This window comes from Rothia sp. HMSC064F07 (assembly GCF_001837265.1).
In the GTDB taxonomy this organism is placed as follows: Bacteria; Actinomycetota; Actinomycetes; order Actinomycetales; family Micrococcaceae; genus Rothia; species Rothia mucilaginosa.
The window spans coordinates 20,416-78,086 of record NZ_KV831926.1; the positions used below are offsets into that span (position 1 = coordinate 20,416).

At 58.2% G+C, this 57,671-nt stretch carries 51 protein-coding genes, 3 tRNA genes and 2 rRNA genes (1 of these 56 running past the window's edge); 37 read left to right on the top strand and 19 right to left on the bottom strand.

Translation table 11 applies throughout. From position 1 onward, the window contains the following. Positions 1 to 44 precede the first annotated feature (44 nt). Positions 45 to 182 (bottom strand): 50S ribosomal protein L34, encoded by a 138-nt coding sequence (rpmH, locus tag HMPREF2712_RS02520; protein ID WP_005504094.1) that lies wholly within the window; start codon positions 180 to 182, stop codon positions 45 to 47. A gap of 569 nt (positions 183 to 751) precedes the next feature. On the opposite strand from rpmH, the gene dnaA reads away from it, so the two are divergent. The 16 genes from dnaA (at position 752) to rrf (HMPREF2712_RS02600) (ending at position 17,160) form a co-directional block, all read left to right on the top strand. Then, positions 752 to 2,449, top strand: a complete 1,698-nt coding sequence (dnaA, locus tag HMPREF2712_RS02525) for a chromosomal replication initiator protein DnaA (protein ID WP_070819195.1) — start codon at positions 752 to 754, stop codon at positions 2,447 to 2,449. Positions 2,450 to 3,236: 787 nt separating this feature from the next. Continuing rightward, positions 3,237 to 4,361 carry a DNA polymerase III subunit beta gene (dnaN, locus tag HMPREF2712_RS02530; protein WP_049349951.1) on the top strand — a complete coding sequence of 375 codons (1,125 nt, stop codon included), beginning with the start codon at positions 3,237 to 3,239 and terminating at the stop codon, positions 4,359 to 4,361. Between the two features lie 192 nt (positions 4,362 to 4,553). Beyond that, entirely contained in the window at positions 4,554 to 5,795 is a 1,242-nt protein-coding gene (gene recF / locus HMPREF2712_RS02535) for a DNA replication/repair protein RecF (protein ID WP_070819196.1), read from the top strand. After that, positions 5,788 to 6,483, top strand: a complete 696-nt coding sequence (locus HMPREF2712_RS02540) for a DciA family protein (RefSeq protein WP_070819197.1) — start codon at positions 5,788 to 5,790, stop codon at positions 6,481 to 6,483. The genes recF and HMPREF2712_RS02540 overlap by 8 nt, the downstream gene beginning before the upstream one ends. A 446-nt stretch (positions 6,484 to 6,929) precedes the next feature. Beyond that, a complete protein-coding gene (gyrB, locus tag HMPREF2712_RS02545) occupies positions 6,930 to 8,966 on the top strand; it encodes a DNA topoisomerase (ATP-hydrolyzing) subunit B (protein ID WP_070819198.1) in 2,037 nt (678 codons plus the stop codon). Between the two features lie 79 nt (positions 8,967 to 9,045). After that, complete coding sequence (gene gyrA / locus HMPREF2712_RS02550) at positions 9,046 to 11,676, top strand: DNA gyrase subunit A (protein WP_070819199.1); 2,631 nt, start codon at positions 9,046 to 9,048, stop codon at positions 11,674 to 11,676. Further along, a complete protein-coding gene (locus HMPREF2712_RS02555; RefSeq protein WP_012902635.1) occupies positions 11,676 to 12,272 on the top strand; it encodes a DUF3566 domain-containing protein in 597 nt (198 codons plus the stop codon). Before gyrA ends, HMPREF2712_RS02555 begins: the two co-directional genes overlap by 1 nt. A gap of 200 nt (positions 12,273 to 12,472) precedes the next feature. Next, a tRNA-Ile gene (locus HMPREF2712_RS02560) sits at positions 12,473 to 12,546 on the top strand. Between the two features lie 144 nt (positions 12,547 to 12,690). Then, positions 12,691 to 12,763 (top strand) — tRNA-Ala (locus tag HMPREF2712_RS02565). Positions 12,764 to 12,766: 3 nt separating this feature from the next. Further along, a 5S ribosomal RNA gene (gene rrf / locus HMPREF2712_RS02570) occupies positions 12,767 to 12,883 on the top strand. 546 nt (positions 12,884 to 13,429) lie between these two features. After that, on the top strand, positions 13,430 to 14,659 hold the full coding sequence (locus tag HMPREF2712_RS02575; protein ID WP_070687054.1) for an inorganic phosphate transporter: 1,230 nt from the start codon (positions 13,430 to 13,432) through the stop codon (positions 14,657 to 14,659). 2 nt (positions 14,660 to 14,661) lie between these two features. Beyond that, positions 14,662 to 14,967 carry a hypothetical protein gene (locus HMPREF2712_RS02580; RefSeq protein WP_005504112.1) on the top strand — a complete coding sequence of 102 codons (306 nt, stop codon included), beginning with the start codon at positions 14,662 to 14,664 and terminating at the stop codon, positions 14,965 to 14,967. Positions 14,968 to 15,017: 50 nt separating this feature from the next. Next, positions 15,018 to 15,470, top strand: a complete 453-nt coding sequence (locus HMPREF2712_RS02585) for a DUF3349 domain-containing protein (protein ID WP_070819200.1) — start codon at positions 15,018 to 15,020, stop codon at positions 15,468 to 15,470. A gap of 317 nt (positions 15,471 to 15,787) precedes the next feature. Further along, a complete protein-coding gene (locus HMPREF2712_RS02590) occupies positions 15,788 to 16,876 on the top strand; it encodes an acetamidase (protein ID WP_246828659.1) in 1,089 nt (362 codons plus the stop codon). A 91-nt stretch (positions 16,877 to 16,967) separates the two neighbouring features. Then, positions 16,968 to 17,040 (top strand) — tRNA-Ala (locus tag HMPREF2712_RS02595). 3 nt (positions 17,041 to 17,043) lie between these two features. Next, a 5S ribosomal RNA gene (rrf, locus tag HMPREF2712_RS02600) occupies positions 17,044 to 17,160 on the top strand. A 286-nt stretch (positions 17,161 to 17,446) separates the two neighbouring features. Here the strand turns inward: rrf (HMPREF2712_RS02600) and HMPREF2712_RS02605 are convergent. After that, positions 17,447 to 17,782 (bottom strand): hypothetical protein, encoded by a 336-nt coding sequence (locus HMPREF2712_RS02605; protein ID WP_005504118.1) that lies wholly within the window; start codon positions 17,780 to 17,782, stop codon positions 17,447 to 17,449. Positions 17,783 to 17,955: 173 nt separating this feature from the next. Here HMPREF2712_RS02605 and HMPREF2712_RS02610 point away from each other — a divergent pair, with 173 nt between their 5' ends. From HMPREF2712_RS02610 to HMPREF2712_RS02620, 3 genes are all read left to right on the top strand, one after another. Then, positions 17,956 to 18,483 (top strand): peptidylprolyl isomerase, encoded by a 528-nt coding sequence (locus tag HMPREF2712_RS02610; RefSeq protein ID WP_070819202.1) that lies wholly within the window; start codon positions 17,956 to 17,958, stop codon positions 18,481 to 18,483. A gap of 170 nt (positions 18,484 to 18,653) precedes the next feature. Next, positions 18,654 to 19,478 (top strand): rhomboid family intramembrane serine protease, encoded by an 825-nt coding sequence (locus HMPREF2712_RS02615; protein WP_070819203.1) that lies wholly within the window; start codon positions 18,654 to 18,656, stop codon positions 19,476 to 19,478. 58 nt (positions 19,479 to 19,536) lie between these two features. Beyond that, positions 19,537 to 20,349 (top strand): rhomboid family intramembrane serine protease, encoded by an 813-nt coding sequence (locus tag HMPREF2712_RS02620; RefSeq protein WP_083323936.1) that lies wholly within the window; start codon positions 19,537 to 19,539, stop codon positions 20,347 to 20,349. Between the two features lie 343 nt (positions 20,350 to 20,692). Here the strand turns inward: HMPREF2712_RS02620 and HMPREF2712_RS02625 are convergent, their stop codons facing one another. From HMPREF2712_RS02625 to HMPREF2712_RS02645, 5 genes are all read right to left on the bottom strand, one after another. Further along, positions 20,693 to 21,511, bottom strand: a complete 819-nt coding sequence (locus HMPREF2712_RS02625; RefSeq protein WP_005504124.1) for a shikimate 5-dehydrogenase — start codon at positions 21,509 to 21,511, stop codon at positions 20,693 to 20,695. Position 21,512: 1 nt separating this feature from the next. After that, entirely contained in the window at positions 21,513 to 21,833 is a 321-nt protein-coding gene (locus tag HMPREF2712_RS02630; RefSeq protein WP_060824126.1) for a glutaredoxin domain-containing protein, read from the bottom strand. Between the two features lie 532 nt (positions 21,834 to 22,365). After that, positions 22,366 to 22,530 (bottom strand): hypothetical protein, encoded by a 165-nt coding sequence (locus tag HMPREF2712_RS02635; RefSeq protein WP_005504128.1) that lies wholly within the window; start codon positions 22,528 to 22,530, stop codon positions 22,366 to 22,368. Between the two features lie 435 nt (positions 22,531 to 22,965). Then, complete coding sequence (locus HMPREF2712_RS02640) at positions 22,966 to 24,363, bottom strand: galactokinase (RefSeq protein WP_070819204.1); 1,398 nt, start codon at positions 24,361 to 24,363, stop codon at positions 22,966 to 22,968. Positions 24,364 to 24,626: 263 nt separating this feature from the next. Then, positions 24,627 to 25,229: a TetR/AcrR family transcriptional regulator gene (locus tag HMPREF2712_RS02645; RefSeq protein WP_070615741.1), complete on the bottom strand. Its 603-nt coding sequence runs from the start codon at positions 25,227 to 25,229 to the stop codon at positions 24,627 to 24,629. A gap of 292 nt (positions 25,230 to 25,521) precedes the next feature. On the opposite strand from HMPREF2712_RS02645, the gene HMPREF2712_RS02650 reads away from it, so the two are divergent. The 4 genes from HMPREF2712_RS02650 (at position 25,522) to HMPREF2712_RS02665 (ending at position 29,503) form a co-directional block, all read left to right on the top strand. Further along, positions 25,522 to 26,472: a biotin synthase gene (locus tag HMPREF2712_RS02650; RefSeq protein ID WP_070615743.1), complete on the top strand. Its 951-nt coding sequence runs from the start codon at positions 25,522 to 25,524 to the stop codon at positions 26,470 to 26,472. Positions 26,473 to 26,720: 248 nt separating this feature from the next. After that, entirely contained in the window at positions 26,721 to 28,463 is a 1,743-nt protein-coding gene (locus HMPREF2712_RS02655) for a cation:proton antiporter (protein ID WP_070819205.1), read from the top strand. 179 nt (positions 28,464 to 28,642) lie between these two features. Next, complete coding sequence (locus HMPREF2712_RS02660; RefSeq protein WP_070615747.1) at positions 28,643 to 29,167, top strand: hypothetical protein; 525 nt, start codon at positions 28,643 to 28,645, stop codon at positions 29,165 to 29,167. 12 nt (positions 29,168 to 29,179) lie between these two features. Beyond that, the gene (locus tag HMPREF2712_RS02665) at positions 29,180 to 29,503 is read left to right on the top strand and encodes an ATPase (RefSeq protein ID WP_070615749.1); all 324 of its coding nucleotides are present in this window, start codon (positions 29,180 to 29,182) and stop codon (positions 29,501 to 29,503) included. A 128-nt stretch (positions 29,504 to 29,631) separates the two neighbouring features. On the opposite strand, the gene HMPREF2712_RS02670 is transcribed toward HMPREF2712_RS02665, so the two are convergent. From HMPREF2712_RS02670 to HMPREF2712_RS02695, 6 genes are all read right to left on the bottom strand, one after another. Next, positions 29,632 to 30,126 (bottom strand): hypothetical protein, encoded by a 495-nt coding sequence (locus HMPREF2712_RS02670; protein ID WP_070615750.1) that lies wholly within the window; start codon positions 30,124 to 30,126, stop codon positions 29,632 to 29,634. 170 nt (positions 30,127 to 30,296) lie between these two features. Further along, positions 30,297 to 31,070 carry an HAD-IIB family hydrolase gene (locus HMPREF2712_RS02675; protein ID WP_070615752.1) on the bottom strand — a complete coding sequence of 258 codons (774 nt, stop codon included), beginning with the start codon at positions 31,068 to 31,070 and terminating at the stop codon, positions 30,297 to 30,299. A 172-nt stretch (positions 31,071 to 31,242) separates the two neighbouring features. Beyond that, complete coding sequence (locus HMPREF2712_RS02680) at positions 31,243 to 32,097, bottom strand: PTS system mannose/fructose/sorbose family transporter subunit IID (RefSeq protein WP_005504142.1); 855 nt, start codon at positions 32,095 to 32,097, stop codon at positions 31,243 to 31,245. A gap of 11 nt (positions 32,098 to 32,108) precedes the next feature. Next, positions 32,109 to 32,978, bottom strand: coding sequence for a PTS mannose/fructose/sorbose transporter subunit IIC (locus HMPREF2712_RS02685; protein ID WP_070819206.1), 870 nt, complete (start codon positions 32,976 to 32,978; stop codon positions 32,109 to 32,111). Beyond that, positions 32,975 to 33,955, bottom strand: a complete 981-nt coding sequence (locus HMPREF2712_RS02690) for a mannose/fructose/sorbose PTS transporter subunit IIA (RefSeq protein WP_049338637.1) — start codon at positions 33,953 to 33,955, stop codon at positions 32,975 to 32,977. Before HMPREF2712_RS02690 ends, HMPREF2712_RS02685 begins: the two co-directional genes overlap by 4 nt. A 753-nt stretch (positions 33,956 to 34,708) precedes the next feature. Continuing rightward, positions 34,709 to 35,578 carry a PRD domain-containing protein gene (locus tag HMPREF2712_RS02695; protein ID WP_070819207.1) on the bottom strand — a complete coding sequence of 290 codons (870 nt, stop codon included), beginning with the start codon at positions 35,576 to 35,578 and terminating at the stop codon, positions 34,709 to 34,711. A gap of 259 nt (positions 35,579 to 35,837) precedes the next feature. Here HMPREF2712_RS02695 and HMPREF2712_RS02700 point away from each other — a divergent pair, with 259 nt between their 5' ends. The 9 genes from HMPREF2712_RS02700 (at position 35,838) to HMPREF2712_RS02740 (ending at position 45,295) form a co-directional block, all read left to right on the top strand. Then, positions 35,838 to 36,581, top strand: coding sequence for a response regulator transcription factor (locus tag HMPREF2712_RS02700; protein WP_049345979.1), 744 nt, complete (start codon positions 35,838 to 35,840; stop codon positions 36,579 to 36,581). Between the two features lie 93 nt (positions 36,582 to 36,674). Continuing rightward, positions 36,675 to 38,339: a sensor histidine kinase gene (locus tag HMPREF2712_RS02705; protein WP_246828660.1), complete on the top strand. Its 1,665-nt coding sequence runs from the start codon at positions 36,675 to 36,677 to the stop codon at positions 38,337 to 38,339. A 279-nt stretch (positions 38,340 to 38,618) separates the two neighbouring features. Beyond that, positions 38,619 to 39,320 carry a TetR/AcrR family transcriptional regulator gene (locus HMPREF2712_RS02710; protein ID WP_070819208.1) on the top strand — a complete coding sequence of 234 codons (702 nt, stop codon included), beginning with the start codon at positions 38,619 to 38,621 and terminating at the stop codon, positions 39,318 to 39,320. A gap of 183 nt (positions 39,321 to 39,503) precedes the next feature. Then, on the top strand, positions 39,504 to 42,290 hold the full coding sequence (locus HMPREF2712_RS02715) for an MMPL family transporter (RefSeq protein WP_070819209.1): 2,787 nt from the start codon (positions 39,504 to 39,506) through the stop codon (positions 42,288 to 42,290). Between the two features lie 145 nt (positions 42,291 to 42,435). Next, complete coding sequence (locus tag HMPREF2712_RS02720; protein WP_246828661.1) at positions 42,436 to 42,840, top strand: fluoride efflux transporter FluC; 405 nt, start codon at positions 42,436 to 42,438, stop codon at positions 42,838 to 42,840. Continuing rightward, positions 42,840 to 43,292: a fluoride efflux transporter FluC gene (locus HMPREF2712_RS02725; protein WP_049352277.1), complete on the top strand. Its 453-nt coding sequence runs from the start codon at positions 42,840 to 42,842 to the stop codon at positions 43,290 to 43,292. The genes HMPREF2712_RS02720 and HMPREF2712_RS02725 overlap by 1 nt, the downstream gene beginning before the upstream one ends. A gap of 225 nt (positions 43,293 to 43,517) precedes the next feature. After that, a complete protein-coding gene (locus HMPREF2712_RS02730; protein ID WP_070819211.1) occupies positions 43,518 to 44,159 on the top strand; it encodes a VanZ family protein in 642 nt (213 codons plus the stop codon). 115 nt (positions 44,160 to 44,274) lie between these two features. Then, complete coding sequence (locus HMPREF2712_RS02735; RefSeq protein ID WP_083324830.1) at positions 44,275 to 44,820, top strand: ArsR family transcriptional regulator; 546 nt, start codon at positions 44,275 to 44,277, stop codon at positions 44,818 to 44,820. 40 nt (positions 44,821 to 44,860) lie between these two features. Next, a complete protein-coding gene (locus HMPREF2712_RS02740) occupies positions 44,861 to 45,295 on the top strand; it encodes a HEPN domain-containing protein (protein ID WP_070684817.1) in 435 nt (144 codons plus the stop codon). Positions 45,296 to 45,456: 161 nt separating this feature from the next. On the opposite strand, the gene HMPREF2712_RS02745 is transcribed toward HMPREF2712_RS02740, so the two are convergent. The 3 genes from HMPREF2712_RS02745 to HMPREF2712_RS02755 form a co-directional block, all read right to left on the bottom strand. Then, positions 45,457 to 46,464: an MIP/aquaporin family protein gene (locus HMPREF2712_RS02745; protein WP_070819212.1), complete on the bottom strand. Its 1,008-nt coding sequence runs from the start codon at positions 46,462 to 46,464 to the stop codon at positions 45,457 to 45,459. A 482-nt stretch (positions 46,465 to 46,946) separates the two neighbouring features. Next, complete coding sequence (argE, locus tag HMPREF2712_RS02750) at positions 46,947 to 48,176, bottom strand: acetylornithine deacetylase (RefSeq protein ID WP_070819213.1); 1,230 nt, start codon at positions 48,174 to 48,176, stop codon at positions 46,947 to 46,949. Between the two features lie 112 nt (positions 48,177 to 48,288). Further along, entirely contained in the window at positions 48,289 to 48,831 is a 543-nt protein-coding gene (locus HMPREF2712_RS02755) for a flavin reductase family protein (RefSeq protein WP_070819214.1), read from the bottom strand. A gap of 383 nt (positions 48,832 to 49,214) precedes the next feature. Here HMPREF2712_RS02755 and HMPREF2712_RS02760 point away from each other — a divergent pair, with 383 nt between their 5' ends. The 5 genes from HMPREF2712_RS02760 (at position 49,215) to HMPREF2712_RS02780 (ending at position 54,949) form a co-directional block, all read left to right on the top strand. Further along, positions 49,215 to 51,218 (top strand): DUF6541 family protein, encoded by a 2,004-nt coding sequence (locus HMPREF2712_RS02760; protein WP_070819215.1) that lies wholly within the window; start codon positions 49,215 to 49,217, stop codon positions 51,216 to 51,218. A gap of 171 nt (positions 51,219 to 51,389) precedes the next feature. Further along, complete coding sequence (locus HMPREF2712_RS02765) at positions 51,390 to 52,127, top strand: glycosyltransferase family 2 protein (RefSeq protein WP_005507977.1); 738 nt, start codon at positions 51,390 to 51,392, stop codon at positions 52,125 to 52,127. Beyond that, positions 52,128 to 52,505 carry a DUF2304 domain-containing protein gene (locus HMPREF2712_RS02770; protein WP_005507976.1) on the top strand — a complete coding sequence of 126 codons (378 nt, stop codon included), beginning with the start codon at positions 52,128 to 52,130 and terminating at the stop codon, positions 52,503 to 52,505. A gap of 51 nt (positions 52,506 to 52,556) precedes the next feature. Further along, complete coding sequence (locus HMPREF2712_RS02775; protein WP_070507453.1) at positions 52,557 to 53,432, top strand: glycosyltransferase family 2 protein; 876 nt, start codon at positions 52,557 to 52,559, stop codon at positions 53,430 to 53,432. A gap of 116 nt (positions 53,433 to 53,548) precedes the next feature. Then, the gene (locus HMPREF2712_RS02780) at positions 53,549 to 54,949 is read left to right on the top strand and encodes a hypothetical protein (RefSeq protein WP_070615768.1); all 1,401 of its coding nucleotides are present in this window, start codon (positions 53,549 to 53,551) and stop codon (positions 54,947 to 54,949) included. A gap of 91 nt (positions 54,950 to 55,040) precedes the next feature. On the opposite strand, the gene HMPREF2712_RS02785 is transcribed toward HMPREF2712_RS02780, so the two are convergent. The 3 genes in view from HMPREF2712_RS02785 to HMPREF2712_RS02795 are tightly spaced (at most 60 nt apart) and all read right to left on the bottom strand, a layout consistent with a single transcriptional unit that may run on beyond the window. Continuing rightward, positions 55,041 to 56,156, bottom strand: coding sequence for an acyltransferase (locus HMPREF2712_RS02785; RefSeq protein WP_210398935.1), 1,116 nt, complete (start codon positions 56,154 to 56,156; stop codon positions 55,041 to 55,043). A gap of 54 nt (positions 56,157 to 56,210) precedes the next feature. After that, on the bottom strand, positions 56,211 to 57,203 hold the full coding sequence (locus HMPREF2712_RS02790; RefSeq protein WP_070819216.1) for a glycosyltransferase family 2 protein: 993 nt from the start codon (positions 57,201 to 57,203) through the stop codon (positions 56,211 to 56,213). 60 nt (positions 57,204 to 57,263) lie between these two features. Beyond that, positions 57,264 to 57,671, bottom strand: the 3' portion of a protein-coding gene (locus HMPREF2712_RS02795) for a glycosyltransferase family 2 protein (protein ID WP_070819217.1). It continues 579 nt past the right edge of the window; only the last 408 of its 987 coding nucleotides appear in the window; its start codon lies off the right edge, out of view; the stop codon is at positions 57,264 to 57,266.

Consider the following 57,671-nt stretch of genomic DNA (forward strand, 5'->3'; position numbering starts at 1 on the left):
CCCCGCCGATGCACACGCATCGGCGGGCGAACTATATGCCGTGATTAGGCCGAGAGCTTTGCGCGGCCCTTACCGCGGCGGCTCGACAGAATCGCGCGGCCTGCACGGGTACGCATACGCAGACGGAAGCCGTGCTTCTTAGCGCGACGGCGGTTGTTCGGCTGGAAAGTACGCTTGCTCATACTTTATCTCCTTGATTTTTGCGGTTCGTGCCCTCACGGGTATCGGAACCGTACGCTTCTTGGTGCACGGAGGTACCGCGACTATTCGCAGTAGGCGGTGCACACACAACAGCACAACTTTAGAAGAGTGGAGGGCGTAAATCAAGTTCTTGACGCTTTTTTCCGCGTGATTCCGGGCTCGTTTGCAGTGAGGAGGCGGTGATCGCGGCGGGTGTACAGGCTGTGGAGATACTACACACCCCTGGAGTGTAAACCTGGGGATATTTACAGCAGCAGGATATCCACCACGGTGCATATCCCACCCAAACCCCCTACTATCGGCGAGTTATCCACACCCTTGAGCTTTTGGAGTTTTCCGCTAAATATCAGGGAAGAAGACCTGTTATGCACTTAAATCCACCGCTTATCCACCTCTGTAATTACAAGTTTTCCACCGTGTGGAAAACTCTTGTGGATAACTTTCTCCCCCTGTGCATTAAGCGGGTAGAATCTTAATGACCTCGCGGTGGTTTCCGGCATGATTTCTTTACTGCACCACCGCTTCACATCGAGTGAAAGTAAAGAATTCCATGACCGACTCCCTTCAGGCGCGCTGGGCGCATCTGCTCTCCATTCTTGCCGCCGATCCGGCGGTGACGGCACGTCAGCGCGGTTTCGTGAATCTTGCGCAGCCTCAGGGATTGATGGGTTCTTCTCGCCTCATCATTGAGGTGCCGAATAAGCTCACCCGTGCGGTCTTTGAGGAGCAGATTAGCGCTTCGTTCCGTGCGGCTCTGCACGAGGCATTTGGCCCGTCGACTACCGCGCTTTTCGATGTGAATGAGTCGATGATTCCGGTTGAACCTGCAAGTCAGGACGTTTTCCATGGTGAGCGTGAGGTGCCTGTCGAGCACCAGCCCGCCCCTTCGGTCCCGACGGCTTCTGCGCATCCCGAGGCACCCGCCGGTTCGCGCGCTTTTGAGTACTACACCGAGCCGCATCCGGGCCCCGACCATTACGAAGTGCCCGCCGATGAGCAGGTCACCCGCCCCTCCCTGCAGGCTTTGGAGGCGGAGCGTGCCGGGTTCCCCTCCGCACAGCAGCCGGCGGCTCCTGTTGCGGGCGCGCCGGCGCCTCGCGAATACCCGGCACCTACTTTTGTACCGGACACCCCGGCAACGCCGGAGTCTCAGCAGGTGCATCCGCATGAAGACCCGGAAAACGCGCCGACTTGGGATAGCTCTGCCCGTCTGAACCCGAACTACACCTTCGACACTTTCGTGATTGGTCAGTCCAACCGCTTTGCGCACGCGAGCGCTTTCGCGGTGGCGGAGCAACCCGGCATTGTCTACAACCCGCTGTTCATCTACGGCGGTTCGGGTCTGGGCAAGACCCACCTGCTTCACGCGATCGGCCACTACACCAAGTACCTGTACCCGAATCTGCGAGTGCGCTACGTGAATTCTGAGGAGTTCACGAATGACTTCATTAACTCGATTCGTGACGATGAGGGTTCGTCGTTCAAGCAGATTTACCGCAATGTTGACGTTCTGCTGATCGACGATATCCAGTTTTTGGCGGGTAAAGAGGCGACGATGGAGGAGTTTTTCCATACGTTTAACGCTCTGTACAACCACCAGAAGCAGATTGTGATTACCTCTGATTTGCCGCCGAAGCAGCTGACCGGTTTTGCTGAGCGTATGCGTTCGCGTTTCGGTTCGGGTCTGAACGTGGATGTGCAGCCTCCGGAGCTGGAGACTCGTATCGCGATTCTGCGGAAGAAGGCTCAGAACGAGATTTTGCCGGTGCGCGATGACGTCATGGAGTACATTGCTTCCCATGTCACGGCCAATATTCGTGAGTTGGAGGGCGCTCTGATTCGTGCGAGCGCTGCCGCCTCGATGAAGAAGCCGCCGGAGCCCATTACCCTGGCTGAGGCTGAGACCTATCTGAAGGATTTGCTCTCTGATACCGGTGGTGCGGAGATTACGTCGGCGCTGGTTTTGGCGACGGTGGCGAAGTATTTTGATGTGTCCATTGAGGATATGCAGTCGAAGTCTCGCACCCGTACGCTCACGAATGCGCGTCAGGTGGCGATGTATCTTCTGCGTGAGCTGACCGAGATGTCTCTGCCGCGTATTGGTAACGATTTGGGCGGCCGCGATCATACGACGGTGATGCATGCGGTGCGTAAGGTGAGCGCGCAAATGGCTGAGCGTCAGACGATTTTCAATCAGGTGACTGAACTGACGAATTTGATCCGCCAGGAGCAGCGCGCCGCCGGCTAGATGTGTTTTTGCCCCTGTCCCGTAGCTTATTTTGTGCCTCGACTAGGTGTTTTATAGGCTTCGGGGCGGGGATTTCAGGCTAGATTCGAGGATTTTAGCGACTCTCAACACTGGATTTTCGGGGTGTGGATAAGCTGTGCTTTAACTCATGCGTTCGTGTGGATGTTACGTGCATGAATATTCAAAAAGTGTGGAATCGAGGAAATGTATAAATATCCATACACAATACATCCTCAGCATCGAGTGGATTCTTCCACTTAATGTCCACAGGCTACTTCCGCGTCATTGTAGGCAAGGAAGGGGTTTTCCACCGTTTCCACAAGCGTTAACAATACTACTGTACTTAAAGAAAAAATCCTCCCCATAACAAGTAGTTCTGCTCGATCAGCCGGTCTGGTTCAGATTTTTCTGTGTGCCCCTACTGAAAACGTAGATTTTCGCGGATTTGGATCGAGAGCTGCACGCTATCTTTTGGGTTGGATTTGAAGAAGAAACCAACACCGAACCACCACCTAATTCGAACCTGTTTTCGACTGAATTTGATGCACCTTCCGCCTATCTTTGTAATTACAAAAATACAGCGGCCGCACATGCCTCATCTCACCCGATTTTTCGCTGCAGGATCGACCTTCGAGTCTCTGTGTAATTACAAAATCCGGTAGGATGGATAGACGCGCGCGCGGAAGATTCACTGCGCATCAGAGCACGCGGTATTTCCGGCTCTATCGTCCAAAGCTTTACGTGCGCCCAAAGACTATTCTCTATTTCCGTGAAAGGCGCCTTCTCGATGAAATTCACCGTTGAACGCGATGTCCTTGCCGAAGCAGTCGGCTGGACGGCACGCTCACTTCCGCTGCGTCCCACCTCCCCCGTACTCAACGGTCTGCTGATTACCGCCTCCGCAGGTGAGGTCAGCATCGCAAGCTTCGATCACGAGACCAGCGCCCGCCAGGTCATTGCAGCCGATGTTGAAGCAGAAGGCGTTTGCCTGGTTCCCGGCAAGATCCTGGCAGAAATTTGCCGCTCCCTGCCGAACGCACCCGTCGAGTTCACCGCAGATGAGTCCGTGATTCGTATTCACTGCCGTTCCGCTAACTTCCAGCTGGCTGGTATGCCGGTCGTGGACTACCCCGAGCTTCCTGAGCTTCCCGAAATTTCCGGTACCGTGGACGGTGCCGAATTCGCTGAAGCCGTCAAGCAGGTTCAGATTGCGGTGTCCAAGGATGAGACCCTGCCGCTGCTGACCGGTATCCGCGTTGAAATCAATGGCGACACCATGACCCTGCTCGCCACCGACCGCTACCGCCTGGCAATGCGCGAGATTAAATGGAACCCGCGTAACCCCGATGTTCAGGCGGCTGTGCTGCTGAAGGCTAAGACCGTCTCTGAGGTCGGTAGCACCCTCTCCGGTTCCGGTGAACTGTCTATCGCCCTGCCCGCCGCCGGTGAGCTGATCGGCTTCGCAGCGGGTACCCGCCGCACCACCAGCGTCCTGATGGACGGCGACTACCCCAACATCCGTGCCCTGTTCCCCGAGCAGACCCCGATTCACGCGGTGGTTCGCACCTCCGACCTGGCTGAGGCTGCTCGCCGTATCTCCCTCGTGGCGGAGCGCAACACTCCCCTGCGTCTGAAGTTCACTCAGGGATCGGTCGCTATTGACGCCGGCCGCGGGGATGAGGCTCAGGCTTCCGAGACTCTGCAGGCGCACCTGTCCGGTGATGACATCACCGTTGCATACAACCCCGCCTACCTTTCGGACGGTTTGAAGGTTTTCGGTACTGAGTTCGTTCGTTTCTCCTTCACCGATGCGCCGAAGCCCGCCGTGATTTCCGGTCAGGACGAGCCGCTGGCTGAAGACGACCGCAACTACCGTTACCTGCTGATGCCGGTTCGCCTGCCGTCGAACTAGTTTCAGTGTTTGCCGCCCCGCACGTCTTTCGGTGCCCTATGCATCGTGGGTATGTGCGGGGTTGCGCTGTTTTTTTCTGCGCTCATCCGTGCGGAAAAACCACAGTATTTTGGCCCGCGCACTGTGCCCGCCAGCTGGCGCTGTGAACCCCTGCGACCCCGTATGTGAAACCCCGTGAAAGGAGCTGCTCCGGTGTATATCGACCATATTTCGTTGTTGGATTACCGCACGTACGCTCTGCTGAGCCTGCCTCTTTCGGCGGGAGTTACGGTGTTTCTGGGGTCGAATGGTGTGGGTAAAACCAATATTGTTGAGGCGATTGACTATGCGGCGTCGCTCTCTTCGCACCGAGTGAGCCATGACGGGCCGCTGGTTCGGGCGGGTGCTTCACGCGCCTATATTCGCACCCGTACGGTGCGCGGTTCGCAGCAGACGGTGACCGAGTTTGAGATTGCTCCGGGGCAGAGTAACCGGGTGCGCATTAATCGTGCCGCGCCGGTGCGCGCCAAGGAAGCGCTGGGTATTGCCCGCACGGTGCTGTTTTCCCCGGAGGATCTGCAATTGGTGAAGGGGGATCCCGCCGGTCGTCGTCGTTTTGTGGACGATTTGGCGAGCTCTTTGCGTCCGGTGGTTTCCGGGTACCGTAGCGAGTATGAGCGGATTTTGCGGCAGCGTAATTCGTTGCTGAAATCCATGCAGCGTAAGGCTCGGGACGAGAACGCCTTGAGCACGCTCTCGGTATGGGATGAGCAGCTGTCGACTCTGGGTGCTCAGCTGCTTTCTGCGCGTTTTCGTTTGTTGCAGCGTTTTTTGCCGCAGCTTCGCCGCGCCTACGCGGGGCTGACGGATGGCTCTAAAGAGGTCGGTTTCAATTATGAGTCGACTGTTTTTTCGAGCATGGGTGAACGCTCTATCGAGCATGCGGCGCTGATGCGCATTGAGGACCTCAAGGAGGCTTTGATGCGCGGTTTTGCGGAGCGTCGGCGCGATGAGATTGAGCGCGGCGTGACTTTGGTGGGTCCGCATCGTGAGGATATTACCCTGTTGCTCGGTGGCATGCCGGTGAAGCATTTTGCCTCGCACGGCGAGAGCTGGTCTTTTGCGCTGGCGCTGAAACTGGCGTCCTGGTTCGTGCATGTTGAGGATGATTCCTCGGCGGGTTCTTCGCCGATTCTGATTCTTGATGATGTGTTCGCGGAGCTTGATTCTGCGCGCCGCCACCGCCTGGGTGCGATGATTGCCGACGCGGAGCAGGTGTTGATTACCTGCGCGGTGCTCAGCGATATTCCGGAGGAGCTGGGCGACTACCGCCTAGTGTCGGTGACGGCGGGGCGCGCCGAGTATGTGCAGCCTGCTGCCGACTCTGTCACTGGCTCTGCGGGGCAGTCGAGCTCGACCGCTTCTGCGCTCGCGGAAGGTGGCGGCGATGAGTAATCCCGTCTACCCTCAAAACCATGTTTCACGTGAAACATTCGGTGAATTCGCGGAACCGCAGTTTGCGGAGCATCAAAACCCGCGCGAGGTTGACGGCGTGGGTGAGTTCTACCGTGACGAGGTGGATGCCCCCTCCGCCCTGCTGACCCGCATGCGAGTGGCGGCTCAAGAGCGCGGCGAGGCGCCCCTCAATGCCTTCTCTGCGAACAAAATCATGCGTGACTTCGGTGCGGTCATGTCTGGAACCGCCTCGAAGAAGAAATCACGGCGAGCGCAGGGCTGGGACCCCCGCGTGATGGGCGGCTATAGCGGCCCCGGAGAGAGTTCTCGTGATCCCAAACCCCTTGGCGGCATCGTCAGCGCTCTGATCCGTTCTCGCGGCTGGAAAGAGCCCGTGGCGGTCTCTAGCGTGCTGGCTCGCTGGGCTGAGCTCGTGGGCCCTGAAATTGCGGCGCACACCCGCCCCATCAGCTTCGAAAATTCCATTGTTGAAGTCCAGTGCGACTCTACCGCCTGGACGACTCAGTTGCGCCTGATGCACGGGCACCTCATCGAACTTTTCCGCCGTGAACTGGGTGATGGTGTCGTGACTCAGGTTCGCGTGCTGGGTCCGAACAACGGACGCTGGAATCAGCGAGGCTATCGGCGTGCCACCGGTATGCGCGGGGTACGCGACACCTACGGGTAGGCGTATCATGTTACCGCTTTGCAGCACCTTTGACGGGAAAACTGAGATTTTGGGGCACGTTGCATAAAACGTGCCCCTTTTCTGCTCCTCATGATTTTCTGCACGCTATGAAAGCTTTAGAATCGCCGGCAATCCCCACGAAGTGGTGAACCGTATCCCCTACCTCAAAAGGGGGTTGAGGCACTCTAAACCGCCTTAGCGGGCTTTTGAGCGGGTGGTAGTGCCCAAAAAAGCTCAATATGTGACGCTTGTAGATGGTTTTATGCTCTCTTGCTCGGTAAAATAAAAGAGACAATGCGTAAAGTGTGCCCACCTATGGGTACCACCGGCACCGCGGGTTGTGCAGGCACTTTCTTGTGCCCTCTGTGAGGTGTTCTAGGCTCCGCTCTTGGCTGCCCGTAGCTTTCCTTCGCCGGTTGCATCATCTACTCAAGGAGTTCTGCCTCGTGGCATCTGAACAGAATGCATCTGAACAGCAGCATGAATACGGTGCATCCGATATTACCGTGCTGGAAGGTCTGGAAGCGGTTCGTAAGCGCCCCGGCATGTACATTGGCTCGACCACTGAGCGCGGTCTGCACCACCTGGTCTACGAGGTTGTAGATAACTCGGTCGACGAAGCGCTCGCCGGCTACGCCTCCAAAATTGACGTGACCATCCAGGCTGATGGCTCCGTCCGCGTAGAGGATGACGGCCGCGGTATTCCCGTGGATGAGCACCCCACCGAGCACAAGTCCACCGTTGAGGTTGTCATGACCGTGCTGCACGCTGGCGGTAAGTTCGGCGGTGGCGGCTACTCCGTTTCCGGTGGTCTGCACGGTGTGGGTATCTCCGTGGTGAACGCGCTGTCCACCCGCGTGATTACCGAGGTGCACCGCCAGGGCTACGCATGGCATATTTCCTTCTCCAACGGTGGTGTGCCGGATAGTCCCCTGCGCAAGGGTGAACCGTCCGATAAGACCGGTACCATTCAGACTTTCTACCCGGACCCAGAGATTTTCGAGACCGTCGAGTTCGACTTTGAGACTCTGCGCGCCCGTTTCCAGCAGATGGCGTTCCTGAACAAGGGCCTGACCATCACCCTGACCGATGAGCGCGAGAAGTTCGTCGGTGACGAGGTTGCTGAAGAGAGCGAGAAGAAGGAAAACATCCTCAACCGCGTGCGCGCGAACGCTGATGGTTTCATGACCGTCACCTACCGTTACGACAACGGTCTGTTCGACTACGTACACTTCCTCAACGCAGGCGCGAAGACCATTGTGAACGAGGAGATTGTCTCCTTCGAAGCCGAAGACACTGAGCGCAATATGAGCCTGGAAGTGGCGATGCAGTGGACCGGTGCCTACAAGGAATCCGTCTACTCGTACGCGAACACGATTAACACCCACGAGGGCGGTACCCACGAAGAGGGTTTCCGTGCCGCTCTGACCTCGTTGGTGAACCGTTACGCGCGTGAGAACAAGCTGCTACGCGATAAGGACGATAACCTCACCGGTGAAGACGTGCGTGAGGGCCTGACCGCGGTGATTTCGATTAAGATTTCTGAGCCGCAGTTCGAGGGTCAGACCAAGACTAAGCTGGGTAACTCGGAGGCTAAGTCCTTCACCCAGCGTGAGGTGAACGATCACCTCGGCGACTGGTTCGGGCGTAACCCCGCGGTGGCGAAGGATATTGTTCGCCGCGCGATTACCGCCGCTCAGGCGCGTATTGCAGCCCGTAAGGCACGCGAGACGACCCGCCGTAAGGGCCTGCTGGAGACCAGCTCCATGCCCGGTAAGCTCAAGGACTGCTCCTCGAAGGATCCGTCGATCTCTGAGATTTACCTGGTGGAGGGTGACTCTGCGGGTGGTTCGGCTGTTCAGGGTCGTGACCCGAACACCCAGGCTATTCTGCCGTTGCGCGGTAAGATCCTGAACGTCGAGCGCGCTCGCCTGGACCGTGCTCTCTCCAACGCCGAGATTCAGGCGATGATTACCGCTTTCGGCACCGGCATTGGTGATGACTTCGATATTGAGAAGGCGCGCTACCACAAGATTGTTCTGATGGCGGATGCGGACGTCGACGGCCAGCATATTACGACTCTGCTGCTGACCCTGCTCTTCCGCTTTATGCGTCCGCTGATTGAGGCTGGCTACGTGTACCTGGCTCAGCCGCCGCTGTACCGCATCAAGTGGTCGAACGCTCCGCACGACTACGTGTACTCGGATGCTGAGCGTGATGAGGCTCTGGCTCGTGGTGCGGCGAAGAACCTGCGCCTGCCTAAGGACAACGGCATTCAGCGTTACAAGGGTCTGGGCGAGATGGACTACACCGAGCTGTGGGATACCACCATGGATCCGGCTCGCCGCACCCTGCTTCAGGTGAAGATGGAAGATGCAGCAGCGGCTGACCAGATCTTCTCTGTTCTGATGGGCGAGGACGTTGAGGCTCGCCGTGAGTTTATCCAGCAGAACGCAAAGGACATTCGATTCCTCGATATCTAGCATGAAACGACATATGTCCCGTATGGAATATGTCAAATGAGCTATATAGCCGAGCGAGTCATTGAGGAATGAGAAAGTAATGAGCGAAGAACAGCAGAATAAATCCGCTGAGGTTGACGTAGTCAGCAACGGTGGCGCTGAAAGCGTAGACCACCACGGTCACATTGAACAGGTGGACCTGCAGACTGAAATGCAGCGTTCCTACCTGGACTACGCAATGGCGGTTATTATTGGCCGCGCCCTGCCGGATGTGCGTGACGGCCTCAAGCCCGTGCACCGCCGCGTAATCTACGCGATGTACGACGGCGGCTACCGCCCGGACCGATCCTTCAATAAGTGCGCCCGCGTGGTCGGCGACGTGATGGGTCAGTTCCACCCCCACGGTGATAGCGCTATCTACGACACTCTGGTGCGCCTGATTCAGAGCTGGATTATGCGTTACCCGCTGGCTCTGGGGCAGGGTAACTTCGGCTCCCCCGGTAACGACGGTGCTGCAGCGCCTCGATACACCGAGACCAAGATGGCTCCCATTGCCCTTGAGATGGTGCGTGACATCAACGAAGACACTGTTGATTTCCAGCCCAACTACGACGGCAAGTCCCTGGAGCCTACCGTTCTGCCCGCACGCATCCCGAACCTGCTGGTCAACGGTTCTTCGGGTATTGCTGTGGGTATGGCGACCAATATTCCGCCGCATAACCTGCGTGAGGTTGCTGAGGGTGTGGAGTGGTTCCTGAAGAACCCGCACGCCACCAATGAGGAGCTGCTGAACGCTCTGATGGCGCGCATTAAGGGCCCCGACTTCCCGACCGGTGCACAGATTCTGGGTACTAAGGGTATTGAGGATGCGTACCGTACTGGCCGCGGCTCTATCACCATGCGCGCGGTGGTCAATGTGGAAGAAATCCACGGTCGTACCTGCCTGGTGGTTACCGAGCTGCCGTACCAGGCGAACCCGGATAACCTGGCGATTAAGATTGCTGAGCTCATCAAGGACGGTAAGGTCACCGGCATCGCGGATTTGCGCGATGAGACTTCGGGTCGTACCGGTCAGCGTCTGGTGATTGTGCTCAAGCGTGATGCTTCCCCGAAGGTTGTGCTGAACAACCTGTACAAGCACACCCAGCTGCAGGAGAACTTCTCCGCGAATATGCTCGCCATTGTGGATGGCGTGCCGCGTACCCTGTCCCTGGATGCGTTTGTGCGTCACTGGGTGGATCACCAGATGGACGTTATCGTTCGTCGTACCCGTTACCGTCTGCGTCAGGCGGAGGAAGAGGCGCACATCCTGCGTGGCCTGCTGAAGGCTCTGGATGCTCTGGATGAGGTTATTGCCCTGATTCGCCGCTCCCCCACCGCTGATGAGGCGCGTAGCGGCCTGATGGAGTTCCTGCAGATTGATGAGGCTCAGGCTCAGGCAATTCTGAACATGCAGCTGCGTCGTCTGGCTGCCCTGGAGCGTCAGAAGATTCAGGATCGCCACGATGAGCTGATGCGCATGATTGCTGAGTACAACGCGATTATTGCTTCGGAGACTCGCCAGCGCGAGATTATCTCTGAGGAGCTGGGCGAGATTGTGAACCGCTACGGCGATGAGCGTCGCACTCAGATTATGTACGGCTACAACGGCGACATGTCCATGGAAGACCTCATCCCCGAGGAGGAGGTCGTGGTGACGATTACTCGCGGCGGCTACATTAAGCGCACCCGCAGTGATCAGTACCGTAGCCAGCACCGTGGTGGTAAGGGCATTAAGGGTGCCTCGTTGCGCGGTGATGACGTGGTGGAGCACTTCTTTGTGACCACTACACACAGCTGGATTCTGTTCTTTACGAACCTGGGTCGCGTGTACCGTGCGAAGGGTTACGAGCTGCAGGAAGCCGGTCGTGACGCGAAGGGCCAGCACATTGCGAACCTGCTGGAGTTCCAGGGCGGTGAGCATATTGCTCAGGTCATGGAGCTGAAGAGCTATGAGGATGCTGAGTACCTGGTGCTTGCTACTCGCGGCGGTATGGTGAAGAAGAGCCGTCTGAGCGATTACGATACGAACCGTACTGCCGGCCTGATTGCGATTAACCTGCGTGAGGGCGATGAGGTTGTTTCGGCGTTCACCGTTTCGGATAAGGACGATATTCTGCTGGTGTCGCGTAACGGTATGTCGTTGCGCTTCCATGCTGATGATGCATCGTTGCGCCCGATGGGTCGTTCGACTTCCGGTGTGACCGGTATGAAGTTCCGTGACGGCGATGAGCTGATTTCTGCGAATGTGGTTACTGAGGGCTCCTTCGTCTTCGTAGTCACTGAGGGTGGTTACGCGAAGCGTACGAGCGTGGATGAGTACCGCGTGCAGGGCCGTAACGGCTTCGGCATTAAGGTTGCTAAGCTAGTTGAGGATCGTGGCGCCCTGGTGGGTGGCCTCATTGTGGACGAAGAGGACGAGGTGCTGGTGGTTATGGCCAGCGGCAAGGTCGTTCGTTCTAACGTGAATGAGGTTCCTGCGAAGGGACGCGATACTATGGGTGTTATCTTTGCAAAGCCCGGTAAGGGCGATTCTATTATTGGTGTTGCACGCAACCAGGATCGTCAGCTGGATGATAGCGACGATGAAACCACTGAGAACACCGAGGCTTCGGAGTCTTCTGAGGCGCCCGGTACGGACAACGAGGGTGAAGCGGCGGCTGCCGATCTCACCGCTACTGGAGGTAACTAATGAGCAGCACTCCCGCGAGCTCCTCTCCTGCGTCGGCACAGCGTTCGGCGTCGGCTGGTGCATCTAAGTCTTCGGGTGCGGCTAAGGCTGGCGCGCGTCGCCCGGCTCAGGCGCGTTCGGGCCAGGCTCGTCCTGGCGGTACCGCTAAGCGTCCTGTCGGCAAGCGCCCTGTAAACGCTAAGCGTCCGACCGGTTCGCGCCGTCAGCTGGTGCGTCCGGCGCCGCGTTCGAAGATTCGTCGTGCGCGTCTGGTGGTTCAGAAGGTTGATACGTGGTCGGTTGCTAAGCTGATCTTCCTGCTGTCTATTGCCCTGGGTATCGTGACCGTCGTGGCTTCGGTGATTCTCTGGCTGTTCCTGCAGGCTTCTGGTGCGTTTACCGGTGTGAACCAGCTGATTAGCTCGCTGGGTACCGGTTCGACCACTGTGGATATTTCGCAGATGATTTCGCTGGGTCAGGTTGCTTTGGTGACTACTATTTTTGCTGTGGTCAACACTGTGGTCTTTACTCTGCTGGGTATGATTGGCGCGATTCTGTACAACCTGGCTGCGAAGCTGGTTGGTGGCGTGACCTTGACTCTGAGTGATGAGTCCTAGTTTGTAGCTTTTTGAGCTTTGTGTGCGGGCGGTGCCCCTCTGGATGGAGGTGGTGCCGCCCGTTCTGCATGCCGCCTGTTTGCGTGCATGGGAACCCACGGTATTAAAATGTGATGCAGAACATGCTTTTTCGATTTGGTGTTACCTGCAAACACCTGTATAGTTATATCTCGTTCTACGGAAGAAATTCCGCAGAAGGAGGGCGTATAGCTCAGACGGTTAGAGCGCTTCGCTGATAACGAAGAGGTCCCAAGTTCGATTCTTGGTACGCCCACTCCACATTATGAAAGGCAATAATGAAGAAATTATTGATTCTTGCTGTTCTTTCGTGTGTCACTGTGATGGTTCTGAAAAAGTACCAGAGCAATGAAGTCGTCAAGGCTTGGAAAAATAACTAAACAGTGGTTTCCGCTGAGACGGGGGCGTGGCGCAATTGGTAGCGCATCTGCTTTGCAAGCAGAGGGTTAGGGGTTCGAGTCCCCTCGCCTCCACTTTCCGGTGATTATAGCAAGAGGGAAACGCCTGGTTCCATTCCGAACCCAGAAGCTAAGACTCTTCGCGCCGATGGTACTGCACTTTTGTGGGTGTGGGAGAGTAGGTCATCGCCGGTTTATTTTTGAGAAAGACCCCGTATCGAAAGATACGGGGTCTTTTGTTATATCTGCTGATGTGAATCAATGGATTGAGCCTGGGCGTCTTGTGAAGTTGGCGCACTGTGTGCGCTGCAGATTGGCGGCTGGAGTTTATTCTTCGTGATACTGAAGCGTGCGCCGCTATAGAAAGCCCCGCGCCGTAAAACCCACAGGGGTGTCCCGTGTGGGTAGCTCGGTGACCTAAATGAGGTCTGAATAATAAAGGTGTGTCACAAAAAGAAAGCTGGGAGGTTCCTGAAAGTGAACACTTGGTGAACACACTTTAGCCTCTTGATGGATATAATCACCCCTCTCCCCCGCACTCTCGCATAAGCCACATAAACCAACTTAAGCATTCCGATAGGTGCACCCTTTTTTCCGCGGAATATCGGGAGAGTTTCCCCTGAAATATGGGCTCTATAGTAAAACCCTCATAAAAATCCGCTCAATGCCGTGGGTTTATCTGTTATTTCGTGTTAATTCGGAATACTTTAGATTTCGCGAAAACCGACAGATAATTTTCTTGTGACTACAGAACTCATTATTCTCGTGATCGTGGTGCTGACCGCGCTCGCCTTCGACTTTACGAATGGCTTCCACGACACCGGTAATGCGATGGCAACCTCCATCGCCACCGGTGCGCTGAAGCCTAAGACCGCCGTGGCGCTGTCTGCGTCCCTGAACCTCGTCGGCGCGTTCCTCTCTGTTGAGGTGGCGCGTTCGGTCGGTAGCGGCATCGTGAACCTGGATCGTATCGATGTAACAACAGACGGCCCGGCGCTGATGCTTATCGTCTTTACCGGCCTGGTTGGCGGTATCCTCTGGAATGTTTTGACCTGGCTTCTGGGTCTTCCCTCCTCCTCGTCGCACGCTCTGTTTGGTGGCCTGATCGGTTCGGCTATTGTTGCGATCGGCTTTGACGGCGTGCAGTGGATGGGCGTTCTGTCCAAGATTATTGTTCCCGCGGTCCTCTCCCCCGTCATTGCGGCTATTGTGGCGGCAACCGGCACTTGGCTGGTCTACCGTATCGCTGCTCCGGTGGCTGATGATCGCAAGCACGGCGGCTTCCGTAAGGGACAGGTCGCGACCGCATCCCTGATGTCTCTGGCGCACGGCACTAACGATGCGCAGAAGACCATGGGCGTAATCTTCCTGGCTCTGGTTGCTTCGGGTACCCTGAGCAACGATGACGCGATTCCCTTCTGGGTGAAGGCTTCCTGCGCGCTTGCTATTGCGCTGGGTACTTACCTGGGTGGTTGGCGTATTATCCGCACCCTCGGTAAGGGCATCGTTGAGGTTGACACCCCGCAGGGCGTTGCCGCTGACGGTGCATCTGCTGCGATTATTCTGACTTCCTCCCACTTCGGTATGGCTCTGTCGACCACTCACGTGGCGTCCGGCTCGATTCTGGGTAGTGGCCTGGGCCGTAAGGGTGCTGAGGTGCGCTGGTCTGTTGCTGGCCGCATGGTGGTTGCTTGGCTGATTACTCTGCCGGCTGCCGCGATTGTGGGTGCTCTGACCTGGCTGATTGGTCATGGCCTGAATGCTCTGACCGGTACCCAGTTCATTGGCGAAATGACCGTGTTCGCTTTGCTGGTAGTCTTCTGCTTCCTGATGTGGCGTCATTCCCAGAAGGACAACATTGACGCTTCGAACGTGACTGGCGACTGGGATGAAAAGGAAGGCGCTGCAGTCACCAGCGCTGAGGCATCCGCAGAAGCCCAGACCCTTGCTACTGGGAAGGCAGGTTCGTAGTCGTGGAATATCTGATTGACATTGTGAACAAGGTTATTCCGGTGCTGATTGCCGGTTTGTTCTTTGGTGCGGGCCTTCCGGCGCTCTATGCGCTGGGTCTGCGTATGCTGGCTGGTCGTACCGAGTACACCGCGGACGGCAAGCTGGTTGAAATTGAGCCTCCGGGAACGGCGGCGAAGATTGCTGCGTTCTGCATTTTTGCTATCATCGTAGCAATCGTAATCATCGGTATTCTCTGGGTCGCTAAGGACTTTATCGACCACACTTTCGGCTGGAATATCTTCGGCGTAACCGGTGGAGGCCACTAATCCCGTGAACACTAAATTGCATATAATGACTGCTTCGAAGGAGGGGCTCGATGCCTGATAAGAGCATGATCTCTCGAGTAATCGACTGGCTGAGCGTCGGGTATCCCAAGGATGTTCCGGTGCAGGACCGCGCGGCAGTGATGGCTATTTTGAAGATGCGTCTGACCGATGAGCAGCTGCAGGAAGTTGTTCGCCAGCTCATGCAGTCTCGTGCTGCTCGTGGCGAGGCGTACGTGAGCGACCAGCGCATTAACGAGTACATTCGTCGAGTGGTGGATCATACCCCGACCCCGCAGGATATTGACCGCGTCGCTAAGATTCTGGGTGCGCACGGCTTCCTGATTGCGGAGAACCACGTGAACGAGGACGCTGAGCCTACGGCTGGCGGTACCGAGTACGTGACCTACGATGATCCGACGACCGGCGAGATCCGTATTGCTGAGTTGGCTGCTGAATCGGCTAATATTCCGGCTCCGAACGCTACGACTGCGCAGGATAACTAAATAGCCTGCGGTGAGAGTTGAGAGCTCTCATGAAGTTTGTGACCTATGGGGTGGACTGAGTCCACCCCATAGGTTTTCTTTATGCCCTTCGAATGATGCGCAGCGGGTTGTCGGCATGTGCATGGGTGCGGGCGGTATTCTAGAGGGACTTCACTCCCCTCAAACCGTTGGTGGGCTTTGTGCCCGCCCTGCATCCTGGAGATTCTGTGTCTTCTTCCCCTTCTTTGGAACCCGAGAGCTCTCACATTCCCGATACTTCTACCCGGGGAGCCTCTCAGGGCTCTTCTGAAGCGGCATCCGTTGCCGCTGGGGACCCTGTGGCTAAGACCCCTTCTACCCGCGTCGATGCCGCTAAAGAGGCTATTGCTGGGCAGGCGCGCCGCCTCGTGGTGCCTCGCCGTTCCTTGCTTCTGACTGGCGGTGTGGTCGCTGCCGCCGGGGTGCTTGCCGCGATGCCGCAGATTGCCGCTACCGGTGTGTTGGGTGAGGATGCGGCGGTGGTGGTTTCAAACGAGAAGCTGCTGGCACGCCGTGAGCGTCTGGTTCGCGAGAATATTGATACCCGCTACCTGAAGATTGAGTCGCTGGGGCGTATCTATGTGGGTAAGGGGCGTAGTGAACAGGACCTGCGTCTGGTGGGTTCTTTCTCCCTTACGGAGGCGGCGCAGGCCGATTTGGCGGCGGCAGCTACGGCTCTGACGAACCTGTCTGTCTACGGTTCTTTGCACCGGCTGAGCGTCACCTACGGTGGCGTGGACTCGGCGAATGACCCGCAGAACGTTGCTAACACCGCTACGGATGCTCCGGTGAGCCCGCTGCGTGTCAATGATTCAGCGCCCCTGAAGGAAGAGCAGTGGCTGAAGGTACTGGCTGCCAACGCGGCATTGGGGACTAATGTGAGCTACGCTCAGGTAGGTCTGCTGGCGGATGAGCTGCGCCTGAATGCTGTGGTGATTGATGAGAACTATGATTCCCTGATGAAGCGTTTCCGTGCGCTGGCTGAGCTGGATTTGAAGAATGAGCGGGTACAGCATATTCATCTGAATATTCAGTTGGCTCCGGAGAAGGCGCTGAGCCTGCCCTCGGGTGCGCAGTCGAAGATTTCGGTGAGTGTTGCCGAGTCTTCACGCGTGGCAACGGTGGCTGATGTGCTATCGAAGGCCGCCACGAGGAAGGAGCTGAATACCCTGGCATCGTTCTCGCTGGTGTGGAATGCCCGTGAAAAGTACCCCTCAGCGAGCCAGTGGGATGCGTTCAAACTGGGCTTCAAGGGGCCGGAGTCGAAGGAGGAGTCTGCGAAGGAGGCACAACGCACTGCGGTTCGTAAATATCTGCAGGAAGTGAGCGGCCCCTTGCAGGCTCTGACGAAGCGTGAGGCAACAGTGCCGGGTGAGGTTATTACCTAAGCCCCTCAGTAATGTGATGGGTCTAACTAAAAAAATATGCCTGAGGATTTGGCGAAGCCGCAAAAGGTGTTATAGACTAGTAGAGCACCGCGGGGGCGTGGCGCAATTGGTAGCGCATCTGCTTTGCAAGCAGAGGGTTAGGGGTTCGAGTCCCCTCGCCTCCACTTTCCGGTGATTATAGCAAGAGGGAAACGCCTGGTTCCATTCCGAACCCAGAAGCTAAGACTCTTCGCGCCGATGGTACTGCACTTTTGTGGGTGTGGGAGAGTAGGTCATCGCCGGTTTATTTTTGAACGGAGAACCCCATGTCGAAAGACATGGGGTTCTTTGTATATCCGGGTATGTCTGGTGAATACCGCAGGGTGCACCCCGGGGTATATGCACGGGGAGATTCAGCGCTCTATCTCTAGCGCCTCCTCTCTCCCCTTTTCCTCCCCCCCCCAAAAAAAGAACAAACAATAGCCGCCCGCCAGAGTATAACTCTAGCGGGCGGCTATCTCTCATAAAGCGCTCCCTCACGCCGCCAGCGGCGCCTCAGAAAGCCCTAGAGAAGGAAGATACGGGGAACGCTTATGCGTTCTTCCAGGGGTCCTCCACGGGACGAGCTGCGTTGTAGGCTGCGGCGCCTGCAACACCCAGAGCAACCAGCAGACCCAGGAATGCCAGGCCCTTACGGGGGCGCTTGCCGCCGTTACGCTCAATGCGAGCCAGTTCCTTCTCAGCGGCGCGAACGGTCTTCGCGGTAGCCTTACGAGCCTTCTTCAGAGCCTTCTTGTTGCCGGTCAGCTTCTCAGCGAACATCTCAGCGGTCTTGCCTTCCAGCGCGGACTCAACAGCAGCCAGAGAAGAGACGATAGCCTGAGCCTTAGCAGCCTTGCGTGCCTTACGCTTCTTGCAGCAGAACATGGGGTGACCTCCATCGGTTGAAATGCGCCAGCAGCCAGAAAACGCCGCCGCGCGCGTAGTGTTCACCTCTCAGGATATTCAATTCCCGCCCAAAAAGCCCGCCCAACGGTGCGCCCGGGGCGAAAAAACATGTTAGATGGCGAATGAGCGCCGCCCCGTGCCACAATAGAGCCATGACTAATGCAACTGCTAAGGCAACTATCCACACCAACTACGGTGACATCGTCGTCGAGCTCTTCGGCAACCACGCACCGCTGACTGTTGAGAACTTCATCGGCCTCGCTGACGGCTCCCGTCAGTGGAAGCACCCCCGCACCGGTGAAATCATGAACACCCCCCTGTACAAGGACGTTGTGTTCCACCGCATCATCAAGGACTTCATGATTCAGGGTGGCGACCCCCTGGGCATGGGCGTTGGTGGCCCCGGCTACCAGTTCAAGGACGAGATTCACCCCGAGCTCTCCTTCTCCAAGCCCTACCTGCTGGCAATGGCTAACGCAGGCCCCGGCACCAACGGTTCTCAGTTCTTCATCACCACCGTTGAGACCCCCTGGCTGAACGGCCGCCACACCATCTTCGGTGAGGTCACCGACGAGGCATCTAAGAAGGTTGTTGACGCCATTGAGAGCGTTGAGACCGGCTTCCAGGACCGCCCGGTCAAGGACATTGTCATCTCCTCGATCGACATCGAAAAGCTCTAATAAACCCCATCAGAAGGCTCATACGAGCATTCTGCTGAAGGTGTTGAGAAAACACGTATAGTTCAGGGGCCCGCCAGGATTCTTCCGGTGGGCCCCTGCGCTTATATGCCCACGCGCGCCATCCCCCGCACACCACCCCGGTTGATCCGGTACACGACCCTGGAGGTTCAGTGGAGAACTTTCCCAACTACGCAGGCTACGGGCAGAGCCCCACGGTCTGCGTCAACCACCCCAACCGCGTTAGCTACGCCCAGTGTAAGCGCTGCAACCGCACCGTCTGCGGCGAATGCCAGGTAGCTCTGGATGTGGGCATGGTCTGCCCCGACTGCTACCGCGACCTCACCGGTGGTAGCTCGAAAGCACAGGGTTCGAAGGCAAAAGGCTCGTTCCTGGCGCGCCACTGGCACATTACGTACACGCTCATTCTGATTAACGTCGCGATGTACGGTCTGCAGCAGATTATCCCGAATAGGTGGATGGTCAACCACGGCATGATGTGGTGGCCCTATGTTCAGCACGGTGAATATTACCGCCTCATCAGCTACGGTTTTCTGCACTCACAAAACGACCCGATGCACCTGGTGTGGAACATGATTTACCTCTTCATCTTCGGTGTATCTCTCGAACGTATGATGGGGCGCTGGAAGTTCCTTGTGGTGTACCTGGGCTCAATCGTCTTTGGTGCCTTCGGCGTGCACGTGCTGACTCCTTCAACGAGCGTGGCGGGCGCATCAGGCGGCGTGTACGGCCTCATGGGCTCTTTCTTGACCCTGCTAATCATCAGGAAGCAGAAGGACACCGCACGAGTGTTCGTCATGATTACTGCCCCGAACATCATCTATAGCATTCTGACCCCCTCGAATATCTCCCACGCATGCCATGCGGGTGGTTTTGTCGGTGGTGTGCTGTTGACACTGCTGTTTGTCCCGCTTGTGGATAAGCCCGAGCCTCCTCAACAGCAGAGCCCGCAGCAATGGCAAAACGGCAGGTACTAAGCCTGAAAATACGTGAAAAATCTTCGGAAAATCCGGCACGAAAATCTTTGGAGAGGCAGTGGAGAACTTTCCCAACTACATGAATTACGGGCAGAGCCCCACGGTCTGCGTCAACCACCCCGACCGCGTTAGCTACGCCCAGTGTGGGCGCTGCAACCGAACAGTCTGCGGCGAATGCCAGACGGCGCAGGGCGCGGGTGTAGTATGCCCCGACTGCTACCGTGACCTAAATGGATTCGCCTCGAGCCCGACGCGTTCCTTCATCGCCCGGCACTGGCATATTACGTACACGCTCATTCTGATTAACGTCGTGGTGTACGGTCTGCAACAGATCATTCCATTCCGTTGGGTGTACAACCTCGGCGCGATGTCGGGTCCCCGCGTTCACCACGGCGAGTACTACCGCCTCATCACGCACGGGTTTGTGCACTCACAAACTGACCCGATGCACCTGGTGTGGAACATGATTTACCTCTTCATCTTCGGTGTGTCCCTCGAGCGCATGATGGGGCGGTGGAAGTTCCTCTTCGTATATATGGCGGCTACCGTGGGTGCCGGCTGCAGCGTGTACCTCTTCTCCTACTACCGTGGTGCCGTGGGCGCCTCAGGCGGTGTGTACGGTCTCTACGGCGCGTTCTTCGTGATCCTGCTTCTCAGGAGGCAAAAGGACACTGCGCGCCTCTTTATGCTGCTCATCGGCATTGGTGTGGTGCAGAGCCTCTTCCACCCGAATATTTCCCATGCGGGACACTTTGGCGGTCTTGTCAGCGGCGCACTAGCAACCCTGCTGATTATCCCGTTTGTGAAGAAGCCGGAGTCCTCTCAGCCGCCGCAGCAAAGCCCGCAGCAGTGGCTCAGTGGAAGGTATTGAACCCGAAAACCCGCGGAAATCCGCCGCAGAAGAGGGTTATCCACAGAGGTTTTCCACACTGTGCATAACTACATTCGTGTAATTTCACGATTGTGAGTACATGTTAAAAACCTGTGGATACAGGCTAAAACAACCGAATTACACAGGGTGAATTACACGGGTGTAAGAGTTTTCCCCAGATTTCTCCACAGATGTGGAAAACCTTAAATACCAGGGTGTGTGTAATTACAAAAAATTCCGGTGCTATGTACCGGAGAAAATAAAAAGTGCCCGGAAGGATCAACCTTCCGGGCACTTTCACGTATCGAGCCCCTCACGGGGCGAAGAAGCAGCGGGCGCGAAACTAGTTCGCCTGAGCCTCCGCCTCCTCAACCTCCTCGGGGGTGAGCTCCACGCCGGTGTACAGGCGGAACTGCTCAGCAGCCTGCAGAGCAATCACCTCACCGCCGTGAATAACTTCCTTACCCGCCGCGCGAGCCGCACGAACCAGCGGAGTCTCAACGGGCATCGCCACCACGTCAAAGACTACCTGCGCCTCAGCAATAGCCTCCTGCGGGTAGGACAGCTCCTCGCTCTCCTCACCGCCAGCCATGCCAATCGGGGTCACGTTCACCAGAATCGGCGCTCGCAGGTTGCCCACCTCCGGCGCCCAGGCATACTCGTAACGCTCAGCCAGCGCACGGCCAGTCTCCTCGTTACGGGCAATAATCATGCCCTGAGAGAAGCCCGCATCAAAGAACGCACCAGCCACAGCCGCAGCCATACCGCCCGAACCGCGCAGCAGGAACGGCAGAGACGGATCCACATTATGCGAACGCAGCAGGGAAGCCACCGCAATCACATCCGTGTTGTACGCCTTCAAGAAGCCGTCAGTGTTCACAATCGTGTTCACTGCGCCAATAACCGCAGCCGAGTGGTCCATATCGTCCATCAGCGGGATAACAGCCTGCTTAAACGGCATAGACACCGAGCAGCCACGAATACCCAGAGCACGCACGCCGGCGATAGCACCCTCAATATCGGTGGTGGTCATCGCCTTGTACAGGTAATCCAGACCGTGCTTCTCGTACAGGTAATTGTGGAACTTAATACCGTGATTCGACGGGCGACCAGACAAAGAAATGCAGACCGTCGTATCGCGGTTCAGCGCCGGGCGAGCCATCTTAAGCCTCGCCGCCAGCGTCGAGAGTGTTCTCAATCAGCTTCTTCACCTTGTTTCGGCTCACCAGGTCAGCGACCACAAAGTGGGTGTCGCCGGTATCCACGGTGGGGACGGTCGCGTTGCCGTCGTTGAGGGACTTCACGTGCGCCTCAGCCTGCGGGTCCTCCCAAATGTTCACCCAGGTAGCGTGGTCGCCGAGCTCGCCCAGCTTAGAATCCAGAGCCTCGCAGTAGGGGCAGCCGGGGCGCCAGTAAATGACGACGCCGCCATCCTTCATGACCTCGCGTGCCTTCTGCTGATCGGACTGCTGACGTTCAAACATAGTTCCTCCATAGACGGGGTGCTCCGCGGTCTTCAGGAGGCACTGAAACCTACCTGAGGGCGCAGCTCAATAAGTTGACATATCAAGCATAGCTGAGCGTGCAGGGGCGGGGTAGAGGTCGTCATAGGGCGAACGCCCGCGCCGCACCCCGCCAGCCCGTGCAGCACTCCCGCAGAAGCCTTCACTCTGCGCTCCAGAAGCCTTCCCCCTGCGCATTAACGGCATACGCCCCACACCAAGGTTGCCGGACCAATGATGCGGGGCGTATACAGTTCGCGAGAAAGCGCGAGTACTTGTGCTGAGTAAGAGTAAAAGAAGAGTGAAAACAGGCTACCATGCGGTAACCGAAGCTGAGCAATATGCCGAGTGAGTCGGTGAATGAAAGAACCCAGGCGGGGCAGAACGCCCCATTATTTGAGAGAGATGTTGAGTGAAAGCCGTTGAGTGAAAGCCTGTAATGCAAACCCAGGGAAATGGCGCCCTACCCCACGAGGAAGCGAGGCAGGGCGCCAATCCAAAGGAGGCTATCGCCTTACTTGCCGAACTTCTCGGTCAGCTTGGAGACGTTCTCGGTCACGACCTCTTCAACCTTGGCAACGTGCTCGTCGGTGACGACCTCCTTGCCAGCCTTCTCGTTGATGACTTCCTGAGCCTTGTCGAGGCCCTGCTCAACGGTGCCCTTGATATCGAAGCCCATGGGGGCCTCCTTTCTGCGCTTTCGCGCTCTAAAGCCTCACTTCAAGTGAGGGGTGATTCGCCCGCACGGGCGAAATCGGAGTGTGATGCTTTGGTGGACGAAACCTGCAAGCTGGGCTTGTATGTGACGGTCGAACCCAGTGTAGATGCTATCCATATGCCGGACTATGCGCATCGAAACTTTACAGCTCACGGATTGCGTCCGTCGATAAGTGTACATACCCGCGAAGGCAAGAAAAACCACCCTCAGAAAACGTGGCGCCACTTTTGACCAACGACCAAAAAATTATGGCTTATCAGCGCGTTATTACGGGGGATAACCGGAGGAAAATTGCAGAAACTCGCAGGAAACTTCCAGCTAAGAATATTGTTCAAACCCCTGAAAAAACACCCCTATGACACCCCGCCGATTTATGACAGACCTCAGCGCCCAACCCTACAACACCGGAATATCCGTAGGAGCAGCGCCCGCAGCCCAATCATGAGACGCCGCAAAACCAGCAACCATCGGCAAAAAACGAGGCGCCGCATAGCCGCGCACAGCATACGCAGTCGCCACCGCATCCGCGGCAGCCTCCAGCTGAGAGGTCGGAATCAGCGCCATCACCGCGCCACCAAAACCACCACCCACAATACGGGCACCCAACGCGCCCCGATCCAGGCACACCTGCACCGCATCATCAATCTCAGGGCGAGAAACACGCAACTCATCACGCATCGACACAAACGACTCCGTGAAAATGCGGCCCGTCTCCTCAAACGCCGCGCAACCCAACTCATCAGCGTGCTGCAGCAAATAGCTCGCACGACCCACCAGAGTCATATCGTGGAACGCATGACGCACCCAACCGCGCGGGAACGAACACGGACGACCAGCGTCCTCCAGAGCGTCCAAGGCACGATTCACCGAAGAATCCACCAGATCAGCACGCCACGCCTTCGCCGCACGCGCATCCATACCCGCACACGACAAATCCTCCGGTAGGGCATCACGCAAAAAACGCAGACCCAAAGCATCAGCGCACGCCTCAGACGCCGCACGACGAGCCGCAAAACCACCATCCGTCAGCTCATGCGGAGTGTTCGTATCAATCACCAAAAAACTCAAGCCATGCTGAGCAATATCCACCGCAACCGGCTCAATCGAAAAATCACGGAAATCAACCACCAGAGCCTGCTCCGGATACGAACGCAACGACGCCGTCTGATCCAGGCCACCCGTATGCGCGCCAGCCATCTTATTCTCAGCCGTAATACACACCTGCGCCAGACGCGCACGCAACGCATCACTATCAGCCGGGGTAGCATCCGCTTCCGGGCACTCATCACGCACCGGACACGAGAGCTCCAACAACGCCAACGCCGTCGAACACTCCAAAGCCGCCGAAGACGACAAACCGCCACCCACCGGAACACGAGAATTAATCAGCAGATCAGCACCAAACTCATTGGGCAACATAATATCCCTGCCGCCCTCCTGATTCATCGCCCACGCAACACCCGCCACATAGGTGAACCAGCCCTTCAAATGACCCGGCTGAATATCGCGAATCACAACCGTGCGCTCATCGCCGGGCATCTGCAAAGAAGCCGCGCGCAACACACCATCACGACGCAACGCACCCGCCACATAGGTGCGGTACGGCAACGGCATCGGCAGGCACGAGCCACCCAAAAAATCAATGTACTCGCCCAAAAGATTCAGGCGCCCAGGCGCAGACCACACACCATCCGGCTCATAACCATACGCAGTAATAAACTCCTCACGCACACGCGCAATCTCTGCGCTATGGTCCGGAAGAGCCGCCCACTGGGCGGTAGCGGTCATCGACATGGAACACCTCTGATAAAGCCCAACAGGGCACTAAGACATAAACAACACCCCACCCGCACCAGATACCCAACGGGCAACAGCGCAAGCACGTGTCACCTCTAGACTAAAGCAGACAACCGGCGAACATCGACTCAGCCGCCAAACCGCGCCGGTATCAGAGCGCAGCAGAGCAGCCAGCACCAACGCACGCAAAAGCCCCGCACCCCCACAAGGGGGCACGGGGCACCATACACAACTAATAAACCAAAAGAGGAACAGGCGACTTACGCATCCTGCGTATAAGGCGCTTGCACTATCATCATCGAATCAATCGCAGAAAGCAGATCCTGGCGGTAACGGTTAAACGCATTCTCAATCAGAGGAACATCGCCACTCGCCACAGCTTCCTGCGGAGAAATCAGCGGCAGAGTCTGATACTCCTCCACCAGGCTCAACGCAATATGGGTCAACAAACGAGCACGACGTAGCGCCTCCGCATGGCCTAAACCAAGAGCCTGGAACTCATGAGCCATAGCCACCACCGGCTTCAACTCACGCGGGTGCAGAGTCAAACTCAAACGCACCACCTCAGGGCACTCACGAATCGGGTACAGCAGGGAGAACAGCGTATCGCCGCGGCGAATCATCGAAGCGCGAATAGCCTCCGGATTCGCCTCAGCCTCCTCAGACATCGACTTCGGGGCACGAGCCAGAATGTAATCCGCCAACAGAATCAGAAGCTGCTGCTTATTCTTCACGTGGTAGTACAGGGCGCCGGGAGCCACGTGAAGCTCCTGAGCGAGTCGGCGCATGGAAAGGTCCGCCAAACCGTAGGTCGCCAAGACCTCGTAGGCGGTATCTAGAATCTTTTCACGGGAAAGTACCACCCTTTCATTTTAGGGTGTTCAAATCTGTAACGTGAGCAAGATGCACCCCACGGCAAACAAAAACCCCACAAATACGCGGCACAAACCCAAAAACCAATGTTGATTCTCACTCACCCGGAGCGAACGTTTCGCGTTTCACGAGCACTTTTGTCACCGAAAACCCTCCAGTACACGCAGAAAAAGGCAGACGCCCACGCTCTCGGCATAAAATCACGTCTTAAACCGCCCAAAACCGCCAAGACAGGTAAACCTCGCGGGCACACGCCCCGAAATCAGGTGTTTAATATTCGGTATGAGCAATGCATTTTCTGAACTAATCGAGCGCGCCACCGCAGGCGAAGGCCTCAACCGCGAAGAAATCCACACCCTCCTCGTGGACGGTGAAGGACAGGACTTCGCCCTCATCGAGGCAGCCTCCGTCGTGCGCCGCAACGAATTCCGCAACATGATTGCGATCCACACCGAAGATGAAGCACTCGCCGACGCACTGGGCACCCGCTCCATCGCCGTGGACTCCTACGAAGTACTGGATATCTCCCGCGATATCGACTCCGAAGAACTCGCGGCAACCATCGAACGTATTGCTGAATCCTCCGCCATCGGCGTGACCGTACTACTGCCCGAAAATGCAGTACCCATGATGCTCATGCGCGTGCTGTCCATCCTGCGCCTGGCGGCACCCGCCAAGGTCATTCACCTGCCCGAAGGCTACGAACAGTCCCTGCGCTCGCTGACTTCCCTCGCAATGCACGTGGTCAGCGCTATCACCATTACCGACGACATTGAGCAGTGGCCCATGGTCAATGAGGTGCTCAAGGCGCTGCGCCACGGCGGTATCGTCATCTCCGGCACCGGTGGCCGCGATGCCCTCGCAGGCTACCTGCGCTACCTCTCCGACCTCGGCGTGGACCTCATGGGTCACCGCGACGCACGCGGCTCCGCCTGTGGCTCGGTTGACGGCGGCGGATGCGGTTGCGGTTCGGGTGGCTGCGGTAGCCACGAGGAGCCGGCACCTTCCGCTGGTGGTTGTGGCTGCGGCTCGGGCGGATGCGGTTCCTCCGCTGAAGCTCCCGCTGAGCCTCACGGTCACTCTCACGGCGGCGGTGGCTGCTGCGGTGGCCACGATGAGCCGAAGGAAGAAAAGGGTGGATGCTGCGGCGGCCACGACGAGCCCGAGCCGGTCGTCGAAGAAGCCCCCGCTGGTGGCTGTGGCTGCGGTGCTGGCGGTTGCGGATCCAAGTAACCTGCTAGGGGTTCTTGCCCCAAGCTTTATATTCCAAATATAGAATTTTCCCCTGAATAACCTGCTGAAAAGTAAGGATATTCAGGGGAAACTCTATATTCCGTAAAGGGTATTAGGCTCAGAGGTAAACAACACCACAATAAACGCTGCAGAACCCCCATATCCGAAAAACGGAATGAACCCCTCCGGTAGAGTAGAAAGACGTAGCCGACTAATCCTAGCCGCGCGAAAGGAACAACACCGGACCAATGCTTTACCTCTCCGTTATTGTCATCATCCTGCTTGCGACCGTATTCATGGTCAGCGTCGGTGACCGACTCAACCTGCCCTGGCCGGTCATGATGACCCTGCTCGGTGCCGCCGCGCTCTTCATTCCCAACCGACCGGACCTCACCATCGACAGCGACATCATCCTGCCGATCTTCCTTCCGCCGCTACTGTGGGCCATCGGCGTTAAATTCTCCTGGGGTACTCTGCGTCGCCGCTGGAAATCCGTACTCCTCTACTCGGTCCTACTCACCACCGTCTCTGCCCTGGCGATTGCCGGCGCAACCATATGGTGGGTCCCCGGCATGACCATCGCCGTCGCCCTCGCTGTGGGTGCAGCTGTGTCCCCGCCCGACCCCGTTGCCGTGGAGGCGGTCGCCGAGCCCGTCGGCATCCCCCGTCGACTCATCGGCACCCTGCAGACCGAAGGTAGCTTCAACGACGCTATCGCAATCGTGCTCTTCCACGCCGCAATCCACTCCATGACTAGCGGCCACCATATTGACCCGCTCTCCGTTGCCAAGGACTTCGTGCTCGGCTCGATTCTCGCGGTCATTATTGGTTACATCTTCGGCTGGCTCGGCGGCTACGTGCGCCAGCGCGCCCACGACGTGGTCACCAGCAACGCCGTGACCCTCGTGATTCCCTTCGGTGCCTACCTAGCTGCTGAAAGCGTGCACGCCTCCGGCGTTATTGCCGTGGTCATCGGCGCTATCCAGTTCACCAGCACCAAGTACATGGCGGCGCTCGAAGCGGAAGAACGCCTCTCCTCCACCTCCTTCTGGCAGATCATTGAGCTGCTCATGACCGGTGTCGCCTTCGGCCTCATCGGCCTGCAGGCAAGTAGCATCATCGCCACCGCCGATCCCTCTCGTATCGCCGGTCTCTTCGGCAACGGCGCCATGGTCGCACTGGTTGCCATCCTGGTGCGCCTCATTTGGTTCACCATCGTCTGGCTCGCAGGGCGCAAGAACCCCATCCACGAGGGTGCCCCCGAAAGCTTCGCCGAAGTTATCGTCATGACCTGGTCCGGCATGCGCGGCCTCGTGACCCTGATTCTTGCCCTGTCCATCCCCGTGGTCAACGGCACCGAACAGGTACGCCAGGACGCCATCGTCATGATGCTCTCCGTACTCTTCTTCACCCTCGTGCTGCCCGGCCTGACCCTGCCCCTGCTCGTGAAGGTCCTTGGCGTGCAGGCTAACCATGAAGAAGAAACCGCCGTGCCCGAACTGCTCAAGATCGCGCAGATTGCAGCCCTCGAGGCGCTCCAGGCGGAGGCAAAGGCAACCACCGACCCCGAGACCTACGCTCGCGTGAAGGAAATGTGCTCCGCCATCACCCGCCGCGACGAAATCAGCGAGGCGCTGCCCGAAGAATACAAGCAGCACATGGAGAAGATTAAGGACAAGCGGAACGACTTCGTGCGCCTGCGCGACGCCGCCCTCGTCGCCGCACAGAACGAGGTCATTGCCGCCCAGGATCGTTACGACTCCCACGACGTGCTCCGCGTGGTGCGTAAGCTGGACATCCTGGCGCAGGCAGAAAGCATCCGCTCCTCCGGCATGTTCATTCTGCCCGCCATGACCGCTGGCGCGGTCGCCATGGAACGCTACAACCTCTGGAAGAAGCACCAGGGCACCCTGAGCACCCGCGCAATCCCCGTGGTTGAGAACGCGCCCGCCTCGCCCCTGGTCACCAACGAGGTAAGCCCCAAGTCCTAGCCGGTACCTCCGCGCACGAACACTACGTTTCTGCCCCTGCATACGCCACCGAGTGAAGCCCACTGGTCTTTAGCTCACAGGCGATAGACAGGGGCAGAAGCAGATTAAGGCTCAACTATCACCTAAAATGAGAACCGAACGTTAGCTCTCTCAAACTCACGAACACATTGAAAGTAGACATGGATTTCAAGACTCTTTCGCCTGCGTACCTGACCTCCCTCGGCGTGATTTTTTGCGGCGCGCTCTTGATTGGAACTTCCAACCCCTGGCTCCTGTGGCTCGGCTGGATTCTTCTGATTCTTGCGCTGGGTCTGAACGTCCTTGCCTTCGTGCTGTCCGTGGGTAAGGCGAAGGGCAACCCGACCCCCGCACTGGTGACCAACCTGGACGGTTTCGAATCCTCCGTGGAGAACCGTATCCGCGAGCGCTCGGAGCACCGCCGTGAAGAGCGTGAAGCTGCTGAGCATGAGGTAATCGAGCAGGAGGCAGGTGAGCACGAGGTAGCGGCGCAGGCTGAGTACGATGAACAGCACGAGCAGCAGGCACCCGCTGAAACCTCCGAGGCTGTTGAGGCTGCAGAGGTTCGTGAGGAAGAGCCCACCGAATCTCAGCCGATTGTTGCCCCCGCCCCCGGTCGCATGAGCGTTCTGCCCTCGCGCCCCCGTTCGGGTCGCACCCCCAAGCCCCGCTCCAACGCACGCTAAGGCAGGTCGGTTGTGAATACGAAGTTTTTGCTTTCCCCGGCGTACTTGGTTTCTATTGCCCTGATGCTTTCCGGCGCGGTGCTTTCCGGTGGCCGTTTCATGCTGATCGGCTGGATTCTATGCATTGTGGGCGTCTGCCTGAACGCCATGACCCTGGTCGTGCTGACGAACCGCGAGCAGCTGTACACCATGGACGCGAAGGTTGCCCGAGGCACCCGCCGCGGCTTTGATGACCGCCCCTCTGTGGTGCAGCGCCTGGACGGCAAATCCGCCGCTGACAAGGCTGAAGCGGAGCCTGCAGAAGAGCCTGCTGAAACACCCGAGAAGACCAACTAGGGGCAACCCCTAAAGGCATATAGAAACCCCCTCAGAAGTTCTCTGAGGGGGTTTCTTTATGCTTGCTGCCAAGTGGTGCTCGGGTGTCTGCCCGAACGCTTAGCCGGGTATCTGCTTGATGAGTGGGATTAGCGCTGTGCACCCAGCTTCTGCGCCGCGAAATCCGCGTACTCCTGCACGTGCGCGCGAGCCTGCTTGGTTAGTGCCTTATTCTCTTCCAGGATGCGCGCCGACTGCGCCGCCATCAACTCCAGATACTGGCGGTCGCGGGTCTTCTTCCATGCGGTGCGTGCCGCCTCCAGCTCGGCGAAATCGTTGAGCGCCTGACGCTGCATCGTGTAGCGGACCCACATGAGCACCAGAATCAGCACCAGCGGAATGAGGCACGCCCAGCTCTGCCACAGCCCGTACAGTGCCGCTGCAATGGCACCCAAAACAATCAGCACCGGGGAGATGGAGACGATGGGGGAGTCCGGGCGGTTCTTCTGGTTCTTCACGAGTGATTCACGCGCCATAGCGCGGAAGGTGTCAGAGAAGCTGGACGGGTCGTAGGACTGGGCAGAATCGGGGTGCTGGCTCTTGCCGGGCTGGGGTTTGGGGGATTTAGAGGAAGACGGGCACATAGAAACCTCACGGGGTACATGGGGAGTATCGGGAAAGCGGGTGTTTCACGTGAAACGGGGGAGTAGGCGGCGAATACGCGAGAGAGACGTGGCGAGTATGCGGAAGCGTATGCGGAAGCGGCTGGCAGATGCTCAGCGCTCGCCGCGCCTATACGCCGCCTCGGCAGCTTCTACAGGGAAGCCTCAATAAACTCGTACGCCTTATCCACACAATCGGTGGTGACGGCCTTAACCTCATTGGGGGAGTAGCTGAACGACGCCGAACGGTCAGCGTAACGGTGCATGTCGATATCGTTCCACGAATCACCAATCGTATGCACCTCATAGGAGCTACCCGGATGCTCAGCCTGCAGGTACTCCACCAGATGCTGCAGACCGGTGCCCTTCGTGCAGGCGGGCGGCACAATATCCAAGAAATCCTGGTTCTTGTGGCAGTCCACCGAATCACCAAAACACTCCAGAATCCAGGTGTACGCCGCCTCGCGGATCTGCGCATCTGGAATCCACAGGGGTACACCCACGTACTCGTGGTTCTGCAGGTCATCAGCCAGCAGGGGAGTGAACTCCGGCAGAATATTCGTCGACGAACCCACCCGGTCGCAGAGGCTGTAATCGTTATCCAGAGTCGTCGCGAACAATGCCACGCCGTCCACGGTGCTGAAATGCTCGTAGCACGCCTGCACAACACTCACCGGAAGAGGCTGATGGTAAATCACCCGGTACTCCCGGTCGGTAATCACCGCCCCCGTGTACAGCACGTGGTAATCAAAGCGGATGGCGGTCGGGTTCAACGCCAGCTGCGTGGCAAAAATGCTCTTGCCCGTGCACGAGACCGCCAGGTTACCCTCCGCCTGCCAGCGGGCAATCGCCTGCTCATTGGCAGGCTCCACGGCGCGGTTAAACAGAATCGTGCCGTCCAGGTCGAAAGCCATCAACTTGGTCATAGAAACTCCTTCGCGGGAGGGCTGCATTGCCGCGAATTGTGCGCCGCAACCGATAGAAAACGGGGGTGCCGCCGGTACTTTTAAGTGTACCGACCGCACCCCCGCCACTTGAGATATAGCCCCTGAGTCTCACGCCTTCACTGAAGGGTGAAAGGGCTCATTCCTCAGATTTTTAGAGGGCCAGGAATCCCAGGTAGGAACCGAGGATGCCCACGGCGAACAGAGCGAAAATCAACCAGATAGCGTTGACCTTCTTCTTCAGCAGCCACATGCACAGGAAGCACAGGCCCAGCGACGCAAGGCCCGGCAGCAGGTCGTTCAGCACCGACTGAACGGTCACATCCACCATCGCGCCAGCCTGGTTCTTGTAGCTGGTTAGCGGCAACGGAATGTTCACGCTCGTCCAGCGGTACACCAGCGCACCCATCACGAACAGACCCATCACGGAAGCGCCCTGAGTGATCTTCTGCAGGGTGTTACCGCCCGCCTCAGTCACAATCTGGGTACCCTTCTCGTAACCGTACTTGAAGCCGTACCAGCGGGTCGCCCAGCGAATTGCGGTCAGGCCGAAGAAGAACAGCAGCGGGCCCAGAATATTACCGGTCACCGCCAGGGAAGCACCCAGAGCAGCCAGCACAATACGTGCGGTACCCCAGTAAATCGGGTCGCCCACACCAGCCAGCGGGCCCATCAGACCCACCTTCACGTTGGTGATAGCGGCCTCGTCAATGTCCTTACCGGCTGCCTTCTCACGCTCCATTGCAGCGGTCACACCCATAATCGAGGATGCAACCCACGGCTGGGTGTTGAAGAACTCCAGGTGGCGGGTCAGCGCCTCCGCCTGGTCTTCCTTCTTGGTGTAGAAGCGCTTAATCGCCGGAATCATGGAAACCGCGAAACCGATGGACTGCATACGCTCGAAGTTAAACGAACCAAGCAGAAAAGTGGAGCGGAAGTAGGTTTCGACCTTGTCGCGCTGGGTGAGCTCGGGAACTTCAACGAGCTCGACGTTCTTGTTCTCAGTCATGATGATGCTCCTTACTCGAGCTCGTTATCGAGGTCGTTTGCTGCGGCTGCCGGTGCTACGGCGGGTGCCTCGCTCTTATGGAAGAGCGGGTTCAGCTGGGTGTACAGCAGACCCAGGCAGGCGCCCACAATACCGATAGCAACCAGGTTGAACTGTGCCTGACCGGACAGGGTTGCGACGAGGTCCTTCGCGCCTTCGGTGCCAGCAATCGAAATCGACTGGGTTGCCGGGATAGCGGCGGCGGCAATGAAGCCGAGGAAGAAGAAGGGCATGAGAGCCTTCGAACGCATCATGTTGATGACCATTGCGAAACCGACCACGGTAATCATGCCACCGGCGATACGAAGACCGGTGGTTACCTCGGCAGGAATCATGTTCAGCAGGCGGGTCAGCTCTTCGGAGCTAATCAGAGCCACAATAGCGGTCGGGATAGCTACACGCAGACCCTGCAGAGCCATACCACTGATGTGCATCAACTCAATACCGCGGAAGTTCGCGGTCTTCGCGAAATTATCAGCCTGATGCTGGAAGAACACCGTAATGGTACGAACGAAAATGGTCAGAACCTGACCTGCTGCAGCCAGCGGCACAGCAATAGCAATACCGGTTTCGATGTTCTGGTGACCCTGAATCACAACAACAGCGGAGATGGTGGACGCCAGAGCCGAGTCCGGAGCCATAGCCGCACCGACGTTCATCCAGCCCAGGGCGATGAGCTCCAGTGCGCCACCGAGCATAATGCCGGTAGTCGGGTCACCCAGCGCAAAACCCATCAGGGTACAAGCGACCAGGGGGCGGTGGAACTGACGCTCGTCCACCACGGATGCGACGCCCGCAATGAACGCCACGAGAACAACGAGAATAAACGTCAGGGCGCTCATGCGTCCAGGCCTTTCTGCTTGAGGATCTTTTCCAAATCAACCGGGGAGTGGTTGGGCAGCTGCTGCACCGTCAGCTTCACACCGCGCTTAATGAGTTCGCGGTAGGCTTCCAGGTGCTCCTCGGAGGCGTACACTGCGTCCGAGAGCTGAACCATGCCGGTCTTGAAGGTGACGCCACCAACGTTCACTTCGTTGATCTTGACGCCTTCGTCGAGCAGTCGCACCACGTCAACGGGGGATTCTACGACGAACATGGTCTTCATGCCGGTGTACTTGGGGTTGTTGTACACGCGGCCAGCTTTAGCGATGTCCAGGACATTGGTCTTCACGCTGGTCGGCGCGACCTGCAGCAGCAGGGACTTGCGCAGCTGATCGTGTGCCGCATTATCGGATGCCGCGATGAAGGTCTGCGGTGCGATATGCGGAACCCAGGTGCCTGCCACCTGACCGTGAATCAGGCGGGAGTCGATGCGGGTGAAGATAGCGTCCATGGTGCCGCCGGGAACCTGCTGAGCAACCGGAACCTCGACCGCCTTGGTCTCTGCGGGCTTCGCCTCGGCGGGCTTGGCGGCTGCGGGCTGATTCGCCTCCTGGAAGGAGCGAATACCCTTAGTGCCAGCCTTGTGCGCCTTAGCGACCAGGGACTTGAGGGTTGCGTTCTTACGGCCTGCGCCGGAGATGACCTCAATAAGCATCGGTACGTTGACACCGGAGACGACGTCGACGCCCTCGCGGGTGGCTGCGAACTGCGCACCGGCGTTGTAGGGGCTACCGCCGAAGAGGTCGACCAGCAGCAGGGTTTCTTCTGCTTCAGATGCCTCAACGATGCGGGTGTACTCTTCGACGAGATCTTCGGGGCCCTGACCCGGCAGGAACGTGACCGGGTGGACGTTTTCGAAGTTACCGAGGATCATGCCGGCGGTCTTCAGCAGAGCCGGAGCCGACTCGCCGTGTGCCGCCACAATGATAGTGACCATAGTGGTCCTCTCGTGTTCGTGACATGGTGTGTAGTGGCCCCGTGAAGGGCCTCATAATTCTCAGATAGTAACACGTTGTTTTTGTGTTTTGTGGGTTTTATCTGGCTTTGCACACTTTAGGTTCTTGTGACATTTTTCCACGTGTTGGAATATGGGTTTTTGATGTCAAAACACGTATTAATTGCCAGGGTGTAAAAAATTTAAACAGAACACCGAAAAAAGGTTGCCGAAGTGGAGGGTAAAGCGTTATTTTTGTGAAATTTCAGGAATGACGGCATCTTGTACGCGGGCTGACGAGGTGCTTGTTGCGGAGTATTTGGATTAGAAGAGCGCAAGAAAAAGATTTACAAAGAAAATACCGAACAAAAAATGGGTGCACGGATCAAAAGATGTGGGATTTATAAAAAACCAACATTTTCCTGCGGTCTGTCCACAGAATGGTATTTCTGGAATACGCCGTTATAAACCGCCATTTCAAAATTTAAATCGACGCGCTAACGCGCGAAGAAAAACCCGGGAAAACGACAATTTAGTGACAGGTTGTATATATAAATAGCAACCCACCTTTAACGGCCACGTTCCGCCCGGCAGAACCCCTCTAGAATCCTCACTCCCAGATTCCCCCCACCCGAACCCCTCACCGGGATTCTGGGGTATAGATTTCGTGGCGTAGAATCCCGGTGAGGGGTGCAGAAAAGCTGGGGCATAGAAAAAGCGACCGGGAACCCCCGGTCGCTTTCTATCGAACATGCGCTACGCGTTAATGCCCCACATATCCCGCGCCAGACGCGCAATATGAATCGTCAAATACGTCAACTCATCACGAGTCAGGCTCTGCTTCAACTGCATCTGCAGCACCAGCAAAACCTTCTGCGCACACGCGTAGGCGCGCGGTGCATCCTCACGAAGAGCCGCCAACAGACTCGGCTGCGACACCTCATCAACATCCTCAGCACGATTCGCGGAGGCGCGGCTCGCCCGCACAAACAGGTACCGCAGATGCGTCACAAAACGTGCCGCGCTCATCGAATCCGGATTGATCTTCTGCTCGTAGCTCGCTTCGATGATTTCAAAAACCTGCGCAAAAACCTCAGTCATGCGGAATGCTTGGGACATATCCGCTGTTGCAAATTGCGCGTTGACCAGGTGCAACGCCAGGGGAATAGCCTCGTTCGGGTCCAGCTCAACATTCAGGCGCTCGCGAACCATTTCCAAAACCGTGCGGCCGTACTCCACCTCGCGCGGGTAGAGAACAGTCACCTCCGGGGCGAGCGGATACTGCACCCGCACCCCGTCACGCGCACGAACCACCGCATAGTGCAGGTGATCAGCCAGCGGAAGAATAAACGAGTTCGACAGCTCCAGTGCACCCTCGGCGCGCACCTTCGACTCCAAAAGCGTGGCAATCGACAGAATCTCCGCCGGAATCTCAGACAGAGTCATGCTCAAGCGCTCACCCGACATGCCCTGCTCCGGCACAAACGTCTGCTCCACCGCAGACGGGTCAATCAGCTGACCCTTACGCTTACCAAAAGCAATGCCGCGACCAATCATCACGGACTCCTTGCCGTAATGATCCACCGTGAGGACAACATTATTGTTATAAATACGGCTAATGCGCATGTGTCCTCCTCTGCGGGTGTCGGGGCGCCTGTGTCGGGGTGGCACACTGAAACAATAAAAGGCGATTGAGTATCACCTAAGCTACTACAAATTTTACCGAAAGATTGAACCCGTATAGAAGGGGTAACGCGCGTGGTTGGGATAATGGGCGGCACGAAACTGTGCCCCAGCTGTGACGCGGGCAAGCATTCCATAAGTTTGCGGCTGAAAACCGGCTCCCGCCTCACCGCGAACCCTAAATCGCGATACTCTTAACCACATGAGCAGCAAAGCAACCGAAATCGCAAAGAACCTTCCCGCGCTAGAGCACCCGGACGGTAGTCCCATCCGCGCCCTCGTCGTTGACGATGAGGAAATGCTCAAAGAACTCGTCAGCATGGGTCTGAAAATGATCGGCTGGGATGTGCAGTCCGCCGGCGACGGCCCCTCCGCGCTCGCGATTGCCCGCGATTGGCGCCCCGACGTGCTCGTGCTGGACATTATGATGCCCGGCTTTGACGGACTGGAGCTGCTCTCCCGCATCCGTAAGTTCTACCCCGAGGTTCCCTGCCTCTTTCTGACCGCGAAGGATTCGGTCGATAACCGTATCGAGGGCCTTGCCGCAGGCGCGGATGACTACGTGACTAAGCCCTTCTCTATGGAAGAGGTCATGATTCGTTTGCACCGCCTGGTGCAGCGCTCCGGTGTTGCCGCCATTGACGATGCTGAGCTGGTGGTCGGTGACCTGGTGCTGAACCAGGACACCCGTGAGGTCACCCGCGGTGGCGAGCAGATTAATCTCACCGCAACCCAGTTCGACCTGTTGCGCTACCTCATGGAGAACGCGAAGCGCGTGGTCTCCAAGAGTCAGATTCTTGATAATGTCTGGAACTACGATTTTGGTGGCCAGGCAAATATTGTGGAGCTGTACATCTCCTATCTGCGTAAGAAGATTGACGTGGGTCGCGAACCGATGATTCACACCGTGCGCGGTGCCGGTTACGTGCTGCGTCCCGCTGTCTAAGTTTATTCTCTGCTCTTCATATGGCGCGGTATAACACCCGGTTATACCGCGCCATATCAGTTATATTCCGTATTTCGAATATAGAAAGAAAGGATGCTCGTGGGCTCCTACTCACCCGGTGACCCCGCCTCCCCGGATAACGAAGCAACCCGCCCCCTGCGCGCGGGTGCCCCCGCACGAGACGGTGCCGCACCCTCCCAGGGGAACTTCTTCGTGCGCCTACGTGCCGCCTGGAAGAGCATGAGGAACCCCGAGGCGTCCCCCGAAGAACTCGGGTACGTACCTCACCTGCGTTCGCGCCTTATCGCCATCCTCGTGGCAGCCCTCGGCATTGCCTGCCTCATCATCGGCCTGTCCACCTACGTGACCCTGCAGAACTCCCTCTACCAGCAGGCGCAAAGCGACCTCAAAGAAACCAGCCACCGCGTAGTGCAACCGACCTCCCGAGACGGCAAGCGAGAAGAAGTGGACTGCAGTGACCTGCAGAGCAGTAAATCCCTCTTTGCGCCCGGTCAGGCGTCCGGAACCATCATTACCTGTGTCGAGTCCGAAGGTGCTGTGGAAGTCGCCAGCAAGCTCGGTAAGGACGGCACCGTACAAACCCTCTCCGCCAACGACCAGGTAACCCTCGGAACCATGGCGCTGAACGCCACCAAAGAAGAAGTCCGAGAGGTCAAACTGGAATCCGGCCTGTACCTCATCAAAATCACCCCGAAGGCTAATAGCAGCGCTGACGCCCAGGTGGTTGGTATTCCGCTCGCCAATGTACAGCAGACCCTCACCATCTTCGTGATTGTGGTAGCCCTCGGTTCCATCGCCGTGATGGTCGGCGCCGGCGTGGCGGGCTCCTACATTATTCGTGGCACCATGAAGCCCCTGGAGCGAGTCTCCGCGGTGGCAACCGATGTGGCGCACCTGGACCTGGAAGAGCACACCATCTCCTCGGCGGTGCGCGTGGATCCGAAAGATTCCGACCCGCGCACTGAAGTCGGTGCCGTAGGCTACGCCCTCAATCAGCTGCTCGATAACGTGAACTCCGCCCTGGAGGTGCGCGAACGCACCGAACACCAGATTCGCGCCTTTATTGCGGACGCCTCCCACGAGCTGCGCACGCCCCTTGCCGCCATTAAGGGGTACTCCGATATGCTCCGCTGGACCGAGCCGCTCAGCGAATCCGGCCAGTCCTCCCTGGCGCGTATTGATTCGCAGACCGAACGTATGTCACGCCTCGTGGAGGATCTTCTGACCCTTGCCCGCCTGGACGAGGGTCGCGAACCCAAGCTGGAGCAGGTTGACCTGACCGAGCTGGTACTTGAATGCACCTCCGACATGCAGGCTGCCGCGCGCACCCACGAATGGCACCTGAACCTGCCCGACGAGCCTGTTGAGGTTGTTGCCGATCGCTCCCAGATTCAGCGCGTGATTCTGAACCTGCTCTCAAATGCCCGCAAGCACACGGACGAGGGTACTCGAGTGACCGCTGGCCTGGCCGTGGATGCTGCACGCCGTGAAGCTGTAGTAACCGTGACCGATAACGGTCCGGGTATTGCCCCGGACTTCTTGCCGAAGATTTTTGACCGCTTTACCCGTGCCGATAAGGCGCGTTCCGGTTCGGACGGAACGACCGGTCTGGGTCTGGCGATTGTGCAGGCGATTGTGCAGGCGCACGGCGGTTCGATTCAGGTGCAGAGTCAGCCTGGGCATACGGTCTTTACGGTGCGTCTGCCCCTGGATGCCCGTCTTCAGCCTGTCACCTAGTTCAGTTGTCGCCTAGTTCAGTGCTTGGTCTACTGTCTGAGTTGCGCGTGTCTATTCTGTGAATGACTGCTTGAGGGGGTGGGGTATGTTGTGTGCGCACTCTGCTCCCCTGCGGCGTTTTTGAGGGTTTATAGCGCCTTGACATGCCAAAACGCTAAATTACTTGTTGAGTAAACGTTAAATCTGCACTTCAAGTTTATTACCTAGAGTGCAAATATGTGGTGAATCTAACCCCCAAATAGTTACCCCCAGTGAAACAATGCGCGTATTGTAAAAAACATGGCTAATCTTGTTGAATCTCCCGCAAACATCACGGACAAGCGCTCCGCCCGCAAGGCAGAGAACCGCATCGCAATCGTTGAGGCAGCAGAATCCCTCATCCTCGAGGGCGGCTACGGCGCCCTCAACGCAGAAGCACTCGCAGAACGCGCAGGCGTCTCCCGCCGCACCATCTTCAACCACTTCGCCTCCGTAGACGACGTACTGGTCACCCGCATGAACCAGTACTTCAACCGCATCTTCGAAGAATGCGACTTCACCGTCTCCGGCGAAAACGCAAGCATGGAAGCCGAAATGCTCTCCATCGCCCGCAAGGTCTTCATGAGCAACACCCTCGAAGAGTACATCGCACCCTTCGCGCACCTGCTCTACGCCCTCGAAATGGACAGCCCCGCGAAGTTCGAAGAATACTCGCACGTCATCCTCGAGCGCACCTACGACATCTTCCTCGAGCGGTACCTCGCGGCATACCCCGACCTGCCCTACCTGCGCGTGGCAGTCTTCGCCTCCAACCTCGCCGAAACCATCGGTGAAGGCGTCTACTACTACCTCACCCGCGCCGAAGAAATGACGGTCAAGGTTGCAGCAGAAGCCCCCGAGGGCACCCACCCCGAAGCACTCGCCATTGAAGCAATGCGCCAGTGTGTCCTCGAAGCACTCGACTACCTGGGTCGTCTGGTTCAGGGCGAATTCGCAAGCTAAGCCCCATAGCGTCAACGCTCAAACACTCTCGCTTCGGGCACCTCATCTGCAGGTGCCCGGGGCGGGGTGTTTTTTGCCTAAAAACAGGACACAGCGTTCGCCGTACAGGGCAAACCACACGTCGCATTCACACGCACCCAACACCCCAAACTCTTCACTCGCTCAACTTCAAAGGACTGAATCATGGCTACATGGCTCTACCGCATCGGTGAAGCTGCCGCCCGCCGCGCATGGGCTGTCATCCTCACCTGGGTACTCATCGTCGCCGGTGTAGCGGGTGCCTACACCGCGTTCCACGGCAAGCTCAGCAACACCTTCACCATGCCCGGAACGCAGACCCAGCAGCTCTCCGACGAGCTCGCCCAACGCTTCCCCAGCGCCAACCGCGGCTCCGGCCAGATTATTCTCACCACCGGTGACGGCACCGCCCTCACCGAAGAGCAGAAGCAGGCATTCTCCGCCGCACTGAGCGCACTGCCCAGCGAGGTGCCCTCCGTGGATGCGGTCACCGACCCGTTCACCACCACCTCCAAGCTTGCAGAAGCGAAAACCCAGCTCGACGAGGCGCACGCCAAGATTGACGCCGCCCCCTCCCAGATCGAGGACGGCAAAAAGCAGCTGAACGCCGCCACCTCGCAGCTTGAGGACGGCAGGAAGCAGATTGCCGACAACGAGAAGAAGCTTGACGACTCGCAGGCACAGATTAGTGCTGGTCAGGAGCAGCTCGCATCCGCGCAGAAGCAGCTGGATGACGCGCAGGAACAGCTGAAGGACGGCTACGCCCAGGCGGAGGCGGCAGGCTCACCCGCTGCCATGATGGAGCAGCTCAACGCCCAGCAGGCGCAGCTGACCGAGCAACAGAACGCACTCAATCAGCAGCACGATACCTTGACCGAGAGCCAGAAGCAGGTTGACGCGGGTCGCGCAGAAATCGCCTCCAAGAAGGATGAGCTGGCTGAGGGCAAGAAGAAGCTGGACGAGCAGCGCAACCAGCTGCAGAAGACCGAGAGCGAGCTGCCGGCACAGCGTGAGCAGCTGGAGCGTCAGCAGAAGCTCTACGACTTCACCGCGGGCTACCGTATGGTCTCTGAGGATCAGTCCACGGCGATTGCGACCGTCTCGTTTAAGAAGAAGATTTACGAGGTGCCGTCCGCCGAATTGCAGAAGGTTATGTCCGACATTGAGTCGGCGAACCTGCACGGGGCGACCGTCCAGTTCGACGCGAACCTGAGTGAATCCGCGCTTGGCGGCGGCTCGCACACCGGTGAGGTTGCGGGTATGGTCATCACCTTCATCGTGCTGATGGTTATGCTCGGCACCCTCGTGGCTGCCGGCCTGCCGATTCTGATGTCTCTGGTGGGCGTGGTGGTGGGTGTGCTCGGTACGCTCTCCCTGTCCTCCGTCGTGGAGATGAGCTCTACCGCCTACACTCTGGGTCTGATGCTTGGTCTGGCGGTCGGTATCGACTATTCGCTGTTCATTCTGAACCGCTACCGCATGAACCTGCTGGACGGCATGCCGAAGGTCCAGGCGATTGCCCTGGCGAATGGCACGAGCGGTAACGCCGTGATTTTTGCGGCGAGCACCGTGATTATTGCGCTTGTGGCGCTGAACGTGACCGGTATTCCCTTCCTGGGCGTGATGGGTAATGCCGCCGCGTTCTGCGTGGTTGTTGCCGCCCTGATCGCGGTGACGCTCACCCCGGCGGTGCTGTCCTTGGCGGGTACCAAGATCATGTCGAAGAAGCTGTGGGCTTCCATCGATACCCCGCAGAAGATTGCGGAGTGCCGCGCGCAGGATGCCGAACGCACCGAGAAACCGAACGGCTGGTTGCGCCTCGTGCTGGCGCGTCCGTTACTGACTCTGGTGGCCGGTACGCTGGCGCTGCTGGCGGTTGCCGCCCCCATGTCTCAGATGCGCCTGGGCCTGCCGGACGCTTCGAACTACCCCTCCGATAGCGCCGCGTACAAATCGTATGCGCTGGTCAAGGAGAAGTTCGGTGAGGGCATGAGCGCCCCGCTGGTTGCGGTCGCGCACACCCCCGCGAATATGAGTGAGGAGCAGGCTCAGCAGGCGCAGATTGATATCGCCTCTGCGGTCAAGGAGCGCGGCGGCGCGAACGTGCAGGCTGTGGTTCCCGGCGGTATGACTGATGATCGTACCCTCATGATTTTCCAGGTGATTCCTGCCCACAGTGCAAGCTCCGTGGAGACTGAAGAGCTCGTCCACGAGCTGCGAGCCGTGACCGTTCCGGTTCAGGGCTCTGAGGTGTCTCTCGGTATTGCGGGTCAGACCAGCGGCAATATTGACGTCTCCGAGGTGCTCGCGCAGAAGCTGCCTCTGTACCTGGGCGTGGTGATGGGCCTGTCCTTCCTGGTGCTGATCCTGGTGTTCCGCTCGATTCTGGTTCCGCTGGTTGCCTCGGTGGGCTTCCTCTTCTCGGTGCTGGCAAGCTTCGGTGCCGTCGTGTCGATTTACCAGCTGGGCTTCATGAGCTCCCTCTTCGGCGTGGACCACCCGGGCCCGGTGCTGTCCTTCCTGCCGACCCTGCTTATCGGTATTCTTTTCGGTCTTGCGATGGATTACCAGATGTTCTTGGTGACCGGCATGCGTGAAGCGTACGTGCACGGCAAGGATGCGGCGACCGCCATTGTGAGCGGTTACAACCATGCGGTGCGTGTGGTAGTGGCTGCCGCGATCATCATGATTTCGGTGTTTGGTGGCTTCATCTTTGCTGACTCGACCATGATTCGACCGATGGGCTTTGGTCTGGCGTTCGGTGTGCTCGTGGATGCGTTCATCGTGCGCATGACGCTGACCCCGGCGATTATGGCTCTGCTGGGCGATAAGGCGTGGTGGATGCCGAAGTGGCTGGACCGCTTCACTCCGAATATGGATGTTGAGGGTGCCGCACTGAGCGAGAAGATTCAGCACGAGCGTGAGTCTGCCGCCGGTTCGGGTAACAGCTAAAGCCTGGGTAACCGCTAAAGTATTAGTGTGTGTTTGTGCGCTGTTGTAGCGCACTTTGAAGACTAATACGAGACGAAAGGGCAGGTGCACGGTGATGAGGAACCGCGCGAGTATCCGGCAGAGGATAGGAGGCGTTCTAACCCGTGTGCCTGCCCCTTTTCTTGTCTTTTTGGGCGGCGGCACGGGTGCGCTGTGCCGCGTGTACACCCCCGGTGGCGTGCTGGTGGCGAACCTGCTGGGTTCGTTCACGCTGGGCCTGCTGACGATGGTGTGGAACGCCTACGCGCGCCGTGACGGCGAGGACCGGATTCACTCGTTCCGCCTGCTGTTCGGTGCGGGTATGATGGGCGGCTACACGACCTATTCGTCGATTGCTGCGGTGCTGGCGCAGACGATTTTTCTGCCGTACACGGTGCATGCTCAATATATGATGCTGGCTGTGGCGGTGCTGCTGGTGGGTGGTTTGGTTGCCGCCGCGGCGGGCATGCTGACGGGTCGTTTTGTGGCGTCCCGCTTGGTGCCCGCCCGTGATGTTGAGGAGGGCCGCTAATGTTTTTCGCTCTGATGGTTTTCCTGTGCGGCGGTTTGGGTGCGATGACCCGTTTCTTCTTGGATAAGGCGATGTCGCCTCGCCTGCGTACGGAGTCGTCGATTATTAGCCCGGTGTTCGTGATTAACCTGGTGGGCTCGTTCCTGTACGGCCTGCTGATTATGCCGGTGTCTAATCCTCGCGCGCTGGGGGTGCACTATAACGCCACGGATCAGGTGGCGTTCTGGTGCACGGTGATTACGACCGGTCTGCTGGGTGGGTTTACGACGTTTTCGACCGCCATGGTGGAGGCGCTGACCGCCCGCTCTGAGGGCAAGATGGTGAAGTTCCTGATGCTGTGGCTGGTGCAGGTTGTGGGCGCGATGGTGGCAGCTCTGGCGGGTGCGCTCTTGTTTGTGATGCTGTTTGGTCGGTATATTGCGCCGGTGTTCCCGCCGGATGTTCTGTACTGACGGCGCCGGCTGTGGTGGTTCTCATGCCATGTTTGGGTGCGTGTACAGCTTTTTCACAGTTTCGCCTAGGGTGAGCCATAGAGCGGTCTTTTACACTGGTGGTGAACGATATGCGGCGGGTATGAACGGTAACCCGCTATATACCACCAAGAATATATGTTAGAACAGGCATATATACAGGTGGGGTTCATATAACTCACTCTTACGACCCAAGGAACACACGGCATGCAGGAACTGCTCAATAAACACATGATTGGCACTTTCGTCATCGAGATTGCGGCGCTTACTGTCGCGCTCTCCATCATCGGATTTATTGGTATGCGCCTGCGCGCCAAGAAGACCGGTCGAGCGCACAGCATCCGCCAGTACTTGCTGACTGCGTCTTTTGCGCTGTTCCTTGCCTCGATTCTTTCGCTGACGCTGACTCCGATTGGTAGCGCGAATAGCGTCACGAACCCCGAACTGTACTACCCGCGCTTCTATGTGGGCTGGAGCTGGCAGCAGGCGTGGGACCTGACGGCCGGCATGGGTCTGCGCCGCTTCGCGACTACCGTGTACGCGCAGCTCTTCTTCAATATTGCGATGTTCATTCCCCTGGGCTTCTTTACGGCGGGCTGCCTGCGCTGGGGTCTGCGCGCTACGGCACTAAGTGGCTTCGCGCTCTCGAGCTTCATTGAGCTGAGCCAGCTGACCGGTAACTGGGGTCTGGCGGGCTTCACCTACCGTACTTTCGATGTGGATGACATTGTGAACAATACTGCCGGCGCGGTTCTGGGTGCGGTGTGCATCTGGGTGGTGCGCGCGATTCAGAAGCGCCGCCTCGCTAAGCATGATCGGGTGCTGGCAATGGCTTCCGCTGCAGCCTAATACCCCTCCAAAAAATAGCAGACGTTTTCATAACATGATTGATATAATTCATGTTATGAAAACGTCTGCTCCTAGTCTCCTTCCTATCTTGCGTAGTGACCTGCAGGGTGAAGTGATGGCATTGCTGTTCTCTCACCCTGAGCAGCAGTACACGGTGTCTCAGATTGCTGATGCGACACGTGCATCGTTGCCGACTGTCTCCCGAGAGGTGAATCGTCTGGAACAGTCCGGTCTGGTGACTGTCCAGAATGTTGGTAGGACCCGTATGGTGCAAGCCAAGGTTGATAATCCGGTGGGCCAGGCGATGCGTCAGTTGATCCTGGTAACTTATGGCCCCGTTCCGGTGCTCCGGGATACTTTGCAGGGCATTTCCAATATTGAGGGTGCCGCTATTTATGGCTCGTGGGCTAGCCGTCGTTCTGGGGTGGCTGGGCACGTGCCGAATGATATTGATGTGTTGGTTGTTGGTTCCCCTTCACGTCAGAAGCTGTATGAGGCTATTGATGATGCTGAGCAGAAGCTTGGCTATGAGGTGAACGTAAAGCGGCTATCTCATGAGGCATGGAACTCGCAGGATGGTTTCGTGCAGACTGTGCGCTCGCGCCCGATGGAGGTTCTCTTTGGGCAGCTGGAGGTGAATGATGTCGACGCTGAAGCCTAATGCCCCGACTCCTGGTCCTTGGACTGTTGGCCGGGAGCGCATGCTTGAGCTGATTAATGCCGGTGAGTTGGAACGGGTTACTGTAAATCGTGAGCATGCTCAAGGTCTGTTGTTGCGTGCTCATCGGCATCTAAAGACGGCGCATCGTCTGGTGGTTGATGATCCGGAAGGTGCCTATACGCTCCTCTATGATGCTTCGAGGTTGGCGATGACTGCTGCCTTGGCGGTGCAGGGTCTGCGGCCGACTACTCGGGGAGGTCATATTGTGGTGGGTGATGCGTTGCGTGCTCAGCGAGGCCCTCATGATGTGGTGGGTAAGCTGTATTCTCGCTTGCGTCGAACTCGCCATGAGGTTGAGTATCCCGGTTTGGATTATGAGCCTATAGCTGTGGAAGAAGCTGAAGAGGCTTTGGAAGATGCAGAGTATATCGTTCAGGAGATGACTCTTTTTATTCCTAAGCTAGGACCTTTCTAGACGATATTTCTTTTCGGCACCCCTGAATGAACCTCCTTCCGTGAGGTAGACGCAACGAACCCCTCATTTTCATAACCTGAACAACATAAGTCAGGTTATGAAAATGAGGGGTTCGCCGTTTTAGATGAAACCCTAGACAGGGAAGTTCCCAGGCGGGAAGACTACTCGTCGTCGGTCACGCGGTTCACGACGCGGGTGCTACGGTTCTCCTTCACCTCTTCGGGCAGCAGGACCGGCATGGAACCGGTCGGGGTGTAGGTTGCTGCGCGTGCCGCCGCGGTAGCGTGGGTGTCCTCAAACTCGGGGACAACCTCGGAGCTGGGTGCGCGGTACAGGTGGCTATTAGCCCACCACGCGAAGAGCAGAACCACAACCGCCAGAGCGCTGGAAACGAACAGCCACGGGCTAACCTGACCCTCGTAGTAGAGCTTGAAGAACGCGCCACCCATGAAACCACCGGCAATCGGGCCGCAGATCGGAACCCAGGCGTAGAACCAACGCGAGGAGCCCTTATCGTGGATGGGCAGCAGGGCATGCATGAGGCGCGGACCGAAGTCACGGGCGGGGTTCAGGGCGTAGCCGGTCTGACCACCCAGACCGATGACGAGCACGGCGACCATGAAGCCGAAGGCGAGGGGCTTAAGCACGTCGTTGAGGTTGAGGGAGAGCTCCACACCGCCGCTGATGGACGGCTTGAAGTTCACGCCGGTGTACAGTGCCGAGAAGACCAGCATGAACGTGCCAATCATTTCGGAGAGGGCGTTGGTGAAGTAGTTGTGAATGGCGGGGACGGTACCGAAGATGCCGAGCTTAATCTTCTTGTCGGCGGTTGCCTTCCAGTGGGGCAGGTAGTTGAGGTAGACCAGTCCGGCACCGACCATTGCGCCGAGGACCTGGGCGATGATGTAGCCGGGGACCTTCTCCCAGGGGAATTCGCCGTAGGCTGCCAGTCCGATGGATACGGCGGGGTTTAGGTGGCCGCCGGAGTAGGCGTGGGAGGCGTAGACGCCGAAGGTGACGGCGAAGCCCCAGCCGAAGGCGATGGTGAAGAAGTTGTCGCCGTGGCCTTTGGAGCGGCGGAGTTCGACGTTGGCGATGACGCCGCAGCCGATGGTGCACATGATGAGCGTGCCGAGGAATTCGGCGAGGTAGGGGCTGATGGTGTACACGGGGTGTCCTTCAGGTAGTGAACTGCGGGTGGTGAACCGGGGTTCGACCGGGTGTGCAGTGCCGAGCGTGAGGGAGGTGTGGTTTTGTGTGGGTTATGTCGCCTGGGTGGCGTGTTTAACCTTTGGCATCTATGGAACCTTGAATACCCCTGGAAGACAATACTTTTGTGTTATTTCACCCTTAGACATAAGCGGTTTTTCGGGTTTTTCGTTTAAAAATAAATGTGGTGGATGAGGGGAAAAACAGGCATAGTCCACACCTTGGACTCATTCCATAAACCCATACTTAAACCCACAGTTCAACCGATCGTTAAATCCATGGCTCAACCAACACTTGAATCCCCACCTTCACTACCCGCCATCAGCACAAAAAATGCCCGGGCACCGCATGAGGTACCCGGGCATTTTCTGTAATTTTTGTGCGGCTCTTATGAGCCGCCATGGTCTGGGTTCTACGCCGCTACACGGTTGCTATGTGGCTGCTACTTGGCGCTCGCCCAGTCGAGAATCGCCTCGAAGAAGCGCTCACATTCGCTCAGCTGCTCCAGTTCAATCCACTCGTTCGGGGAGTGCGCCTGCGCAATATCGCCGGGGCCGCAGATGATGCTCTGCACGCCGGCGCGCTGGAACTGGCCCGCTTCGGTGCCGTAGGTGACCTTCTGCGGTGCGTCGTTGGTGCCGAGCCACTCGTGGGCGAGGCGCACGATGGGCGCATCGTCTTCGGTACCGAGGCCAGGTACGGCGGCGAGCAGTTCGTGCTTCACGCCCACGCGGGAGGTGAGGCTACCGGGCTCCGCGCCGGTGAGCTTCTCTGCGCGTGCGGCGCGTGCCTGCAGGTCGGGCAGAATCACCTCGGAAAGTTCGCGGTCAATGCGCTCGACGAAGGACTCGGTAGTCACCTGCGGCAGGGTGCGCACATCGTACTCCACGACCGCCTGCTCGGCGACGATGTTGTACTGCAGGCCGCCGTTTGCCAGGTTCACGCTGCCGGTGGAATGGGGAATGATGAACGATTCGTCGTAGGGGCCTTCTTCTTCCCACTGGTCCGCCATGTCGGTGAAGAAGGTGATGAACTCGCCGGCGGCAGCAACCGCGTTCACGCCGTGGGTGGCGAGGGAGCCGTGCTTGGGCACGCCGGTGAAGGTGACGCGGCCGCGGTGCGCGCCCTTGTGCGCGTCGATGATGCGCATGCTGGAGGGTTCACCCACAATCGCGTAGTCGGGGGCGAGGTCGCGCGCCACGAACTCCTCGATAAGGGCGGGGGCACCGACGCAGCCGATTTCCTCGTCGTAGGAGAACGCGAAGTGCAGGGGAGCGCGCAACTTCGCCTCGGCAATGCGCGGCAGCAGCCAGAGGGCGACGGCGAGGAAGCCCTTCATATCGCACACGCCGCGGCCGTAGGCGCGGGTACCCTCCACGCGCAAGGTGAAGGGGTCGGCGTCCCAGTCCTGACCGGCGACGGGAACGACGTCCGTGTGGCCGGAGAGGATGAGGCCGCCGCGGGTGGTGCCGTCCGCTGCGGGGACGGTGATGAAGAGGTTGGCGCGGGTGCCGTCCTCGTTGTAGGTGCGCACGCCGCTGTAGCCGTAGCGGGCGAACTCGGCTTCGATGAGCTCAATGAGTTCGAGGTTGGAGCTACCGGAGATGGTGGGAATCGCGATGAGCTTTTCGAGCCAGGGGAGGGATGCGGGCTGGGTGGTCTGAGCCGTCATAACTATTCCTTCTGCGTTGTGGTGCTGTGCGCTGTTATGTTCAGGGTACGCCGCGGGGCGGTATTCGTCGCCTCATGGTCGTCGAATACCGCCCCGTGACCCCTGCGCGGGGTTAGATGATGTAGTTGTTCACGTTGGAGTGGTCGCCCAGCGCGTGGAAGTTGCGCGAGTGGTAGACCAGCGGGGTGCCTTCGCAGTCGTTGCGGATGAACTCTTCAACCTGCGCGGTGAAGACGAGTGCGGGGCCTGCCTCAACGCGGCTGAGCGGGGTTGCGCGCAGTACGCGGCGCACGCCGTGGACGAGGGGCTCGCCGGTGTGGACGAATTCCCAGGTGCTGGGGTCCTCAAAGCGAGGGTAGTCGTGGGTTGCGAAGTTCTTCGCGAGGGTGACATTCTCAGCGTCGAGCATGTGCACGAGGAAGGAGGAAGCAGCCGCGATCTTTGCTGCGGAGCCGCTGTTTGCCTTGAGGGAGAAGGCGATGATGGGCGGTTCTGCGGCGACGGAGGTCAGCGAGGAGGCGGTGAAGCCTGCGGGTTCGCCGTTTTCGTCGGTGGCGGTGATGATGGCAACGCCGGCGGGCTGGTGGCCGAAGGCGAGCTTGAACTGCTCGGAGGTGTCGGCGATGGGTGCCTGTGCTGCAATGGTTTCGGTCATGATCGACCCTTTCTTCTGCGGCTGCGTTTGAGGGGTCGTCCAGATGTGTATGCGTTGGGCGACCCTTTGTTAAGGGGAGATATGTTTCAGAGTAAAGCTAATGGGTGCTGAACACCTTATTTATTGCCCTATGTTTCTTAGGTGCACCTTTCATGACGTAGGGCGTGAAATATTACGTCATATTCTTCGTCATATGGGAGCTTCACACAGACAGCCCAACCAGCGCCCTGCAACACATGATTGAGGTGCTATCCCTCTCTCTTCCGCGGGGTTTCGCGGGGGTGAAGAGGGCTCTAGGGTATCCTTGCTTGGTACGCGAAAGCGCACCGACCCCCGTATTTGAGGGGTTTTCCGGTGCGTGAACTGTGGGGAGAAGAAGGTTAATGAGCTGGTTGGCAACTATTCCGCTGCTACTTTTTGCGGTCGTGTTGGCTTTTGGCCCCGGCTATGCAATGGGCTGGGCGCTGCGTGTTCCCGCACGTCTGCGCGTCTTCCTCTCTCCGCTCCTGTCCTTTGCCCTGATTGCCGTCTCGGCAATTGTGCTGGGTAAGATCGGGATTGCGTGGAACCTGATTTCCTTCGTAGTGGTCGCGGTCGTGTTGGTGGCTACGGCAGCGGGCCTGATGTGGCTAGTGGGTCGCCGTTGGCCTGCCCTGGCGTCTGCCTCGTGGCCGGGTAATGATGTTCCGGTGGCCTGGCCCGTGGTAGGTGCTGTTTTAGGCGGGTTCCTGGTGCTGCACATGACCGAGGACATGGTCTACGGGCCTGAGGCGTTCTCGCAGAGCCTGGATAACTCATTCCATATGAATGCAATCCGCTGGATTCAGGAGCACGGCGACGCCTCCAGCCTGACCCTGGGCGCGGTATCTGCGGCAGACCAGCAGCCGGCATTTTACCCGGCGGGTTGGCATGATTTTGTGTCCCTGATTTATAGCACTACGGGTACGAGCATTGCGACTGCCACCATCGTGACCGTGTTACTGGCTGCCAGCATTTTGTGGCCCTGCTCGCTGGTAGCGTTCAGCTTGAGCATTCCGAAGCTTCGCCCCCTCCAGGCGCTTGCCATCCCTGCAATAATTGGTGGTTTTGCAGCGTTTCCCGGTCTCCTCCTGCGTTGGGGTGTGCTCTTCCCGAATCTGCTGGGTTACGCTCTGGTGCCGTCATTTGTGGCACTCATGGTATGCCTGGTGCAGGTGATGATGCGCGGCGAGTACGCAGCGCTGCTTTCCCTGTGTCTTTCCGCCCTGGTGGGTGTCGCGGGTCTAGCGCTTGTGCATCCGAACGCGGTGGTGTCTGCTGTGGTCTTTGCTCTGCCGCTGGTGCTGGCTGGGGTGGCGTGGGTAGTGCGCTCGCGCGAGCTGACCTCTCGCCAGAAGTGGGTGGGATCCGCTCTGCTCGGGCTGGTAATTCTTGGGTGTGTGGGTGCCTGGTGGTTCCTGCGTCCCGGCGCATCTGCCAGCAACACGTGGGAGCCTATGCTCACCGAGGGTGAGGCGCTCTACCAGTTCCTCTTCCTGGGCTTGGAGAACGCCAATCAGTTGAGAGATACATTCAACCCCTCGTATCTGGCCGGTTTCCTGGCTCTGTGGGGCGCGGGGTACCTGCTGTACAAGCACCGCAACCTGTGGCTGATTGCCAGCTGGGTGCTGATTGGTTACCTATGGATTGTGTCCGCCTCGGTGCCGCGCGGCGAGTTCCGCTTGTTGATGGTTGCTCCCTGGTACACGGATCATTTCCGCTTGGCGGCGCTGGTGGTATTCCCCTCGGTGATTCTGGCTGGTATCGGCTTGGGCGGCTTCGTGGAAGGTCTGCTTACCTGGGTTGCGCGCCGCGCGCCGCGCCCGGCACGATTGAAGGTTGCGACCGTCGGCATGGGCGTTGCGATGGTTCTGGTACTGGTAGTTGCTGGTCTTTCTTCGCGTGTACCCTCGGTGCAGGAGACAACTCTGGCGGTATCGCAGGAATACCGAGTGACCCCGACCTCTGTGGTGCTGAATCAGGACGAGATGAACGTCATTAACGAGATCCCGAAGATCGTGCCGAAGGGCGATGTGATCGTGAACAACCCCTGGGACGGTAGCGCCTATATTTACGCGCTGGCAGATCGTCACCTGACGGGATACCACTTCGAGTTTGAGACCTCACCCAAGTACTCGGCAATTATGCACAACCTCAAGGACGCTCGTACAAATCCGGAGGTGTGCCGCGAGGTGAACAAGTACAAGGCCCACTGGTACGTTCACCTGGAGAACCAGTTGAACTTCGGCCCAGACGCACAGAAAAACTACGACGGCCTCGTGGCTGCCATTGGCACGGACGTTCTGACCCCGGTGTACTCCTCGGGGCCGATGACTCTGTATCGCATTAGCGCTTGCGATAATAACTAGTATCTGGCACTTTTGGGCTGCCTGAAGTATTGCGGGGGTGGCATGGAGACTAGGCCACCCCCGCGGTGCTACTTCGAGCGTCGTTAAGAGAGTGCTGATAAGATGTAAAACCGGTATGCCTTTGTGCGCATACTAACTTCCGTATGCCATACACACAAGAGATAGCACCGCATGGAATCAGAGACTTTTACGCAGACCCCTCGGCCCCTCATCATTATGCCCGCGTGGAATGAAGAGGAAGTTATTGGGGGCACAATTGAAGAACTTTTCCGCATGATGCCTGAGGTCGACCTGGTAGTCGTCAATGACGGGTCCACCGACCGCACCTCTGAGATTGCGCGCGCTACCGGCGCTTTCGTGATTGATCTTCCCTACAACATGGGTATCGGTGGCGCTTTGCGCACCGGTTACAAGTATGCTCGCCAAGCCGGATATGATTGCGCGATTCAGGTTGATGCTGATGGGCAGCATGACCCGAAGGGTATCCGCACTGTGCTTGCTGGCCTGGAGGATGTCAACATCTCGATCGGTTCCCGCTTTGCTGAGGCGACGAACTATAAGGTGTCTGGTCCGCGTAAGTGGGCGATGGTGGTTCTGGCCCGTATGTTTACGATGATTTCAGGCGAGAAGTTCACCGACGCCACCTCCGGCTTCCGTGCGGCAGACCGCAAGGCGATTGAGCAGTATTGCGAGCATCTACCTGCTGAGTATCTGGGTGACTGTATCGACGCCTGCGTGATGGCGATTCGTTCTGGCTTGACTGTTAAGCAGGTGCCGGTTGAGATGCGTGAGCGTCAGGGTGGTACTCCTTCTTCAAGCCCGTGGAAGTCTGCGGTGTACCTGGTTCGTTCTTTCTTCTCGTTTGGCATGTCGATGACTCGCCAGAAAACGAATGTGGGGTCTAAGTAAATGAGTGCAAATATTTTCTTCCTTCTCATCGTGGTGGTGATGGAGGTTCTCGTTCTGGCGCAGGTACGCAACCAGAAGATGAAGGAAAAGTACGCCGCACTGTGGCTTATCGTTGGCGTCATCATGATTGTGCTAGCGCTTTTCCCGAAGCTTTTGGATGCCCTCTCGCGTCTGGTGGGTATTGAGACCCCGGTCAACCTGCTGTTCCTACTGGCGATTATTATGCTGATGGGTATTAGCTTGCACTTGACCCTGGCTATCTCGAAGATTACGGATGATATGCGTACCCTCGCTGAAGAAGTTGCGATTATGAAGGCTCTTCAGCGTCAGCCGCAGGGCGCTTCCCGCGCTACGGAGCGAGAGCAGAAGAAGCCCTAAAGCCCCTGATTTTTATACGTTTCTACACGTTTGAGCTTGGAGTAATACCTCATGACCGTTGATATTCTGTTCCCCTACTACGGAGACGTCGCCATGATGAAGCAGGCTGTGCTGTCTGTGGTCGGTCAGACCAACCCGGACTGGCGCATGATTGTTGTTGATGACGGCTACCCGGACGACTCGATTCCCGGCTGGTTCGAGTCGCTGAAGGATGAGCGCATCACCTACATGCGTAACGAGAAGAACTTGGGCGCGAACGGTAATTACCGCAAGTGCTTGACCTTCGTAGAGAATGACCTGGTCACCGTCATGGGTGCTGATGACGTCATGCTCCCCAACTATGTGCAGTGGCTGGTGGATTCGGCGGCGAAGCACCCTGAGGCATCCATTTTCCAGCCCGGCGTGGTCGTGATTGATGAGAACAACGGCCTGTCGAATACCCTGGTGGAGCAGACTAAGGCGTTCTACCGTCCCAAGGGTGAGGCTGTTCTGCAGGGTGAGGAGCTGGCTACCTCCCTGCTGCGCGGCGCGTGGTTCTACTTCCCGTCCCTGGGTTGGCGTAAAGACGCTATCGTGGGCACCGGCTTCCGTGAGGGCCTGAACGTTGTGCAGGATATGGCGCTGATTCTGGACATTACGATGCGTGGCGGCTCCCTGTACTACGATCCGCAGGTTGCGTTCATGTACCGTCGTCACGGTGGTTCTGACTCGTCCTGGCGTGCCCTGGAGGGTACCCGCTTTGATGAGGAGCGCCGCTACATGAACACCATTGCTGATGAGATGACTGCCCTGGGTTGGACGAAGGCTGCCCGCGTGGCCCGTATCCGTTTCTCCTCGCGTGCTCACGCGCTGACTCTGCTGCCGAAGGCGGCCCTGGCGAAGAAGTGGCAGGGTGTTAAGAACCTTGCCGAGCATGTGGTGAAGTAAACCTATATTTGTGTGCGGTGCGTCGTACATCCTGCGGTGGATGTGCGGCGCATCTGCGTATGTAATGATGGTTTGTGTTGGCGGCTATATTGGCGGCTAGGAATGAGGAGGACGCGGTGAGCGAGTCGGTACAGCACCCCGATAAGAGCGGGGTGGAGGAACACCCCTCTCGGGAGGCCCAGTCTTCGGGTACGGTCACCCGCTACCAGTCCCTGGCGCTTTTGGGTTCGTCCCTGTTGGCGGCGGTCTCCACGCTGTTGGTGACCATGATTGCTCAGCGTGCCCTGAACGGTTCGGAGCTGACGGAGTTCCTGCTGTTCTGGGCGGCGCTTTTCACTGTGACGGGTATTATCACGGGTATTCAGCCGGAGATTACGCGCGCGGTGGGTACGGCACGCACCCGTGCTGTAGCTGACAGGGCTTTAGCTAACAGGGCTGCATCCGGCGGGGCTGCATCTGCTGAGGGTTCCGCGCCGCAGGGCGCCCGCGTGGTTACGGTGACCGCGGCTCTGGGTGCTATCGCTGGTGCGCTGGTGTTGGTGAGCTCCCCTCTGTGGGCGGGCCAGCAGATTCCGCATTCGGCGGCGGTGGGCGTGACCGTTATGGCGGTGGGCGTGTTCCTCTACGCCCTGCAGGCGACTATGAGCGGTGTGACCGCCGGTGAGGACCGCTGGTACCTTTTCGCTGCGGTGGGCGGTCTGGAATCTGCCGGGCGCCTCATCCTCATGCTTGCGGCTGCGCTCATGATTCCTTCCCTTGCCGGCCTTGAGGTGGCAACCGTCGTGCCGATGGGTCTGTGGCTTATCCTGGCGTTCGTGACTGTCTCGGGTCGCCGTCTGTGGGTTGCCCGCGCCGATGTGCCCGCGCGCCGCCTGAGCTTAAATATCCTCTGGTCGTTCCTGTCCTCTGCCGCCGCGGCGGTGCTGATGATGGGCTTCCCGAACGTGCTGAAAGCGAGCGGCGCCGCGGAGAGCGAACCGGTCGTGCTGGGTACCCTGATCCTGGCGATTTCCATTACCCGTTCGCCGATTATGATTCCCCTGCAGGCGTTCCAGGGTGTGGCGGTTTCCGCCTTCTTGAAGCAGCGCCACCGCCCCGTAGCGGCGTTCATTAAGCCTGCCGCCGCAGTGGTGGCTGTGGGCGCTGCGGGCGCGTTGGCGGCGTACCTGGTGGGTCCGCTGCTGTTCCGCCTGATTTACCCGCCTGCCGCAGGTGCAGAGTCCGCGTACGAGGCGGCAGCCTCCGGCATCACCCTGGGTGCACTGGTCTTCGCCTCGGCACTGCTGGCGCTCATGACCCTCTCAGGCAATATGGCGCTCGCGGTGAACCAGCACCGCATCTACCTCGCCGGTTGGGTGGTTGCCGCGGCGGTGACCTTGAGCTTGGCGTTCCTGGTCCCCGCGCCGCTGGTGCCGCGCGCTATCGTGGCGTTGGCGGTCGGCCCGGTCTGCGGCTTCGTGGTGCACATGGTGGGCGTGGCTTTGGCATCCCGCACGGAAGAAGCTCACGCCGAGTAGCTTAAAAACCTCTGCTTAAAAACCTATGGGAGGGGCACGTACATGATGTACGTGCCCCTCCCAACGTTTAAACCTGGTAAGCGGCTCACCGCTAGGGAATCAGCCACTTGCGGACCGGCGGAATCCAGCGCAGCAGCCATACCAGAATCAGCGAAGAAGCCCACACCAGCAGCGCGTAGGGTGCCTCCAGACGATAATCCACCAGCGGCCAACCGTAGGCGGCGAGGCCCTGAATAATCAGCAGGTGAATCAGGTACACACCAAAAGTCAGAGCTGACAGCTTACGCAGACCCGTCTGAACCGCCTCCGGCAGACGATTCAGCGGCAGAGACTTGAAGAATACAAAAACCGCCGAAGCCCAGAAAATCGTCGGAACAGACAGGTACTCGGTCGCCAAACCGCCCAGACCCGGGTGGTTCAGCACCAGGTACGGGCCCACCAGAATATGCGTCAGGGAACCGGCAATACCCAGCACATAGATGACCAGACGCCACGGCAGGCTGAACTCCGTATTCGCCAGCGCATAACCTAAGAAGCAGAAGCCCACATACCCCACAATGGGTGCAGAGAACTCCGGCATAAACTGCGGATTAATCTTCTGCAGAGAAGCAGTTGCAATGGGCATCAGCAGACCCAGAGCAGCCATCAGCCACGCCAGCTGCACCTTCTTCTCACCGGCACCGCGCAGGGCGTACGAGAAGATCGGCAACACCAGGTACACACCGATGAGTGCCTCCAAATACCAGAGGGTCACACCCACCTTGTTCGGTGCCAGCAGTACCGCCAGAATCTCCTCACCCGTAGGCAGGGGAGTGTGCATAAACCAGCTGCGTGCAAAGAGATACACCTGACCCCACACCAGCAGCGGAATCAGAATCTTCGTGAAACGCTTCTTATAGAACGTGCCGACACTCTCACGGTTCGTGAAATTCAGCAGGGTAATGCCCGAGGCCATGAAGAAAAGCGGCACCGCGGCAACCGCGGTACCCGAAAGAATGTTCTCGAGAACCCAACCGGGCGAATCATAATCCACCCGGTAGTTGAACCGCACGTGCAGCGCCACCACGAAGATAATGGCGAGAACGTTAATGAGGTCCAGGTACACCTTTCGCGCAGGTCTAGGGCGCGCGGCAGGCACCTGAGACTCAGGCTGAGCATCCGCAGGTTGAGAAGACGCCACCTGCGCCGATGCAGGTTTGGAGGACATGAAAATCCGCTCCAATCAATGTGTGTGAGTGTGATGGGTACAAGCACCCGAATTCTAAAGGTTATAGACCCGCTTAACGTACGCGCCGTACAGCAGACGGTACAGCGGCATGCTAGTCTTCAACAGCAGACCCGCCGCACCAAACACCGGGCGGATACGCAACGCAAGCAGCGCATCGCTCACCGTAAAACCGGTGCGGCAACCCGCCAGCACAGCCGGTGCGCTCTCACCGCCCACAATCAGCGCCTGCTGCGCGTTATTCAGGTACGCAATAACCCGGGCAATCGTCAGTGCCTCCTGACCGGCAGGCAGATGATACGTGCTCGTACGCTGCAGAGACTTCTCAAAATACTCAAGCAGACGACGAGTTTCAGACAGGGGAGTAATACGGCTCCAGGTCAGGCTTCCCGCGCTCACCGCGTACGCGTACAGCGGCTCATCAATGACGGTCACGCTCTGCGCTCGCAGGTAGCAGTCCAGTAGCGCGCATTCGTCCTCAGCGCGTTCAATCTGCGGGTATCGAACACCTTTAAATAGTTCGCGGCGAATAATCTTATCCCAAGCGTAAGGAGACAGCTCATCCTTAAGCAGGGCGAACGCCGCCTCCTGACCGGTCAGCGTGCCGGGGGCGCCCTTCAGGCGCTGCGTAGTCGAACCGTCGGTCGCCACCATGTTGTGGGCGCAATTGACCACCTGCGCCCCCGTACGCTCCGCGTGGTAGTGCAGGCGCTCCAGGAAAGTCGGGTAGAGAGCATCATCAGAATCGGGGAACGTCACCCACTCGCCACGCGCCTCGTCCAGGCCTTGGTTACGCATCGCGGACAGACCCTGATTCTTGGGGTTATTGAACACGCGCACGCGCTCATCCGGGTTCTGCTGCAGGTACTCGGCAATCAGTTGCACTGAATTGTCCGGGGAGCCGTCAATCATGACCAGCAGCTCAAAGTCGGGGTCGGTCTGCGCCAGCACCGACTTAATCGCCGCAATGACGGTGGAAGCGGTGTTGTAGACCGGCATAATGATGCTCGTGCGAGGGATGGCAGACATAGGGTGGGAACCTTTGAGAACGGGGCTGATAAGAGCGGGACTGATGAGAACGTTGAGGGGTTACATGCCGTAGGCGCGGCGAACGTACGCGCCGTACAGGGTGCGGTACAGGGCGGGGGAGAGCTTCAACAGCAGGCTCGCCGCACCCACCACCGGACTAGAACGCAGTGCCGGCACAACCCAACCCCACTCGATTTGGCGGCGACACTCGCGGATTACCGCATCTGAGTCGGCGCTATCGCTCATGAGCGCCTGCTGCGCATTATTCAGGTAGGTCACCGCAGAAGAAATCGCCATTGCCTGCTGACCCTCCTTCGAGGAGAGCAGCGGTGCGCCCGCCTGGCGCATGTAGCGGGTGTGGCGGATGCTTTCCTCCACCGGGGTCACGCGGCCCCAGGTCAGGCCCTCAGAGCCCATGTGGTACAGGTACAGGCAATCCGGGATAACCTCAAGCTTCTGCGCCTGCAT

Bases quoted from the DNA above. Each gene is read 5' to 3' on its own strand.
- rpmH (WP_005504094.1), bottom strand. From the start codon at position 182: ATGAGCAAGCGTACTTTCCAGCCGAACAACCGCCGTCGCGCTAAGAAG.
- dnaA (WP_070819195.1), top strand. From the start codon at position 752: ATGACCGACTCCCTTCAGGCGCGCTGGGCGCATCTGCTCTCCATTCTT.
- dnaN (WP_049349951.1), top strand. From the start codon at position 3,237: ATGAAATTCACCGTTGAACGCGATGTCCTTGCCGAAGCAGTCGGCTGG.
- HMPREF2712_RS02540 (WP_070819197.1), top strand. From the start codon at position 5,788: ATGAGTAATCCCGTCTACCCTCAAAACCATGTTTCACGTGAAACATTC.
- gyrA (WP_070819199.1), top strand. From the start codon at position 9,046: ATGAGCGAAGAACAGCAGAATAAATCCGCTGAGGTTGACGTAGTCAGC.
- HMPREF2712_RS02555 (WP_012902635.1), top strand. From the start codon at position 11,676: ATGAGCAGCACTCCCGCGAGCTCCTCTCCTGCGTCGGCACAGCGTTCG.
- HMPREF2712_RS02585 (WP_070819200.1), top strand. From the start codon at position 15,018: ATGCCTGATAAGAGCATGATCTCTCGAGTAATCGACTGGCTGAGCGTC.
- HMPREF2712_RS02605 (WP_005504118.1), bottom strand. From the start codon at position 17,782: ATGTTCTGCTGCAAGAAGCGTAAGGCACGCAAGGCTGCTAAGGCTCAG.
- HMPREF2712_RS02610 (WP_070819202.1), top strand. From the start codon at position 17,956: ATGACTAATGCAACTGCTAAGGCAACTATCCACACCAACTACGGTGAC.
- HMPREF2712_RS02625 (WP_005504124.1), bottom strand. From the start codon at position 21,511: ATGGCTCGCCCGGCGCTGAACCGCGATACGACGGTCTGCATTTCTTTG.
- HMPREF2712_RS02630 (WP_060824126.1), bottom strand. From the start codon at position 21,833: ATGTTTGAACGTCAGCAGTCCGATCAGCAGAAGGCACGCGAGGTCATG.
- HMPREF2712_RS02635 (WP_005504128.1), bottom strand. From the start codon at position 22,530: ATGGGCTTCGATATCAAGGGCACCGTTGAGCAGGGCCTCGACAAGGCT.
- HMPREF2712_RS02640 (WP_070819204.1), bottom strand. From the start codon at position 24,363: ATGTCGATGACCGCTACCGCCCAGTGGGCGGCTCTTCCGGACCATAGC.
- HMPREF2712_RS02650 (WP_070615743.1), top strand. From the start codon at position 25,522: ATGAGCAATGCATTTTCTGAACTAATCGAGCGCGCCACCGCAGGCGAA.
- HMPREF2712_RS02655 (WP_070819205.1), top strand. From the start codon at position 26,721: ATGCTTTACCTCTCCGTTATTGTCATCATCCTGCTTGCGACCGTATTC.
- HMPREF2712_RS02660 (WP_070615747.1), top strand. From the start codon at position 28,643: ATGGATTTCAAGACTCTTTCGCCTGCGTACCTGACCTCCCTCGGCGTG.
- HMPREF2712_RS02670 (WP_070615750.1), bottom strand. From the start codon at position 30,126: ATGTGCCCGTCTTCCTCTAAATCCCCCAAACCCCAGCCCGGCAAGAGC.
- HMPREF2712_RS02675 (WP_070615752.1), bottom strand. From the start codon at position 31,070: ATGACCAAGTTGATGGCTTTCGACCTGGACGGCACGATTCTGTTTAAC.
- HMPREF2712_RS02680 (WP_005504142.1), bottom strand. From the start codon at position 32,097: ATGACTGAGAACAAGAACGTCGAGCTCGTTGAAGTTCCCGAGCTCACC.
- HMPREF2712_RS02685 (WP_070819206.1), bottom strand. From the start codon at position 32,978: ATGAGCGCCCTGACGTTTATTCTCGTTGTTCTCGTGGCGTTCATTGCG.
- HMPREF2712_RS02690 (WP_049338637.1), bottom strand. From the start codon at position 33,955: ATGGTCACTATCATTGTGGCGGCACACGGCGAGTCGGCTCCGGCTCTG.
- HMPREF2712_RS02695 (WP_070819207.1), bottom strand. From the start codon at position 35,578: ATGCGCATTAGCCGTATTTATAACAATAATGTTGTCCTCACGGTGGAT.
- HMPREF2712_RS02700 (WP_049345979.1), top strand. From the start codon at position 35,838: ATGAGCAGCAAAGCAACCGAAATCGCAAAGAACCTTCCCGCGCTAGAG.
- HMPREF2712_RS02705 (WP_246828660.1), top strand. From the start codon at position 36,675: ATGCTCGTGGGCTCCTACTCACCCGGTGACCCCGCCTCCCCGGATAAC.
- HMPREF2712_RS02710 (WP_070819208.1), top strand. From the start codon at position 38,619: ATGGCTAATCTTGTTGAATCTCCCGCAAACATCACGGACAAGCGCTCC.
- HMPREF2712_RS02715 (WP_070819209.1), top strand. From the start codon at position 39,504: ATGGCTACATGGCTCTACCGCATCGGTGAAGCTGCCGCCCGCCGCGCA.
- HMPREF2712_RS02725 (WP_049352277.1), top strand. From the start codon at position 42,840: ATGTTTTTCGCTCTGATGGTTTTCCTGTGCGGCGGTTTGGGTGCGATG.
- HMPREF2712_RS02730 (WP_070819211.1), top strand. From the start codon at position 43,518: ATGCAGGAACTGCTCAATAAACACATGATTGGCACTTTCGTCATCGAG.
- HMPREF2712_RS02735 (WP_083324830.1), top strand. From the start codon at position 44,275: ATGGCATTGCTGTTCTCTCACCCTGAGCAGCAGTACACGGTGTCTCAG.
- HMPREF2712_RS02740 (WP_070684817.1), top strand. From the start codon at position 44,861: ATGCTTGAGCTGATTAATGCCGGTGAGTTGGAACGGGTTACTGTAAAT.
- argE (WP_070819213.1), bottom strand. From the start codon at position 48,176: ATGACGGCTCAGACCACCCAGCCCGCATCCCTCCCCTGGCTCGAAAAG.
- HMPREF2712_RS02755 (WP_070819214.1), bottom strand. From the start codon at position 48,831: ATGACCGAAACCATTGCAGCACAGGCACCCATCGCCGACACCTCCGAG.
- HMPREF2712_RS02760 (WP_070819215.1), top strand. From the start codon at position 49,215: ATGAGCTGGTTGGCAACTATTCCGCTGCTACTTTTTGCGGTCGTGTTG.
- HMPREF2712_RS02765 (WP_005507977.1), top strand. From the start codon at position 51,390: ATGGAATCAGAGACTTTTACGCAGACCCCTCGGCCCCTCATCATTATG.
- HMPREF2712_RS02770 (WP_005507976.1), top strand. From the start codon at position 52,128: ATGAGTGCAAATATTTTCTTCCTTCTCATCGTGGTGGTGATGGAGGTT.
- HMPREF2712_RS02775 (WP_070507453.1), top strand. From the start codon at position 52,557: ATGACCGTTGATATTCTGTTCCCCTACTACGGAGACGTCGCCATGATG.
- HMPREF2712_RS02785 (WP_210398935.1), bottom strand. From the start codon at position 56,156: ATGTCCTCCAAACCTGCATCGGCGCAGGTGGCGTCTTCTCAACCTGCG.
- HMPREF2712_RS02790 (WP_070819216.1), bottom strand. From the start codon at position 57,203: ATGTCTGCCATCCCTCGCACGAGCATCATTATGCCGGTCTACAACACC.